61 protein-coding genes, 1 tRNA gene and 1 pseudogene (2 of these 63 running past the window's edge) are annotated in these 53808 nt (G+C 70.9%); 30 read left to right on the top strand and 33 right to left on the bottom strand.

Translation table 11 applies throughout. The features are described 5' to 3' along the window. Together ACH34R_RS04550 and ACH34R_RS04545 are read left to right on the top strand one after the other, a co-directional pair. A protein-coding gene (locus ACH34R_RS04550) for an NmrA family NAD(P)-binding protein (RefSeq protein WP_397560011.1) crosses the window boundary here: on the top strand, nt 1–307 show its 3' portion. The gene continues 515 nt to the left of window position 1, outside the view; 307 of the gene's 822 nt are visible here — the last part of the coding sequence; its start codon lies off the left edge, out of view; its stop codon occupies nt 305–307. A 70-nt stretch (nt 308–377) separates the two neighbouring features. Next, the gene (locus ACH34R_RS04545; RefSeq protein WP_397560010.1) at nt 378–1325 is read left to right on the top strand and encodes a hypothetical protein; all 948 of its coding nucleotides are present in this window, start codon (nt 378–380) and stop codon (nt 1323–1325) included. On the opposite strand, the gene ACH34R_RS04540 is transcribed toward ACH34R_RS04545, so the two are convergent. Then, nucleotides 1301–1600 (bottom strand): helix-turn-helix transcriptional regulator, encoded by a 300-nt coding sequence (locus ACH34R_RS04540; RefSeq protein WP_397560009.1) that lies wholly within the window; start codon nt 1598–1600, stop codon nt 1301–1303. The genes ACH34R_RS04545 and ACH34R_RS04540 overlap by 25 nt on opposite strands. Before the next feature lie 140 nt (nt 1601–1740). On the opposite strand from ACH34R_RS04540, the gene ACH34R_RS04535 reads away from it, so the two are divergent. Together ACH34R_RS04535 and ACH34R_RS04530 are read left to right on the top strand one after the other, a co-directional pair. Beyond that, nucleotides 1741–2793 carry a hypothetical protein gene (locus ACH34R_RS04535; RefSeq protein WP_397560008.1) on the top strand — a complete coding sequence of 351 codons (1053 nt, stop codon included), beginning with the start codon at nt 1741–1743 and terminating at the stop codon, nt 2791–2793. Further along, nucleotides 2790–3476 carry a hypothetical protein gene (locus tag ACH34R_RS04530; RefSeq protein WP_397560007.1) on the top strand — a complete coding sequence of 229 codons (687 nt, stop codon included), beginning with the start codon at nt 2790–2792 and terminating at the stop codon, nt 3474–3476. The genes ACH34R_RS04535 and ACH34R_RS04530 overlap by 4 nt, the downstream gene beginning before the upstream one ends. 33 nt (nt 3477–3509) lie before the next feature. Here ACH34R_RS04530 and ACH34R_RS04525 read toward each other — a convergent pair whose 3' ends face one another. From ACH34R_RS04525 to ACH34R_RS04500, 6 genes are all read right to left on the bottom strand, one after another. After that, a complete protein-coding gene (locus ACH34R_RS04525) occupies nt 3510–5117 on the bottom strand; it encodes a PQQ-binding-like beta-propeller repeat protein (RefSeq protein ID WP_397560006.1) in 1608 nt (535 codons plus the stop codon). Further along, nucleotides 5114–6727 carry a carboxylesterase/lipase family protein gene (locus ACH34R_RS04520; protein ID WP_397560005.1) on the bottom strand — a complete coding sequence of 538 codons (1614 nt, stop codon included), beginning with the start codon at nt 6725–6727 and terminating at the stop codon, nt 5114–5116. The genes ACH34R_RS04525 and ACH34R_RS04520 overlap by 4 nt, the downstream gene beginning before the upstream one ends. A 128-nt stretch (nt 6728–6855) precedes the next feature. Continuing rightward, complete coding sequence (locus tag ACH34R_RS04515) at nt 6856–7374, bottom strand: hypothetical protein (protein ID WP_146607754.1); 519 nt, start codon at nt 7372–7374, stop codon at nt 6856–6858. 63 nt (nt 7375–7437) lie between these two features. Continuing rightward, nucleotides 7438–8493: a hypothetical protein gene (locus tag ACH34R_RS04510; RefSeq protein WP_397560004.1), complete on the bottom strand. Its 1056-nt coding sequence runs from the start codon at nt 8491–8493 to the stop codon at nt 7438–7440. 31 nt (nt 8494–8524) lie between these two features. Beyond that, nucleotides 8525–8800 carry a hypothetical protein gene (locus ACH34R_RS04505; protein WP_397560003.1) on the bottom strand — a complete coding sequence of 92 codons (276 nt, stop codon included), beginning with the start codon at nt 8798–8800 and terminating at the stop codon, nt 8525–8527. Further along, complete coding sequence (locus ACH34R_RS04500; RefSeq protein WP_397560002.1) at nt 8733–12434, bottom strand: hypothetical protein; 3702 nt, start codon at nt 12432–12434, stop codon at nt 8733–8735. The genes ACH34R_RS04505 and ACH34R_RS04500 overlap by 68 nt, the downstream gene beginning before the upstream one ends. A 385-nt stretch (nt 12435–12819) precedes the next feature. On the opposite strand from ACH34R_RS04500, the gene ACH34R_RS04495 reads away from it, so the two are divergent. The 3 genes from ACH34R_RS04495 to ACH34R_RS04485 all read left to right on the top strand — a co-directional run bounded on the left by ACH34R_RS04495 (nt 12820) and on the right by ACH34R_RS04485 (nt 15018). Then, nucleotides 12820–13140 carry a PadR family transcriptional regulator gene (locus tag ACH34R_RS04495; RefSeq protein WP_397560001.1) on the top strand — a complete coding sequence of 107 codons (321 nt, stop codon included), beginning with the start codon at nt 12820–12822 and terminating at the stop codon, nt 13138–13140. Continuing rightward, nucleotides 13137–14024, top strand: coding sequence for a hypothetical protein (locus ACH34R_RS04490; RefSeq protein WP_397560000.1), 888 nt, complete (start codon nt 13137–13139; stop codon nt 14022–14024). The genes ACH34R_RS04495 and ACH34R_RS04490 overlap by 4 nt, the downstream gene beginning before the upstream one ends. A 565-nt stretch (nt 14025–14589) precedes the next feature. Then, the gene (locus ACH34R_RS04485) at nt 14590–15018 is read left to right on the top strand and encodes a hypothetical protein (RefSeq protein ID WP_397559999.1); all 429 of its coding nucleotides are present in this window, start codon (nt 14590–14592) and stop codon (nt 15016–15018) included. A 1093-nt stretch (nt 15019–16111) separates the two neighbouring features. On the opposite strand, the gene ACH34R_RS04480 is transcribed toward ACH34R_RS04485, so the two are convergent. Further along, entirely contained in the window at nt 16112–16489 is a 378-nt protein-coding gene (locus ACH34R_RS04480; protein ID WP_397559998.1) for a hypothetical protein, read from the bottom strand. A gap of 244 nt (nt 16490–16733) precedes the next feature. Here ACH34R_RS04480 and ACH34R_RS04475 point away from each other — a divergent pair, with 244 nt between their 5' ends. The 3 genes and pseudogenes from ACH34R_RS04475 to ACH34R_RS04465 all read left to right on the top strand — a co-directional run bounded on the left by ACH34R_RS04475 (nt 16734) and on the right by ACH34R_RS04465 (nt 18316). Continuing rightward, nucleotides 16734–17207 carry a hypothetical protein gene (locus ACH34R_RS04475; protein WP_397559997.1) on the top strand — a complete coding sequence of 158 codons (474 nt, stop codon included), beginning with the start codon at nt 16734–16736 and terminating at the stop codon, nt 17205–17207. A gap of 595 nt (nt 17208–17802) precedes the next feature. Then, nucleotides 17803–17907: pseudogene (locus tag ACH34R_RS04470) on the top strand (hypothetical protein); the annotation flags it as partial. Between the two features lie 202 nt (nt 17908–18109). Then, nucleotides 18110–18316, top strand: coding sequence for a hypothetical protein (locus tag ACH34R_RS04465; protein ID WP_397559996.1), 207 nt, complete (start codon nt 18110–18112; stop codon nt 18314–18316). A gap of 224 nt (nt 18317–18540) precedes the next feature. Here ACH34R_RS04465 and ACH34R_RS04460 read toward each other — a convergent pair. From ACH34R_RS04460 to cysS, 3 genes are all read right to left on the bottom strand, one after another. Continuing rightward, nucleotides 18541–18613, bottom strand: a tRNA-Thr gene (locus tag ACH34R_RS04460). Between the two features lie 49 nt (nt 18614–18662). After that, a complete protein-coding gene (gene rlmB / locus ACH34R_RS04455; protein ID WP_397559995.1) occupies nt 18663–19613 on the bottom strand; it encodes a 23S rRNA (guanosine(2251)-2'-O)-methyltransferase RlmB in 951 nt (316 codons plus the stop codon). Between the two features lie 20 nt (nt 19614–19633). Beyond that, nucleotides 19634–21031 (bottom strand): cysteine--tRNA ligase, encoded by a 1398-nt coding sequence (gene cysS, locus ACH34R_RS04450; RefSeq protein WP_397559994.1) that lies wholly within the window; start codon nt 21029–21031, stop codon nt 19634–19636. Between the two features lie 159 nt (nt 21032–21190). Here cysS and ACH34R_RS04445 point away from each other — a divergent pair, with 159 nt between their 5' ends. Continuing rightward, entirely contained in the window at nt 21191–22483 is a 1293-nt protein-coding gene (locus ACH34R_RS04445) for a DUF2637 domain-containing protein (RefSeq protein WP_397559993.1), read from the top strand. 163 nt (nt 22484–22646) lie between these two features. Here the strand turns inward: ACH34R_RS04445 and ACH34R_RS04440 are convergent, their stop codons facing one another. From ACH34R_RS04440 to ACH34R_RS04425, 4 genes are all read right to left on the bottom strand, one after another. Beyond that, nucleotides 22647–22913: a GlsB/YeaQ/YmgE family stress response membrane protein gene (locus ACH34R_RS04440; RefSeq protein ID WP_397559992.1), complete on the bottom strand. Its 267-nt coding sequence runs from the start codon at nt 22911–22913 to the stop codon at nt 22647–22649. A gap of 100 nt (nt 22914–23013) precedes the next feature. Beyond that, entirely contained in the window at nt 23014–23283 is a 270-nt protein-coding gene (locus ACH34R_RS04435; protein ID WP_397559991.1) for a GlsB/YeaQ/YmgE family stress response membrane protein, read from the bottom strand. Between the two features lie 291 nt (nt 23284–23574). Then, nucleotides 23575–24033 carry a 2-C-methyl-D-erythritol 2,4-cyclodiphosphate synthase gene (gene ispF, locus ACH34R_RS04430; RefSeq protein WP_397559990.1) on the bottom strand — a complete coding sequence of 153 codons (459 nt, stop codon included), beginning with the start codon at nt 24031–24033 and terminating at the stop codon, nt 23575–23577. 17 nt (nt 24034–24050) lie between these two features. Then, a complete protein-coding gene (locus ACH34R_RS04425; protein ID WP_111169336.1) occupies nt 24051–24533 on the bottom strand; it encodes a CarD family transcriptional regulator in 483 nt (160 codons plus the stop codon). A gap of 328 nt (nt 24534–24861) precedes the next feature. Here ACH34R_RS04425 and ACH34R_RS04420 point away from each other — a divergent pair, with 328 nt between their 5' ends. Next, entirely contained in the window at nt 24862–25521 is a 660-nt protein-coding gene (locus ACH34R_RS04420; protein WP_397559989.1) for a copper chaperone PCu(A)C, read from the top strand. 102 nt (nt 25522–25623) lie between these two features. Here the strand turns inward: ACH34R_RS04420 and ACH34R_RS04415 are convergent, their stop codons facing one another. Beyond that, nucleotides 25624–26313, bottom strand: coding sequence for a response regulator transcription factor (locus tag ACH34R_RS04415; RefSeq protein ID WP_111169334.1), 690 nt, complete (start codon nt 26311–26313; stop codon nt 25624–25626). After that, entirely contained in the window at nt 26310–27434 is a 1125-nt protein-coding gene (locus ACH34R_RS04410; protein WP_397560455.1) for a sensor histidine kinase, read from the bottom strand. The genes ACH34R_RS04415 and ACH34R_RS04410 overlap by 4 nt, the downstream gene beginning before the upstream one ends. A 247-nt stretch (nt 27435–27681) precedes the next feature. Here ACH34R_RS04410 and phoU point away from each other — a divergent pair, with 247 nt between their 5' ends. Further along, nucleotides 27682–28338: a phosphate signaling complex protein PhoU gene (phoU, locus tag ACH34R_RS04405; protein ID WP_397559988.1), complete on the top strand. Its 657-nt coding sequence runs from the start codon at nt 27682–27684 to the stop codon at nt 28336–28338. A gap of 23 nt (nt 28339–28361) precedes the next feature. On the opposite strand, the gene ACH34R_RS04400 is transcribed toward phoU, so the two are convergent. From ACH34R_RS04400 to mshA, 3 genes are read right to left on the bottom strand one after another with little or no spacing between them, the layout of a single operon-like run. Further along, complete coding sequence (locus tag ACH34R_RS04400) at nt 28362–29105, bottom strand: phosphoglyceromutase (RefSeq protein ID WP_397559987.1); 744 nt, start codon at nt 29103–29105, stop codon at nt 28362–28364. Between the two features lie 24 nt (nt 29106–29129). Beyond that, nucleotides 29130–29615, bottom strand: a complete 486-nt coding sequence (locus tag ACH34R_RS04395; protein ID WP_397559986.1) for a YbjN domain-containing protein — start codon at nt 29613–29615, stop codon at nt 29130–29132. An 18-nt stretch (nt 29616–29633) separates the two neighbouring features. Next, nucleotides 29634–30872, bottom strand: coding sequence for a D-inositol-3-phosphate glycosyltransferase (mshA, locus tag ACH34R_RS04390; RefSeq protein WP_397560454.1), 1239 nt, complete (start codon nt 30870–30872; stop codon nt 29634–29636). Between the two features lie 162 nt (nt 30873–31034). Here mshA and ACH34R_RS04385 point away from each other — a divergent pair, with 162 nt between their 5' ends. Further along, a complete protein-coding gene (locus tag ACH34R_RS04385) occupies nt 31035–31781 on the top strand; it encodes an SDR family NAD(P)-dependent oxidoreductase (RefSeq protein WP_397559985.1) in 747 nt (248 codons plus the stop codon). A 29-nt stretch (nt 31782–31810) separates the two neighbouring features. Next, a complete protein-coding gene (locus ACH34R_RS04380) occupies nt 31811–32647 on the top strand; it encodes a class I SAM-dependent methyltransferase (protein ID WP_397559984.1) in 837 nt (278 codons plus the stop codon). Here ACH34R_RS04380 and ACH34R_RS04375 read toward each other — a convergent pair. Beyond that, nucleotides 32644–33177 carry an O-acetyl-ADP-ribose deacetylase gene (locus ACH34R_RS04375; RefSeq protein ID WP_111169328.1) on the bottom strand — a complete coding sequence of 178 codons (534 nt, stop codon included), beginning with the start codon at nt 33175–33177 and terminating at the stop codon, nt 32644–32646. The two genes, ACH34R_RS04380 and ACH34R_RS04375, sit on opposite strands and share 4 nt — an antisense overlap. A 78-nt stretch (nt 33178–33255) precedes the next feature. Here ACH34R_RS04375 and ACH34R_RS04370 point away from each other — a divergent pair, with 78 nt between their 5' ends. From ACH34R_RS04370 to ACH34R_RS04355, 4 genes are all read left to right on the top strand, one after another. After that, complete coding sequence (locus ACH34R_RS04370) at nt 33256–33612, top strand: BlaI/MecI/CopY family transcriptional regulator (RefSeq protein WP_199537117.1); 357 nt, start codon at nt 33256–33258, stop codon at nt 33610–33612. Next, nucleotides 33609–34535 (top strand): M56 family metallopeptidase, encoded by a 927-nt coding sequence (locus tag ACH34R_RS04365; protein WP_397559983.1) that lies wholly within the window; start codon nt 33609–33611, stop codon nt 34533–34535. Before ACH34R_RS04370 ends, ACH34R_RS04365 begins: the two co-directional genes overlap by 4 nt. 70 nt (nt 34536–34605) lie before the next feature. Then, complete coding sequence (locus ACH34R_RS04360; protein WP_111169326.1) at nt 34606–35121, top strand: helix-turn-helix domain-containing protein; 516 nt, start codon at nt 34606–34608, stop codon at nt 35119–35121. 3 nt (nt 35122–35124) lie between these two features. Continuing rightward, nucleotides 35125–35556 carry a hypothetical protein gene (locus ACH34R_RS04355; protein ID WP_397559982.1) on the top strand — a complete coding sequence of 144 codons (432 nt, stop codon included), beginning with the start codon at nt 35125–35127 and terminating at the stop codon, nt 35554–35556. Nucleotides 35557–35633: 77 nt separating this feature from the next. Here the strand turns inward: ACH34R_RS04355 and ACH34R_RS04350 are convergent, their stop codons facing one another. Both ACH34R_RS04350 and ACH34R_RS04345 read right to left on the bottom strand, forming a co-directional pair. Continuing rightward, complete coding sequence (locus ACH34R_RS04350; RefSeq protein ID WP_397559981.1) at nt 35634–36116, bottom strand: hypothetical protein; 483 nt, start codon at nt 36114–36116, stop codon at nt 35634–35636. 93 nt (nt 36117–36209) lie between these two features. Then, complete coding sequence (locus tag ACH34R_RS04345) at nt 36210–36443, bottom strand: hypothetical protein (protein WP_397559980.1); 234 nt, start codon at nt 36441–36443, stop codon at nt 36210–36212. A 345-nt stretch (nt 36444–36788) separates the two neighbouring features. Here ACH34R_RS04345 and ACH34R_RS04340 point away from each other — a divergent pair, with 345 nt between their 5' ends. Beyond that, nucleotides 36789–37097: a DUF2516 family protein gene (locus tag ACH34R_RS04340; protein ID WP_233508534.1), complete on the top strand. Its 309-nt coding sequence runs from the start codon at nt 36789–36791 to the stop codon at nt 37095–37097. A gap of 45 nt (nt 37098–37142) precedes the next feature. Here ACH34R_RS04340 and ACH34R_RS04335 read toward each other — a convergent pair whose 3' ends face one another. Next, nucleotides 37143–37919, bottom strand: coding sequence for an SGNH/GDSL hydrolase family protein (locus ACH34R_RS04335; RefSeq protein ID WP_397559979.1), 777 nt, complete (start codon nt 37917–37919; stop codon nt 37143–37145). A gap of 145 nt (nt 37920–38064) precedes the next feature. Here ACH34R_RS04335 and ACH34R_RS04330 point away from each other — a divergent pair, with 145 nt between their 5' ends. After that, nucleotides 38065–38799, top strand: a complete 735-nt coding sequence (locus tag ACH34R_RS04330) for an alanyl-tRNA editing protein (RefSeq protein ID WP_397559978.1) — start codon at nt 38065–38067, stop codon at nt 38797–38799. Between the two features lie 24 nt (nt 38800–38823). Here the strand turns inward: ACH34R_RS04330 and ACH34R_RS04325 are convergent, their stop codons facing one another. Beyond that, complete coding sequence (locus ACH34R_RS04325) at nt 38824–39300, bottom strand: nucleoside deaminase (RefSeq protein ID WP_397559977.1); 477 nt, start codon at nt 39298–39300, stop codon at nt 38824–38826. A 253-nt stretch (nt 39301–39553) separates the two neighbouring features. On the opposite strand from ACH34R_RS04325, the gene ACH34R_RS04320 reads away from it, so the two are divergent. Further along, nucleotides 39554–41239, top strand: a complete 1686-nt coding sequence (locus tag ACH34R_RS04320) for a DUF2207 domain-containing protein (RefSeq protein ID WP_397559976.1) — start codon at nt 39554–39556, stop codon at nt 41237–41239. Nucleotides 41240–41251: 12 nt separating this feature from the next. On the opposite strand, the gene ACH34R_RS04315 is transcribed toward ACH34R_RS04320, so the two are convergent. After that, a complete protein-coding gene (locus ACH34R_RS04315) occupies nt 41252–42187 on the bottom strand; it encodes an asparaginase (RefSeq protein ID WP_397559975.1) in 936 nt (311 codons plus the stop codon). Nucleotides 42188–42255: 68 nt separating this feature from the next. Between ACH34R_RS04315 and dtd the strand changes: the two genes are divergently transcribed. Further along, a complete protein-coding gene (dtd, locus tag ACH34R_RS04310) occupies nt 42256–42681 on the top strand; it encodes a D-aminoacyl-tRNA deacylase (RefSeq protein ID WP_397559974.1) in 426 nt (141 codons plus the stop codon). A 25-nt stretch (nt 42682–42706) separates the two neighbouring features. On the opposite strand, the gene ACH34R_RS04305 is transcribed toward dtd, so the two are convergent. Continuing rightward, nucleotides 42707–43690, bottom strand: a complete 984-nt coding sequence (locus ACH34R_RS04305; protein ID WP_397559973.1) for a YgfZ/GcvT domain-containing protein — start codon at nt 43688–43690, stop codon at nt 42707–42709. Nucleotides 43691–43700: 10 nt separating this feature from the next. Continuing rightward, the gene (locus ACH34R_RS04300) at nt 43701–44114 is read right to left on the bottom strand and encodes a Fur family transcriptional regulator (RefSeq protein WP_111169468.1); all 414 of its coding nucleotides are present in this window, start codon (nt 44112–44114) and stop codon (nt 43701–43703) included. Between the two features lie 143 nt (nt 44115–44257). Here ACH34R_RS04300 and ACH34R_RS04295 point away from each other — a divergent pair, with 143 nt between their 5' ends. From ACH34R_RS04295 to ACH34R_RS04280, 4 genes are all read left to right on the top strand, one after another. Then, a complete protein-coding gene (locus ACH34R_RS04295; RefSeq protein ID WP_397559972.1) occupies nt 44258–45088 on the top strand; it encodes a phosphotransferase enzyme family protein in 831 nt (276 codons plus the stop codon). 136 nt (nt 45089–45224) lie between these two features. Then, nucleotides 45225–45587, top strand: coding sequence for a hypothetical protein (locus ACH34R_RS04290; RefSeq protein ID WP_397559971.1), 363 nt, complete (start codon nt 45225–45227; stop codon nt 45585–45587). 105 nt (nt 45588–45692) lie between these two features. After that, entirely contained in the window at nt 45693–46865 is a 1173-nt protein-coding gene (locus tag ACH34R_RS04285) for an ABC transporter substrate-binding protein (protein ID WP_397559970.1), read from the top strand. A gap of 256 nt (nt 46866–47121) precedes the next feature. Further along, nucleotides 47122–47367, top strand: coding sequence for a hypothetical protein (locus tag ACH34R_RS04280; RefSeq protein WP_397559969.1), 246 nt, complete (start codon nt 47122–47124; stop codon nt 47365–47367). 53 nt (nt 47368–47420) lie between these two features. On the opposite strand, the gene ACH34R_RS04275 is transcribed toward ACH34R_RS04280, so the two are convergent. Both ACH34R_RS04275 and ACH34R_RS04270 read right to left on the bottom strand, forming a co-directional pair. After that, nucleotides 47421–48167: a protein phosphatase 2C domain-containing protein gene (locus ACH34R_RS04275; RefSeq protein WP_397559968.1), complete on the bottom strand. Its 747-nt coding sequence runs from the start codon at nt 48165–48167 to the stop codon at nt 47421–47423. Nucleotides 48168–48171: 4 nt separating this feature from the next. Further along, nucleotides 48172–48756 (bottom strand): TetR/AcrR family transcriptional regulator C-terminal domain-containing protein, encoded by a 585-nt coding sequence (locus tag ACH34R_RS04270; RefSeq protein ID WP_397560453.1) that lies wholly within the window; start codon nt 48754–48756, stop codon nt 48172–48174. Nucleotides 48757–48930: 174 nt separating this feature from the next. Between ACH34R_RS04270 and ACH34R_RS04265 the strand changes: the two genes are divergently transcribed. After that, complete coding sequence (locus tag ACH34R_RS04265; RefSeq protein WP_397559967.1) at nt 48931–49692, top strand: class I SAM-dependent methyltransferase; 762 nt, start codon at nt 48931–48933, stop codon at nt 49690–49692. Nucleotides 49693–50101: 409 nt separating this feature from the next. Here the strand turns inward: ACH34R_RS04265 and ACH34R_RS04260 are convergent, their stop codons facing one another. Then, the gene (locus ACH34R_RS04260; protein WP_397559966.1) at nt 50102–50611 is read right to left on the bottom strand and encodes an FABP family protein; all 510 of its coding nucleotides are present in this window, start codon (nt 50609–50611) and stop codon (nt 50102–50104) included. A gap of 114 nt (nt 50612–50725) precedes the next feature. Here ACH34R_RS04260 and ACH34R_RS04255 point away from each other — a divergent pair, with 114 nt between their 5' ends. Both ACH34R_RS04255 and ACH34R_RS04250 read left to right on the top strand, forming a co-directional pair. Then, nucleotides 50726–51475 carry a GIDE domain-containing protein gene (locus tag ACH34R_RS04255; RefSeq protein ID WP_397559965.1) on the top strand — a complete coding sequence of 250 codons (750 nt, stop codon included), beginning with the start codon at nt 50726–50728 and terminating at the stop codon, nt 51473–51475. 10 nt (nt 51476–51485) lie between these two features. Further along, nucleotides 51486–51848, top strand: a complete 363-nt coding sequence (locus ACH34R_RS04250; RefSeq protein WP_397559964.1) for a DsrE family protein — start codon at nt 51486–51488, stop codon at nt 51846–51848. Nucleotides 51849–51863: 15 nt separating this feature from the next. Here ACH34R_RS04250 and ACH34R_RS04245 read toward each other — a convergent pair whose 3' ends face one another. Both ACH34R_RS04245 and ACH34R_RS04240 read right to left on the bottom strand, forming a co-directional pair. After that, nucleotides 51864–52598 carry a type 1 glutamine amidotransferase gene (locus tag ACH34R_RS04245; protein ID WP_397559963.1) on the bottom strand — a complete coding sequence of 245 codons (735 nt, stop codon included), beginning with the start codon at nt 52596–52598 and terminating at the stop codon, nt 51864–51866. Further along, nucleotides 52588–53808: the 3' portion of a MurT ligase domain-containing protein gene (locus ACH34R_RS04240; RefSeq protein ID WP_397559962.1), read on the bottom strand. It continues 9 nt past the right edge of the window; 1221 of the gene's 1230 nt are visible here — the last part of the coding sequence; its start codon lies off the right edge, out of view; its stop codon occupies nt 52588–52590. The genes ACH34R_RS04245 and ACH34R_RS04240 overlap by 11 nt, the downstream gene beginning before the upstream one ends.

The raw sequence follows: 53808 nt of genomic DNA, 5'->3' as shown, positions 1-53808 counted from the left end.
GGACGGTCACGCCGGGCAGGAGTACTGGCTGACCGGGCCCGAGGCGCTGACCATGCCGGAGCGGGTGCGGGTGCTCGGTGAGGTGCTGGGGCGGGAGATCCGGTTCGTCGAGCTGAGCCGGGACGAGATGATCGCGCGCTGGCGCGCGGAAGGCTACGGCGACGGCGACATCGAGTTCTTCCTGACCGTGCGCACCGACCCGCCGATCACGGGCGACCTGGTGCTGCCGACCGTGGAGAAGGTCACCGGCCGCCCGGCGCGGACGTTCGCCCAGTGGGTCCGCGAGCACGCCGCCGTGTTCAACTGAGCTGAATCACCCCGGCGAGCGGGCGCGATCACCGCGCCCGCGTCCGCCGTCGCGGTTTAGGATCAGCGCCGTGAAATCACATATTCGCCTTGGCGGGTTCGCCATTTTCCTGGCGCTGCTGAATGCCGGGCCGGTGTCGGCGGAAACCGGCGGCGTCGTGCATATCGAACTTCCCGCGACCGGGGTCACCCTGCACGAAAGGCCGGACGACCGGTTACGCGTGACGTCGTACGAGCTGTACCACGGCGTCTATCTACGCGGCAAAGGAAGCGACGTCTTCACCAAAAGGACCCAGTACTACGGCTTGACGGTCTCGCCGCGCGGTGACCGGATCGCCGGCTTGTCGGAGGAATACGCGGCCGACGGACGCGACGAGGTCGTCCTGCTGGACCGCGGCACCTGGGCGGAAAAGCGCGTCAAAACCGTACGTGGGCCATGGATCACGGATTGGCTGCGCTGGTCGCCGGACGGCCGTTACCTCGTCGGCACCGAGCGCAAGAAACTGACCGACACCAAGTGGGCGGTCAGCGGCTTTTCCATCGTGGACCCGAAGAAGCTCACCTACCGCCAGGCCAAGGTGACCGACCCCAACCCCGAGGCATATTTCGAATGGACTCCCGGCGCCCGCAGCGTCATCTCCTGGCAGGACGGTGAGATCAAGGAATACTGGTTGGACGGCCGGCTACGGCGGTCGCTCAAGGTGGGAAACACCCCCAACGGCGAATACGCCTTCTCCCCCTCGGGCCGCAGGCTGCTCACCTGGTGCCCCTACGAGGACGACCCCGAGGTGTGCGTGGTGCGCTGGCCAGAGGGGAAGATCACCAAAAAGGTGAACTTCCCGGCCGAGTCCCTGCTCGGCTGGTGGGACGAGCGGCACTTCATCGCGGTGGCCGGAAAAGGCCGCGATTTCCAGGTGGTGGTCGCCGGGCTGGACGGAAAACCGGTGCGGGTGCTCGCCGACCTCGACGAGAAAGCCTGGAAAATAGCCAGCGTCTATCTTCTGTACACCCGCGCCTGACGATTCACCGACGGCCACGAATGGTCGGCGAACAACCGCGCGACCAGTTCGCCGCGCCCCGACACCTCCGCCTTGCCGTACACGGCCTTGAGGTGGTCGCGCACGGTGTGCGGGGAGATGAGCAGGCGTCCGGCGATCTCGGCGACGGTCAGCCCGCGCACCGCGCACTGGGTGATCTCAAGCTCGCGCGGGGTCAGACCGTACGCCTCGGCGATCATGGCCGCGAGGTCGGACGCGGCGGCGGGCTCGATGACCAGGGCCACCGCCGACGCCATGCTCACCCTGGCCCGCGACGAAAGTAGCGGGGCGCCCGCTACTTTGCGCTGAGCGCCGGGCACCGGGCGGCGACCTCGGTCACGCCGGAGGCGACCCGTGGCCGATCCGCCGCCGCCCCGCCCGTCCCTAGCGTCGGGGCATGCGAACCGACACCCCGCCGCCTCCGCGAACGGCGACGCGGCTGCCACCCGTGCTGGGCCTGCTGCTGCTCGCCCCGGTGTGCGCGGAGTACCTGGCCGGATACGACGACTCCACGGGAAACGTCACCGAACTGCTCGGCGGGCTGGTCGTCTTCGTCCCCCTGTACGGCTGCGCCGCGCTCATCATCCGCGAGACCGCCCGCCGCGCCGGACGGGGCCGGCCGGCCATGCTGCTGCTCGCGACGGCGTTCGGCGTGCTCCAGCCCGGCATGATCGACCAGGCGATGTTCAACCCGTCCTACCGGGACATCGACTACCTCGGCCCGATGCTGGAGGCGACCTATGTTCCCGCGCTGGGCCTCGGCGGTTACCTGTCGCTCGGCTGGGTGGCCGGGCATGTGATCTTCAGCGTCTGCGCGCCGATCGCCATCGTGGAGACGTTCGTCCCGGACCGCAGGGCCACGCCCTGGCTCGGGCTGCCCGGACTGGCGGTGGCGGTGGTCGCGTTCGGGCTCGCCGCCGCGTTCGTGGTCAAGTGGCACCTGGACACCGAGGGCTTCGTGCCCACCGCCGCGCAGCTCACGGGGGCCGGCGCGGTGGTCGTGGCACTGATCGTCGCGGCGTTCGCCACGGGCCGGCGGCCCGCCCCGCCGATCGGCCGCCCGGCGCCCGGCCCGTGGGTCGTCGGCGTGGTCGCGTTCGTGCTGCTGCTCGTGCCGGATCTCTTCGCTCTGGTCGTCGAGTGGGCCGGGCTCGATCCGGCGATGGCCATCGACTGGCGGGGCTTCGCGGTGCTCGCGGGACGGCTCGCCGTACTGCTCGCGCTGCTGTGGACGTGGTCGCGGCGGACCGGGTGGGGGGCGCACCACCGGCTGGCCGTGGCCGGTGGTGCGCTGCTGAGCACGAGCGTGACGGCGTTCGTCACCGAACCCATCGGCGATGTGACGGCCGCCGCTAAGCTGGGGCACAACATGTTCTTCCTGATCGGTGTCGTGCTGCTCATCGCGTCGGCGGGAGTCCGTGCTTCGCGGGCCGGGCGGGTGACGGTGTGACAGCGACCGTTGTCACCCTGCCGCCGGCGGAACAGGCCCTGGTCTGGGCCGGGTTCCCGGTGCTCGGCGCGGGCCTGGGCTGGGGGATCAAGGCCATCGCCGGGTGGGCGATCACGCTGCCGTGGGTCCCGTTCGACAAGCCGCTGGAGTTCATCGCGTCGCTGCCCGAGCCGCACGTCACGATCGGGGCGCTGGCCGTCGGGGGCGTCGCGGGCCTGGTACTGGCCTTCCTGGCGATCGCGGACCACGTGGTGATCACCGTGGACGACGACCGGGCGAGCCTCGTGTACGGCGACTCCCGCCAGGAGGTACGCCGGGCCGACGTCGGCGCGGCGTACCTGGACGGCAAGGCCGTGGTCCTGCTCGGCCACGCCACCGAGGAGATCGCCAGGTCGCGCGGCTCGCTGCCGTCCGCCGCCCGCATCCGGGACGCCTTCGTACGCCACGGCTACCCCTGGCACGCCGACGGCGACCCGCACCGCGAGGAGTTCCGGCGCTGGGTGGAGGACCACCCGGAGCTGTCCCCCACCGCCAACGCCCTGCTGCGGGCCAGGGCCCGTGCGCTGGAAAAGGATCGCGGCGACGACGCCGCGGAGCTTCGCACGGAACTGGCCCGCCTCGGTGTCGTGGTCCGCGACCGCGACAAGCGCCAGCACTGGCGGCGCGTCCCCGGCGACGATTGATCCGCCGCCGGGGGTCTTTTGAACAAGCGAGGATCAGCGCAGGCCGAAGGCCATGAACACCGCGCCGTGCGGGCTCGGGTACGGGAAGAACCCGGCGCCCGACTGCGTGTAGACCATGCCGTGCGAGATCACCGGGCCGCCGGTGCCCGCGACCTGCCCGCCGCGGCCGGTGAGCCCGTTCACGCCCACGACGTCCTGGATGGTGTCGTAGGTCCACAGCACCTGGCCGGTCTCGGCGGAGTACGCGCGCACCTTGCCGTCGGTGCTGCCCACCCACACCACTCCGGGGGTGGTGGACACGGCGGTGGAATGACCGGGCCTGCACAACTGCGGGAACTGCGACGCGCCGCCGGTCGTGCAGCCGTCGGCCGGGTTCGGCGTCTCCCACAGCAGGTGCCCGGTGGCCGGGTCGAGCGCGAACAGCGTGCCCGGGGAGGCCATGTACGTCGCGACGTAGAGCCGCTTGCCGTCATAGCTGGAACCCCACTGGACGCCCGTCAGGCCGCCGCCGGGCTGCGGCTTGGACAGCGACCGCTGCCAGACGATCTCACCGGTGCGGGCGTCGAGCACGTGGTAGACGCCGTTCTTCTGGCCGATCCCGACCAGCGCCCGCTTGCCGGCCCGGAACAGGTTCGGCGCGGCCCCGAGGTCGAAGTCCAGCGCGGTGCCGTCGGGGAAGTTGGGGCAGTACTCGCGGTCCTGGGGGGTGGGCAACGAGCACTCGATCCGCCAAGTGTCCACGTCGGTCATCTTGCGGGTCCAGCGGGGGCGTCCGGTGTCGGCGTTGATGGCCAGCACGGAGTCGTAGTGTCCGGCGCTGCCGGTGTAGTTCTGGCCGGTGCCGACGTAGACCGTACGGGTGATCGGGTCCACCGCCGGGCTGCTCCAGACCCCGGCGCCGGAGGGCGCGTAGCGGGTCTTGCCGTTCGGCCAGGTGCCGTCCGCCACCGGCGGGGGCGTGGTGTAGAACCGCCACACCAGCTTGCCGGAGTCGATGTCCAGGCCGTTGAGGTGGCCGCGGAACTGGCAGCACTCGTGGTCCTTGCCCATGATGTTCTCGCCGCTCGACACGCCGACGAACACCCTGCGGCCCAGGACGACCGGCGAACTGGTCACCAGCGCGGCCAGCTTGTCGTCCAGCCGGCGGGCCCAGGCCAGCTTGCCGGTGCGCTGGTCCACGGCGTAGAAGTAGCCGCGGCTGTCACCGAACAGCACCTTGCCCCTGGCCACCGCGGGGCCGTCCTGGACCTGCGGTGGCCAGCCGCCCTGGCCGACCGTGGCGAGGTCGAACTCCCACTTGGCCGCGCCGGTCTCGGCGTCCTTGGCGTACATCTTGCCCTCGGGCGAGCCGAAGTAGACCGTGTCGCCGACGACGGCGGCCTGGCTGCGCGGGGCGCCCGCGGCCTTCGGGTAGGCGAAGGCCCACTTGAGTTCCAGGCCGGCGACGTTGCCGGCGGTGATCTCGCGTTCGGCGGCGTTGTGCCGCCAGCCCCACGGGTTCTGCTGCCACATCGACCAGTCCCCGTGGTGCGGCCGGTCACCCCCGCCCGGCGCGGGGGTCGCGGTCGCGGGGCTGGCGGTCACCGCCAAACAGAGCGCGGCCAGCGCCGCAGCCGCGCGAATGAGTCGTCTGCCGGTCATCGTCTCTCCTCGCTCACGTACGGTGTGTGCTCATCCCAGAAGTCGCAGTTGTGCTGCCTGGCGATCTCGCGGGTGGCGACGCTGTCACCCGCCGGGGCCAGGGACATGACCGCCGGGTCCTTGATCGTGTAGCGGGGCCAGTACGGCGTGCCGTCCACGGTCGGGTCGCCGGTCCGGGCGAACCCCGTCCACTGCGCGACCAACTGGACGCCGAACGCCTGCTGGTTGGCCCCCTCGTTGGTCACCGGCCCGTACAGGAACGGGGCCTCGCTGATGTGGAAGCTGCCGTTCGGCTTGGTCCGGTCCAGGAAGAACAGCGGCGGGGCGTCGGTGTTGTCCACCTGGAAGGCGAACACCGGGATCCGCCTGGCCAGCCGCTCGTCGTTGCGCAGCGCCGGGCAGACCGAGTTGCTGTCGGCCACGATCGTGCGGGAGGCGATGAACGGCGCGGGCTCGGGATAGCGCTTGAGCGGATAGCGGGCCAGCACCTCGGGGGCGAGCGGGCCGTACTGGTCGCGGACCAGCTTCTCGTACTGCTCCGGCGTGTTGGCGGGCGGGATCTGCACCTCGTCACGGCCGACGCCGTGCATCACTGTGACCTTGTTGACCCTGCCCTTGGCGAACGCCAGCCCCGGTGAACTGGTCAGGATGCGGCCGTCCACGATGGGCGCGATCGTGCCGCGGTCCGGAGCCATGCCGTCCGACGACTGGTCCAGCAGCGCCTTGACCGGCTTGCCACGCAGGCAGGCCGCCGCCTCGGCCGGGGTGGCCTGGGCACAGCCGAGCGCGGTGGCGAAACGGTCACCGGTCTGCTGCGCCTCGGTCTGCGTGGGCAGTTCGGCCTTGCAGTCCTGCGGCTGCCAGACGGTGTTCGCGCCGCGCAGCGAGTTGTACTCACCGGCCTGCACGATCCCCTTGGCGAACAGCCCGCGCGCGGTGGGCGAGGCGACGTGCGCGCACACGCTCGACCCGCCGGCGCTGGCGCCGAAGATCGTGACGTTGCCCGGGTCGCCGCCGAACGCCGCGATGTTGCGCTGCACCCAGCGCAGCGCCTCCTGCTGGTCGCTCAGGGCGTAGTTGCCGGAGTTCGCGCCGAATCCTCGATGGGAGAGGAATCCGAACACGCCGAGCCGGTAACCCACCCCGACATGGATCACCTGCCCGGCGCGCGCCAGGTGGTCGCCCGGGCCGGGCGCGCCGAACCGGAAGCCGCCGCCGTGGAACTCCACCATCACGGCAAGCGGCTTGCTGTGCGCGTCAGCGGGGGCGACGATGTTGAGCTTGAGGCAGTCCTCGTTCTCCGAGCCCGCCCCGAGCAGCGGGGCCTGCGGGCAGGGGCTGCCTCGCTCGGTGGCCTGCAGTTCCCCTGGCCAGGGGGCGTGCCGTCGGGCGGGCGTCCAGCGAAGGTCGCCCACCGGGGGCGCGGCGTAAGGGACGCCGAGCCAGGATCGGACCCCCTGCCCCGCCGTACCGCACAACGTGCCGGTGTCGGTGACGACGGTCGTACCGGGGGCGCAGACGGGCGCGGCCACAGGGGCCGCTTCTGACGGTGACACGATGCCGAGCAACGCGATCGCAACAAGCGCGCTCAGCCATCTCCTGGGCCTCATGATGCGCTTCTCTCAGCAGGTCGAAGATCTTACGCATCGTGTCAAGGCGAGTCAGCCGAAGCAATGGCGATGGCCATAACTCTGTTTCTTAACCCCGGCGTCACTCCGCGCGGTTTTCCGTTAGACCGCTAGAAACGGTGCGGGCAGGGGTGTCCCTGGAAAAGCAGGCAGTTGGTGTCGTCAAGCCCGTCGGGGTCGAGCCCGCGCTGAACCTCCCCGCAGTACGGGTGGATCACCAACTCCCTTTCCCGGCCGCGCCAGCGCAGCCACCACCCCTGAAAGGTGCCCATCGCCTCATAGATGAACGTGACGTGCGGGCCCGGGTGATCGGCCGACATCCCGCACTCGTAGGCATGCTCCCTGGGCAGCTCACCCGACTCCATCAGGCGCTGCCACTCGGCATCCGTGATCACCGTGAAGAACGAGCACTCATTGCCCTCCGTCGGCCGCTGCAACGCCCCATTGGACCGGGCGATCACATGCCACAACGCGATCCGCGCACTCTGCGTGGCCTCATCCAAAAGCGTCACGTCCCCGTCATCGACGGGCACCCGGCCGAGCTGGTCGGCCAGCAGTCTCATGTGCGTGGTGAAGCGATGACAGGCTCGAACCAGATCGGTCACCGGACTGGTGTGCGCGGGAGGCATGCCAGCACGGTACGCCGCACGCCGTACTTTCTGTGGGTAATCCCAGGAATACGCTGAGTATTTTTACCCATCGACCGACCGCCACCGGGTGCCTTCCCGCACCCTGTCGTAGATCGCGCGCAGCCAGGGCTCCCGAACCTGCGGCGACCGCGCCAGCCTGTGCACGAACAGATCCTGGTCCGGCTCGAACCGCACCCACGGCGGACGCGGCGGCGGCTCGTCCCGCAGGACACCGTCCGGCATCCTCCCCGACGCGGGAACCGGCGGCCACCCGTCCCCGAACGCAAGACCGGCCCACACCCCGCCCGCCAACGGCACCGCCGTCCCCAACCGAACCCTCCACGCCCGCCCGGTCTGCGGATGCCGTGGCACCAACACGATGTCCGCCCTGCTCTCCCCCACCCCCGGCCCCACCACCCCAAGCACCTTCGCCACCCCCTTCCGCGGAAGCAGGAAATCCAGCCAAGGCTGAAAGAACCGAGCCGCCGGCCCATCAGCGACCCGCACCGGCCCACCCCCCGACGCCACGACCACACGCGCCAACGCCACCCCGGCAGCCGCCTCCCAGATCGGATTCCACCTCCCTGCCAGATCCACCGCCGGTTCGCACGGCAGGTCCTCCCAGCCCGCGATCACCGGAGCGGACTCCTCCTGGACGACCCGCCGTACCGCGCCCGGCTCCAGCCACACCACCTGCCAGTACGAGCAGTCGTCCACCCGCGTCGCCACCGCCCGCCCACACCCGGCGCAGGCCAGGTTCACGCCCTCCCCGCCGTGGTGGCCGCAGCAGTACCCGACGCACCGCGCGAGGATCGGCGCGGTCCACCGCACATCTCCCGGCGCGACCGCCACCCGCCCCGCCGGGCCGTACGAAAGCGATATGACCGGCGCGTACACCCCACGAGCGGCGGCCTCCTCCGCCCCGACCTCATCCCACATCCGCCACGGCGGTCCTTGAGGCTCGGGGTCCACCGCGTACGTCCCCGGTTCCAGGAGCGCCGGCATCAGCACCCACTGGTAGAACTGATGCGCATGGTCGGGCAGGGCGACCCGCGACACCGGCGCGGTCAACTCCGCACCGCACCCCGCACACGCGAACACGACCATCCGCCCCGCCACCGGGCGATCATAAACCCCGCCGCCCCGAGCCTCACCGCTCGTAGATGACCTGGTCGCCACCGATCTGGACGACCTGCCCGTTCCCGAACACCACGGCGTCCATCCGGGCGCCGTTGGCCCGGTCGCCGGGCCGGCGGTCTCCGGCGGCACCGCCGCCCACCGCGACCGGGCGATCAACCGCGACCGGGCGATCACCAGAGCCCGGAACGCCGGGCCCGGCATGGGCGTCGCGAGCGTCGTCAGGGCCGGCGACCCGCCCGTACACCGCCACCCCGAGCCCGAGCATCGCGACGAACGACCCGAGCACGCTGGCCAGTTGATCCGCCTCCTTCAGTCCCACGCGGGCGAAGTACACGGCCAGCCCGATCATGGCCCCCACCGCGATGGCGGCCCCACCCCGGGCCAGCGTGCGTCTGCGCACGACGAACATCTGCGACCTCCGATAAGTCATCCAACGCGCTCTGTTCATGAGACCCCGCCGGTTCGGGGCAGACCCGCAGATAGGGCTGGTCCGGCAGATACCTGGCCCACTGAACAGGCGTGAGCGATCCGGCGGCGATCGCGCACACCTCGGGGAACGGGTCGGCGGGCAGCCGGACGTCGTGCAGCCGGACCGTCCCCTCCTCGTCACCGGCGGCCAGCGTGGCCCCGTCGGGAGTCCAGGCGACCGAGCGGACGATCCCGGCGTGCCCGGTCATGTCCGGACCGACCTGACGATGCGTGGCGACATCCCACAGCCGCACCGTCCCGTCCTCGCCACCACTCGCCAGCATGGCCCCGCCGGGATGCCAGACCACCGAACGGACGGCCCCGGTGTGCCCGGTCATGTCCGGACCGACCTGACGATGCGTGGCGACATCCCACACCCGGAGCGTGCCGTCCTCACTGCCGCTCGCCAGCATGGCCCCGTCAGGGCTGAACGCGACCGACCTGACGTCGCCCCGATGGCCGGTCAGCGGGACACCGCGCGGCCATCCGGTGGCCGCCCACCACAGCCGGATCGTCGCGTCGTCACCGCCGCCGGCCAGCAGCGCGCCGTCCGGGCTGTACGCCACGGCGTTGACGTCGTCGGTGTGGCCGTGCAGCAGGACACGCCGCGCCGAGGCCGGTCGCCACACACCGATGGCGCTCCCCTCGCCCGCGACGGCGACCGCGCCGCCGTCCGGACTGAACGCCAGGGCGCGGATCTGCCCCGCGTGCTCGGCGACGGTGACGCTCGGGCGCCGATCGGCGAGGTGCCACAGCCGTACCCGCCCGTCGTCGCCTCCGGAGGCCAGCGCGCCGCCGTCCGGACTGAAGGCCAGCGCAAGTGTGCGGCCGAGCCGCGCGGTCGGCGGCCCATCGAGGCGGCGGCGGGTGGCGAGCCGCCACAGCAGCGGTCTCCCGTCGTCTCCGGCGGCGGCGAGCACCGTCCCGCCGGGGTGGACGGCGACCGCTCTGACGTCGTCCGTGGCGCCCCGCAGTACGGCCTCGCGGGATCCGCCGATCTCCCACAGCCTGATCGTCCCGTCTTCGCTCGCGCTCGCCAGCGAGCGGCCGTCGGGGCTGAAGGCGACCGAGGTCAGGTCCTGGGTGTGACCTTCCAGTGTGACCCCGCGCCCGGTCTCGACATCCCACAGCCGGGCGGTGGTGTCACTGCCGGCGCTGGCCAGCGTGCGACCATCGGGGCTGAAGGCCAGCGATTGGACGTCTCCGGCATGGCCTTCCAGCGCGGCGCCGCGCCCGGTCGCCGCGTCCCGCAGGCGGATTTCCCCACCGTCTCCCGCGCGGGCCAGCGTGCTGTCGCCGGGCCTGAGCGCGAGCGCCTCGATCGACTCGTCGGTACCGCCGCCTTCGACCAGCACCTCGCCCGTACCGCTCGCGACGTCCCACCGCCGGACGGTGCCCGCCGCGTCCGCGCTCAGCAAACGTGCGCCGTTCGCGGAGAAGACAATGGAATTGATCTCAGTGGTGTGCCCGGCCAGCGCGTCCTCCCGCGAGGTCGTGATCCCCCGCAGCCGGATCACCCGGTCGTCCCCGGCGCTGGCCAGCATGCTGCCGTCCGGACTGAACGCGATGGTCTCCGCGTCCTGGGTGTGCCGGATCCACACGCCCAGCGGGCTGCGGGTGGTGACCCGCCACAGCCGGACCGTCCCGTCATCGCCCGCGCTGGCCAGCGCGCCGCCGTCCGGGCTGAACGCCACGGCGTTGACCATGCCGTCATGGCCCGTCATCGGGGCGCCCACCGGCCGTCGGTCGGACATCCGCCACAGCCGGACCGTGCCATCGCTTCCCCCGCCTGCTACCAAGGCGCCGTCCGGGCTGAACGCCACCGACGCCATGGCGCCCCCCTGGCCCGTCAGCACGTCCCGGGCTGACGACCAGGTGTGGAGCAGAACGTGGCGGGACTCGAGGCCCGGAGCGAGATGCCAGGCGGTCGCGGCCAGTCTCGCCGCGAGCCGCGGATCGACGTCGAGCAGGAGCTGGCTCTGCGCGGCCATCTGCCGCGACAGCGCCAGCGTCCGCTGACCGTTGGCGGTGGCCGCGTAGTGGGTGGCGACCACCGCGGCACCGCCGGTCAGAGCGACGAGGACCGCCAGAACGGTGACCACCGCGGTACGTCGCCGCGCGGCACGGCGTCGCAGCCGGACCGAAGCGGCCAGGAACGCCTGCGCGGTACGGCTGGCCTCGTCGGGCGCGGACCTCGCGGCCCAGGCGACGGCGGCCTCCAGGCGGCTGCCCCGATACAGTGCCGCGGGATCGCGCCGGTCGCGTTGCCACCCGGCCGCGGCCTCCTCCAGGTCCTGGTGGGTCAGCCGTCCGGCCCGGTCGTCATCCAGCCAGCGCCGCAGCCTGGGCCACTCACGGAGCAGCGCCTCGTGGCTGATCTCGACGATGTCGTGGTCGCGAGTGAGCATCCGGGCCTCGGTGAACGCGGTCACCACGACATCGACGGATTCGCCCGCCTGGGCCAGGTCGGCGGTCCGCACCCGCTGCCGAGTGTCGTGGGCGCCGTCACCGATCCTGACCAGCCGGAGGAACATCCACCGGGCGGCGCGTCGCCCGTCGTCGTCCAATTTCAGAAACGTCCCCTCCGCCGTGATGGCGACGGCGCCGCGGATCCCCCCGGTGTTCCGGTAACCCTGGACGGTCAGCGTCACGCCGTCGCCGCTCGACCAGGCGGCCCGCAGGGCATGCGCCAGCAGCGGAAGCCGTCCCGCCTCATACGCGCCTCCGGCGTCATGGTCACTGACGCCGAGATCGCTCAACAGGACCTCGACCAGCCCCGGCTCGACCTCCAGCCCGACATCCTGGGCGGGGCACAGGATCGCCTCGCGCACCTGCGCCGCCGACATCGCCCCGACCAGCAACGGATCGTCCCGCAACGCCGCGCGCAGCCGATCCACCGCCAGGCAGTCGGCGAAGAAGTCGGCCCGCAGCGCCACCACCACGAGCCCCACATGGTCCGTGGCCAGTTGGGAGAGCGCCGCGACGAACGCCGCCCGCCTCGACACGGCGCCACAGAGACTGAAAAGCTCCTCGAACTGATCGACAACCACCACGACCCGGTCAGGCGGCGATTCCCCATTCCCGCCGCCCTGTTCGGCCAACGCGCGAGCGAGCATCAGGGCACACGCACCAGGGTCGACCGACAACGCGGCGGCGACCGCCTCCGCATCCTCCCCGGTGAGCGAGCAGATCCCCCCGGCCAGCGCGGCCAGCGGATCAGCGGTCGGTGTCAGCACCATCACCGGCCAGCGCGCGGACCCCGGCAACGCCCCGGCACCCAGCCGAGGCAGCAGCCCGGCCCGCAGCAGGGACGACTTCCCTGCCCCCGAGGGCGCCACGACCATCTGGATCCCCCCGCTCACGATCCGCCGATCCAGCCGCCCCACCAGCTCAGCGACCAGGGCATCCCTGCCGAAGAACCACCGCGCCTCCGCCGCGTCGAACGCGGCCATCCCCGGATAGGGACACAAGCCACCCCCCACCCGAACCTGCGTACGCGGCCCCGGCCCCCGCCCGATGATGATCGTCTGGTTCCCGCGCACCTGAGTGAGCCGGCCGCTCCCAAAGACCACCCCGCGCTGCACCACCCCTCCCAGCGCCCGCGACCGCCCATCCAGCCAGGCGCGTAACATGGTAAACACGAAGCGTGATTATGCCAGGGAGCCACCCATCAGGCGTCCCCAAACCGAGACAGGGACAGCGGCCCAAGGCCCGCTCCAGGCCGACCTCACCACGGTCACGAAGCCGGATCGTAGCTCCGCCGTAAATGGACAGGCAGGTCACCAGCCGGCTTTCCAGGCAATGACAATAGTTCGACAGGCGATATATTCTGCTCGTATGAGCAAACTGTCCGAGGCGACCTACTTCATCCTCGTCGCTCTGCTACGGGAGCCGCTGCACGGCTACGGGATCATCAAGTCGGTGCGCACGCTGTCCTCCGGGGACGTGAACCTCGCGGTGGGCACCCTCTACAGCGCCCTCGACCGCCTGGCGGAGACCGGATGGGTGGCAGTGGAGCGCGAAGAGATCGTCAACGGCCGCGCGCGACGCTACTACCGCATCACCGACGACGGCGTGACCGCAGTCCACACCGAGGCCGCCCGCCTGCGGCGCGCAGCCGCGCTCGTCACCAGGCAGATGGCGGTGAGCGGCGCATGACAAGCGCACTGGAACAGCGCTACCGCCGGCTGTTACGCGCCTATCCCAAGGTCTATCGCGAGCAACACGGCGACGAACTGATCGGCACCCTGCTGGACGTGGCCGGCCCGGACCGGCACCGACCGACGCTACGCGAAGCCGCCTCCCTCCTCACCGGCGGCCTCACCGCCCGCGCCGCCAGCCGGCCGACGGGAGCACCTTGGTGGGCGGACGGGATACACCTGGGCATTCTCGCCGTAGCCGCCGCCACCGTCGCGATGAACGTCCACATCGTGCCGTACCCGATCCACGCCGTATGGACGTCCCTGATGCTCCTGCTCCTGGTCGCGATCACCCTGGGCTGGACACGCGCGGCCCTACCCCTCGCCCTGGTCGTCACCTTCCAGGTCAGCAGGCCCCTGATCTACGAGATAGCAGACATCCCCATCCCCTACTACGGACCCGGCCTCGGCGACATCTCGGCACTCATGCCTTACTGGCTGATCGTGGCGGGCCTGGCCATACTCGCCTTCCGATCCACACCCTCTCCCTCGAAAGCCCGAATATCGCGGTGGGTGCAGACGATGCCCGCCCGATCATGGCTATGGCTCCTTTTCCCCTTGCAGTACTGGGTCCTGCAGTCCACGGAGTTCGGCATGCCGACGCGGTCAGCGCTGGAAATCCTGGCGTTGCTCGTCGTCCTTTTCGCCACCATCGCGGCCCGAGACGCACGCTGGGCCCTCGCCGCCACCATCTACCTCTTCCCCGGCCTGGTCTATATCGCCGAGAACGCAACCAACCTGGGGGCTCGCGGTATGGCCTATTGGGGCGTGCTGACCACCCTCCTCACAGCCGCACTGGCCGCGGCCTACCGCACCCGCAAGCGAAACCCATCTCCAACGTAATCGCCCGCCGACCTCCATCAACGCCACTTCAGCCGGCTTGGAGCCGACCGGCACAGGCGTTTCCCACAGCCGCCCCCACGCTACACATGGCACGGACCAGCGGGGTCGCGAGAAAGAGCTGTTCGGGAACGGCCACGGCGAAGCAGCAACGGTGGCACGGATACGTCAGGGGCGAGGACGGTGCTGTCACCTCAGCCATTGCCCCCGGCGCCGCGGCCCGGTGTGGATCGCCCCTGGCCGGGGTGGACTACCTTCAGGCGGAGGATGAGCAGACGGTTCCTGCGGAGGGAATGACGATCAGTGTGCACCCGCCAGGGCATGGTGATCGCATATCCGGCCCGGCTCCGGAGACCAATCTCAATCACATCATCTAACTATTGAGGAGGGAATAGTCCCTCGCGTGAGCCCGACCAGTGCCCCGTCGGTACATGACCGTACTCCTGGGCCCTCCACCGAGCCCCCCTTGATCACTGAGGCCCCGACCTCAGACGAACCAACGCATCTTTGAGTTCACCCTCCGCCCAGGAAGGCTTCCGCACCCTGAGGCAGATCTACAATGACTCTCATGGACGCCAATAGCCTATTGAACCTTACTATCAGCACGAGCGCAGTCGGGATCTCCCTCGTCACCGCCGTCTTCATGTACCGGCAAACGCGTGAAATGACAAGGCAGCGAAGGATAAGCAATACGATCGGAGGCGCCACCGCACTCGATAGCATCTTACGCCGACTGGGGGACTTCGAGATGACCTTCTTCAATCACCCTCACCTGCGCGCCTACTTCTACGCAGGTCGCCCTCTCCCTCGACGCCGCGCAGCCAAAGAACAGGTCCGCACATTGGCCAGCATATTATGCGACATCCTCTGCAGTGGTATTCACGTATACTCAACGGTCGATTCCGCCAACTCGCTCAATGAGTGGAAGGCATTCTGTACCTACATTCTAAAGAATAGCCCCGCCGTTCAAGAATGCATTCAAAGTCATCCAGATTAGTGGACACCACTTACACTGTTGGCGCGCACCCAGCGAGGGGCGTCCCATTACCCACCGAATTCCGTAGAGATCACAAAGCACCTCACCCGCCAACGTTGACCCACTGCTCCATCAGAAGAATCAAGCAAAGTTGATCATTCAGATGACCTGCCTGCGATCTCGAAGCCGACCATAATCTGTCTGCAGTGGATGCGATCAAGAACTCGAAATGGTCGTGGAACGCCGCGACGACTATGTGACGGCACCCCGCGGCCCACGCCCACCGCTGCCATGCGCAGGGCTGCCCCATCTGAAGCCCCTCGCGGAAGGACTGCGCGCGACTCGACCGGTTCGCACACGCCGGAGCGACCGTATTGGCGTGATCGATCACACGCTTGGACGCCTGACCGGACTTGATGCAGCCGGACAAACCGAGTTGGGCTGGAGCACAATCCGCAATTCCGCGGACCTGGAAGACGTGAGGCTCACGACCTCCGGCACACCTGTGTGAGGCTCCGGCTCATCCTCGGTGTGCCGCCTCACAACGTCCAGGCGATCGTGGGCCCCGGACATCGAGGTCACCATGGCGATCTACGCTCGGGGTCGCCGAGCAGACCTGCCACAGCCATACCAGTCGAGAAGAAGATGATCTCCCAAAACCTCCCACAACGGGAAGAGACCCCATCCAGGTGATCATGGATAGGGTCCCTCACCCGGGAGCCGACAAGAGGAATCGAGCCCCTGACCTGCTGTTACAAATCGGCCGAAGATCGTCTCTAGGGGGTCTCCTGGCCTCCCAGCGGCCGAGCTCGGAGTCTGACCTCCTTGAACAGCTTCTCCCAGTGTCTTCCGCTGTCTCCGGCCGCTGTCAGCATCCCCGTCAGCACGATCGGGAGCCGGCGGCACATCTCCTCGCTCGGCCGCGAATCAGCCACCATTCTCACAAGAGCCATCGTGCCATCCAGCGGCAAGCCGACCCGGCGCGCACGGACTCAGAGCCCTCCCAGGACTCTGAGGTGCGAGCACCGGAAGCGGCGCGGCAATTTCCTGAGTCGACCAGGATGCCCTGACGTGTTTCGTGAGGGTGGTATCTCGTGGTTCGCGCCATGGGCCGTTACGGCCACCTTGTGATGATTCGGTCGGTGCCGCCAGGGATGGCGCTGGGCGCGGTGGGCGGGCCATCGGCGACGCGCCCATGGTAGGTCCAGTCGACGGCGCCGAGCGCGCCGGGCATGCAGACCTCCCAGATCGGGATGCCGAGTTGGTAGCCCCGGCGCACGCTGCCCTGCGGCCTTTGGGTGCCGTCGGTGTCGGTACAGGTGGCGTTCTGGTTTGCCGGGTTCGCGGGGGGTGTTCCGGGGGTCAGGATGTGGAAGAGCTCGGTGAGGCTCGGCGGAGGATCGGCGTGGGCGGGGGTGGCGGTCAGCATGGCCATGGACAGGCCGGTGGCCAGTGCGGCCGTGACGGCCAAGGGGGCGGTGAGGAGTTTCATGGGGGTCCCTTCTTGCCGGGCGCCCGGGGGTTCCGGGGCGTAGGTCGTTTCGAGTCCTTTCCCACCTCCGAGGTCACATGCGTGTCATTACGGTTACCGTAAGTCACATTAGTAGCCCGTAACGGACAGTGGATAACCGACTGCACTGAGTGAGTATTGGGGTGTCGGCAGGACCAGCCCGCCCACAAGCGGCTCAACCCCAACAGATCAGGCCATGCCGACCGACCAGAAGGAGAGATCCGGCATGTCAACCGACCCGACCCTCAGCCCCCAGGCGATCATCTCCATCACCGCCCGCATCCACACCGCCGGTAACGACCCCGACGACGGCACTCTGGGCAACGTCGACAACGAGAACGGCGTGGTGCTGCTGGGCGTCGCCGGCCGCGAGTTCGTGCTCAACCGCGCCGACATCACCGACTTCCAGCAGCACACCTCCCACGACTACATCCTCGGCGAGGGCGGCAACGTCAAGCGCCCCAAGTGGAACGACCCCAGAAACCCCCGGCTCACCCTCGGCGACCTGCACCGCCACCAGCCCTACCTGCGGTTCGTCCCACCCCCTGACGTCCTCGACGACGACTGGCACGTCGAACGCGCCGACGTCACCGTGAACGGCGCCGACGGCGGCACGGTCAGCTATGTGGCCCTGGCCGGCGAGCCGACGATCTGGCTCGGCTACGAGTCCGGGCTCACCCTCTACCTCGACCGCACCTAGACGCAGAAGGGGACGTCCCGGTGTGCCACGGCGCGCCGGGACGTCGGCGGTCCGATCGGCTTTGGCTCTAATTGATCTCCTGGCTGTACCACGGCATCCAGCGGTATCCGCGCGGTGCCGCGCGTGATGCACGGCCGGATCAACGGGTGTGCCATCGTGGAATCAAGCGAACACGATCCGTAGCCACCCCGGGCCGAGGACGCGGACGGCCTGGGAGCGCCGCTTGCCGCGGTCTCGGGCGCGCCGGTAGCGGCCGGCGGCCCAGGGATCGTCGTGGCGGCTGTTGCCGGCGAAGGTGTGCAGTGCCGGACGGCCCGGTCGGCGACGTGCCGGAGTCCGGCCGCCTGGACCTTGCCACCGGCCCGAGTGACCGTGGCCATGCCGACCTCGGCGGTGAGCTGCGACCTCGCCGATTATCTGAGCGAGGTCGACGATGCCGCCCCGGGGGGCAGCGCCCGGAACAGTTCGGCGTACGGGTGGTCGTGCAGGACCTGGCCGACCTGGGTGCCGACCAGCATGGCGACACGCCGTTCTCCACCGGTACACCACGCGCGCAAGGCCTACCGCGCTTCCCGGTGCCGACCGCGCCGACACCTGCCACCTCATCCGTGCCGGCCTCATCGGCGGCAAGGCCGTCCCTGAAACGGTCACCACCCACCCAACGCTGTTCGTCACCCTGACCGCACGAACGGCGACCTGACCGAACAAGCCGTCACCGGCTACGTGGCCAAGTACGCCACCAAGCCCGCCGAATGCATCGGCACACTCGACCGCCGCATCAAACTTCTGAAAGGCCTGGCGCCCTGGCCATTCGGCCCCATGCGCGCCACCTCATCGACGAATGCCTCCGCCTGGGACCCCTCGACGACCTGGCCGACCCGCGCCTGTCCTACCAGGCCCACATGCTCCTCTTCCGCGACCCCCTCAGCGAGATACGAGCAGCGCGCGAACTCTTCGTTCACACAGAAGAGGTCACCCTGCCGCTCTTCGACCACGACACCGTTCTCCTGATCGCCGAATGGCACTACGCCGGACGCGGCTACAACCCTGGAGCCGCCCTCGTCGCTGTCTCACTCACCCAGTCGCCTGCGCACAGGAATGGGCTTTGATCCGCCTCCTCCTGCGCGTCTCTGAGGCAGCGGAAGCACTCGCCATCTCACGGGCCAAGCTCTACCGCCTGATGATCGTTCTCGCCGTATCCCCGTGTCCGCGCGCACCGCCACCGGGATCACCGCCAATGCGGTCGAGGACTCGGCCACAGAGTGCCGCCCCTGTTAACGAACCCGTTAGCAAGAGGCCCCCCGTGATGATCACGAGGGGCCTCTGAGCTGCGAGCCGACGAGGGGAATCGAACCCCTGACCTGCTGTTTACAAGACAGCCGCTCTGCCGATTGAGCTACGTCGGCAACGATCACCCAGTCTAGTCGCGATGAACGCTGAGCGTAACCACATAATTCACGAGCGGCGGCGGGAGACCTCGTACAGGGCGATGCCGGTGGCGACGCCCGCGTTGAGGGATTCGGCGGCGGCGCGCATGGGGATGCGGGCCACGGTGTCGCAGGTTTCGCGGACCAGGCGGGACAGGCCCTTGCCCTCGGAGCCGATGACGAGGACCAGCGGCTCGGTGACGAGGTCGGCGTCGGCGAGGTCGGTGCGGGCGTCGCCGTCGAGGCCGATGACGAACAGGCCCGCCTCGCGGTAGGCGCGCAGGGCGGCGGTGAGGTTGGCGGCGCGGGCGACCGGCAGGGTGGCCAGGGTGCCGGCCGAGGTCTTCCAGGCGCCCGCGGTGACTCCGGCCGAGCGGCGGGAGGGGACGAGCAGGCCGTGGGCGCCGAAGGCGGTGGCGGAGCGGGCGATGGCGCCGAGGTTGCGCGGGTCGGTGACGCCGTCGAGGGCGACGATCAGCGGCACCTCCGCGGCGTCCTGGGCCGCGGCCACGAGGTCGTCGGGGTGGGCGTAGTCGTACGCCGGGATCTGCAGGCCGAGACCCTGGTGGACGGCACCCTCGGTGAGCCGGTCGAGCTTGTCGCGGGAGACCTCCAGGAGCGCGATGCCCCGGTCGCTGGCCAGCTTGATGGCCTCGCGGATGCGGTCGTCGTTGTCGACCCGCTGGGCGACGTAGAGCGTGGACGCGGGTACGCCCGCGCGCAGCGCCTCGACCACCGGGTTGCGCCCGCCCATGACCTCGGGCGCGTCGTCGCGCTTGGGCCGTCGCGCCCGCGCCGGGGCCTCGGTGCCGCCCGGTTGCTCGGCCCGCTCGCCGCGGTCGCCTCCGGCGGGCTTCTGCCGGTCCTTGAACCAATGCCGCATCTGGGCGGGCGGGGTCGCCCCCCGCCCCTTGAGGCCGCTACGGCGCTGCCCACCGGTGCCCCGCGTGGGACCCTTCCTCTTTCCGCCACCAGCCATGCGCACAGCCTAGCGGGGGTTCAGCGGGCGATTTCCCACCGAGGACCGGCGGGGGTGTCCTCCACGATGATGCCGGCGCCGGCGAGCCGGTCGCGGATGCCGTCGGCCGCCGCGTAATCCTTGCGGGCGCGGGCGGCCTCGCGCTGCTCAAGGGCGACGGCGACCAGGTCATCGATGGTCTGCCGCAGCCCGGAGGCGTCGCCCGAGGAGCGCCACTGCTCCGAACGCGGGTCGAGGCCGAGGACGTCGAGCATGTTCTGGGTCTCGGCGAGCAGCCTGGCGACCTGCTCCTTGTTGCCCTGGGCCAGCGCGACGTTGCCCTCGCGGACCACCTCGTGGATGATCGCCAGCGCCTGCGGGACCCCCAGGTCGTCGTCGAGCGCCGCGGCGAACTCGACCGGCAGCGGGGCGTCGGCGTCGACGTCGTGGATCACCTCGGCGGCGCGGGTGACGAACCCCTCGATCCGCCGGTAGGCGGAGGCGGCCTCCTGCAGGGCCTCATCGGAGTAGTCGATCACGCTGCGGTAGTGCGGCGCGACCAGGTAGTAGCGCAGCTCGACCGGGCGGACCTTCTGCAGCATCGCCGGGATCAGCAGGGAGTTGCCCTGCGACTTGGCCATCTTCTCGCCGCCCACGGTGAGCAGCGAGTTGTGCATCCAGTAGCGGGCGAAGCCGTCGCCGGCCGCCTGGGACTGGGTCAGCTCGTTCTCGTGGTGCGGGAAGATCAGGTCGACGCCGCCGCCGTGGATGTCGAAGGTGGGCCCGAGGTACTTCGTGGCCATCGCCGAGCACTCAAGGTGCCAGCCGGGCCGGCCCGGGCCCCACGGCGTCGGCCAGGTCGGCTCGCCGGGCTTGGCGCCCTTCCACAGCGCGAAGTCGCGCGAGTCGCGCTTGCAGCCCTCGTTGTCGGTGTCGGCGGCGGGGCGCATGTTGTCGAGCCGCTGGTTGGACAGCGAGCCGTACCGGTCGGCGTAGGACATCACGTCGAAGTAGACGTCACCGTCGGCGGCGTAGGCGTGGCCACGGTCGATCAGCCGCTGCATCAGCTCGATCATCTCGGGCACGTGCCCGGTGGCGCGCGGCTCGACGGTCGGCGGCAGGCAGCCGAGGACCTGGTAGGCCCAGGTGAAGGCGCGCTGGTTGCGCTCGGCGACCACGAACCACGGCACGCCCTCCTGGCCCGCCACCCGGATGATCTTGTCATCGATGTCGGTGACGTTGCGGCAGAGCGTCACGTCGTACTCGCACCGCGTCAGCCAGCGCCGCAGCACGTCGAAGTTGACCCCCGAGCGGATGTGGCCGATGTGCGGCGGAGCCTGCACGGTGGCCCCACAGAGATAGATCGAGACCCGGCCGGGCTCGATCGGGACGAATTCGCGAACCGTTCGCGTGCTGGTGTCGTAGAGGTGCAGGCTCACCTAGCCAGGCTAACGCCTTCGCCCCACCTCACATGCCTGATTACACGACGTTGAGGCACCGGTCTGCGGCACAGAATCCGGCATGCGTGTCATTTACCCCATACGCCCCGCCGCGTAACCACCGTCCGCGCGAACCGCCTTCTGTAGGCTCGAAGGGTCATGGACGTTACTCCCCCTGTGGCGGGCTCGCCCGCCGCCCATCCGCATGCGTTCACCGAGCAGTCGCCGCCGGACACGGCGGCCCGGCCCGCCGGGCGCGCGGGCCGGGCGAGACTGACGTTGCGTCACGTCGCGATCGCCCTCGCGGGAGTCGGAGTGGTCGCGCTGGGCGCGGCCGCCTGCGTGCTCTCCTTCGACGAGCTGCGCGCGCTGGCCGTCGCCGGCCGGGCCCGCCCCGACCTCGCCTACCTCTACCCCGCGGGGTTCGACGCGCTGCTGGCCGTGGCGCTGATCAGCGTCCTGCTGCTGCGCACCGGCCGGGCCGTGGTGCGGGTCCAGGCGGGCGCGGTGCTGGCCCTGCTCCTGGTCGCGGCGGGCGCGGCCGAGGTGGCCACGGCGGTGGGCGCGATAGACGTACGGCAGGCCGTACCCGCGCCGACCGGCGCACTGACACCCGACGCCCCTATCGGCATGGTCATCGGCGTGGCGGTCGCCCCGTGGGTGATGCTCACGGTCGCCCTCTGGCTCTGGCTACTGATGATCAAGCACGCCGGGGCCCGCCGGGACGCCGTCGCGCACCTCACCGGCGCCGGGGACGACATCGTGCCCTTCCGCGCGCCGTACCGCGCCGAGCCGGCGTACGAGGGCGCCGCCCCACCGCCGCCCCCACCCCCGGCGGAAGCCGAGCCCGAGCCCGAGCGCCCGCCGGAGCCCACGCCCGAACCCGCGCCCGAGCCGGTCCGCGCCTCCGAAACCCCCGAAGCCTCGGAAACCCCCGAAGCCTCCGAGCCCTCCGCAGTCCCCCAACTGCCCAAGCGGCTCCCCGGCGCCTCCCCGATGCCCAAGCCGCGGATCGGCCTCGACGACCGGCACGAGGAAGTGGAAGAGGCCGACGAGGCCGAGGCCGCGCGGGAACCGGACCGCCCCGCCGCACCGGAGCGCGCCCCCGACATGCCGCTGCGCTGGGGCGACCTGGCCAAGACCCTTCCGCGCAAGCGTCCGGGTGACGTGCTGGTCCATCCGCGTCCGAGCCCGGAGCAGGACGATCCGGCGGCGGACGATTCCGACGAGGGCCCCGACACCCAGCCGCTCCGCGTCTTCTCCGACGAGCGCCTGAAGGCGCGGGAGCAGGCCGACAGTCCCGGCGAATGGGAAGCACACGTGGCCGACGCGGTCGCCAACCTGGCCGACCGCCCGCACCAGGGAGAGTCCGGCGACGGGCCGGCGGAGGCGGGCGATTCCGGACCGCCCTTGAGCCGGGTGCGCAGCACCCCGACGCCACCGGAGGAGTGAACATGCGATCAGCCGGGCCGAAGGGCCCGGCTGATCGCGTTTCACGCCTGCGGCGGCCCCGCTCCCGCCGATCCTCACCCACCCTCGCCCGGCCCTGGCGGCGTCGGCGCCTTGGGCGCGTCCACTCGACTCCGCGGGGATGGGAGCCGCCAGGGCCGTCAGGTCATCGGGCGCCTCGTCGTAGCCCCGCGACCAGGCCGACGCCCACGACCGCGAGGACGACCTGCATCAGCAACTCGATCCAGTCGATCCCTGGTGTCGTCTCCACGCCGACCGCCTGGGCGATCGCCGTACCTATGAGCGCGGCGACGATCCCGACGCCGATGGTGAGGATCCACCCGATCGCCTGCTTGCCAGGAAGCAGCAGCCGGCCGATCGCTCCGATGACGGCACCGATGACGATCGCGCCGATAATGGACTCGATGGTCATTTCAACCTCCCGTGAGGGCGAGACCTTCACTCTCACGGAGAGGTCGCTACCCGAAATCGCCACGCTAATCGGGCATTCGGCGAAGTCCCAGGTCAGCAGGCTAGGCCCGGCCGCGCCCCGCTGACATCCGGGACACGATCAACACTCCGATGACCGCCAGGATGATCTGGAAGAGGAGTTCGATCCAGTCGATGCCGGGCGTCGTCGCGACGCCGAACAACTGCGCGACCAGTGTGCCGAGCAGTGCCGCCACGATCCCCACGATGAGCGTGAGACCCCAGCTCATGTTCTGTTTGCCCGGCACGATGAGCCGGGCCAGCGCGCCGATGATGGCGCCGATCACGATGGCCGAGATGATGGTTCCAAGCATGTCGCTCCCCCGTATGCCGATGACATGCTCCCGCTTACAGGGGGCCTACCCAGCCTGACCAGGCTGAAAGCTGAAAACAGATGAGGGCGGCGGTCCGCACCGCGCCAGTAAACGGACCGCCGCCGTGAACCCGGGCGAACATCCACGCCGCCCGCTGGGTTAACCGAATCGGTTTCCCGGTAATGAGACGCGTGGATTCGCCCATTGGTTGGCGGCTACTTTACCGAAATTTGCGGATAGACCGCGCCCCTCGTCAAGCCCGGCGGTCAATGGCCCCTATGAGCGCACCCGTCACACCGCGACCACGAGGGCGGTCGCCACGGCCGCCACGCCCTCGCCACGGCCGGTGAGGCCCAGGCCGTCGGTCGTGGTGGCCGTGAGGCCCACCGGGGCCGCCACGGCCGCGCTGAGGGCCTTCTCGGCCTCGGTACGGCGGGCGGCCAGCCGGGGGCGGTTGCCGATCACCTGGATCGCCACGTTGCCGATCTCGAAGCCCGCCTGGCGTACCAGCCGGGCCGTCTCGGTGAGCAGCGCGACGCCCGAGGCCCCCGCCCAGCGCGGGTCGGCCGTGCCGAAGAGCGCGCCGAGGTCACCGAGGCCGGACGCGGACAGCAGTGCGTCGCACGCCGCATGGGCGGCGGCGTCGCCGTCGGAATGGCCGGCGAGGCCGGTCTCGCCCGGCCAGTACAGGCCGGCGAGATGCAGCTCACGCCCGGATGCGAACGGGTGGACATCGACCCCGACGCCCACCCGTGGAAATATCGTGTTCAGGAGTTGAGGACCTCGTCCAGCAGGGCCTCTGCCTTGTCTTCGTTGGTCTTCTCGGCCAGAGCGAGCTCGCTCACCAGGATCTGCCGCGCCTTGGCGAGCATGCGCTTCTCGCCGGCGGACAGGCCGCGCTCCTTGTCGCGCCGCCAGAGATCCCGCACCACTTCGGCAACCTTGTTGACGTCGCCGGACGCCAGCTTCTCCAGGTTTGCCTTGTAGCGGCGAGACCAGTTGGTGGGCTCTTCCGTGTGCGGCATGCGCAGCACGTCGAAGACGCGCTCCAGACCCTCCTGGCCGACAACGTCGCGCACGCCGACGAGTTCGGCGTTCTCAGCCGGAACCTGGACGGTAAGATCGCCCTTGTCGACCTTCAGCACCAGATAGGTCTTTTCCGCACCCTGGATGGTCCGGGTCGTGATGGCTTCGATGCGAGCAGCCCCATGATGGGGGTAGACGACAGTGTCGCCGACCTGGAAAGTCATGTGACAGATACCCCTTCCGCTGTACTCCAGAGTACCACGCATCCACAGCCTCCCGGAACAGTGAAATCACCATAACTGCAGGTCAAAGGCTCATTTTAGGGCTTGACAAACCATCGACTATGTGAATCACAAACCCTGACATAGGTGGTGACCTGCGTGGGCGCGGTTCTTACAGCGCCCTTCGGAAGGTCGTCGATCGCCCATCAAATGCCCGTTTCGTCCCCTTGCCGCCCTGTCCGGCACAAGGGGTGGAGCAAGTACCGCCTGGCGTGACGGATAGGGTTACCCTGCTCACCACCCTCCACGCGCGAGAAGGGGAAATTCGACCGTGACCCGCACCAGCCGTCGCTGGGCGATCGCCGCCGCCGCGTTCCTCGCAGCCCCGGTACTGGCCGGCTGCGCCGCAGGATTCGACGCCACGACCGTCAAGCACTACTCGCCCACCGAGGCACGGGCCACCACCGTGCGAGGCATCCAGATCTCACAGGGCTTCGTGCTCGGTCCGGAACCGGGCGGCAAGCTCCCCAAGGGCGGGTCCGCGCCGATCTACCTGTCCCTGACCAACATCGAGCAGCAGGACGACCAGCTCGTGGGGGTAGTGGTCAACAACACCGGCACGGTGAAGCTGGCCGCGCCGATCGTCCTGCCCCGCGACAAGCGGGTGAGCACCTCGGGGGCCGCCGCTCCCGGCGCCACGCCCACCGCGGGTACGGCGGGCCCGCCCCTGGTCATCGAGGGACTGACGAAGGACCTGGCCGGCGGCGAGTACATCGCGATGAGCCTGCAGTTCGCCAACGCGGGCGCGGTGGACCTGACCCTGCCGGTGGTCGCGCGCAGCCGGGAGTTCGCCACCTGGGCGCCCGCTCCCGCGCCCACCACGCAGCAGACGCCGACCACCGGGCCCACTCCGGCCGCGACGGCGACGCCCGTCCCCACGGCCGCAGCGACGCTCACGGCCACCGAGGACGCCTCGACCGGCGGTCACTGACCGAGTACGACGAAGGCCCGGCCTGCCACGCCCCCCGAAGGCGCGACAGACCGGGCCTGTTCGCATCCCGGCACCCGCACGGTCGTGCGGGTGCCGGGAAGGTCACTCGTCGACGGGGTCGAACTTGTAGCCGAGTCCCCGGACGGTGAGGATGCACCGCGGGTTGGACGGATCGGACTCGACCTTCGCCCGCAGCCGCTTGACGTGCACGTCGAGCGTCTTGGTGTCGCCGACGTAGTCGGCCCCCCAGACGCGGTCGATGAGCTGCCCCCGGGTGAGGACCCGCCCCGCGTTGCGCAGCAGTACTTCGAGCAGCTCGAACTCCTTGAGCGGAAGCTGCACCTGCCGCCCGCGCACGGCCACGATGTGCCGGTCGACGTCCATCCGCACCGGCCCGGCGGTCAGCACGGCGGATTCCAGCTCCTCGACGTCGCCCTGCCTGCGCAGCACCGCGCGGATGCGGGCCACCAGCTCACGCGAGGAGAACGGCTTGGTGACGTAGTCGTCGGCGCCGAGCTCCAGCCCGACCACCTTGTCGATCTCGCTGTCCTTGGCGGTCAACATGATCACCGGCACCTTGGACCGCTGCCGCAGCGAGCGGCAGACCTCCGTGCCCGGCAGGCCGGGCAGCATCAGGTCGAGCAGCACCAGGTCTGCGCCGTTGCGGTCGAAGGTGTCGAGCGCCTCGGGGCCGGTGGCCGCGACCGCGACCTCGAACCCCTCCTTGCGCAGCATGTACGACAGCGCGTCGGAGAACGACTCCTCGTCCTCTACGACGAGTACGCGGGTCACTTCGCGGCCTCCAGGGGAGTTGTGGTTGTGCTGTGCGGTTCGGTGACAGCCGTACCGCCGAACGCGGGCAGACGCAGCGTGAAGGTGGACCCTGAGCCCTCCTTGCTCCACACCGCCACCTCACCGCCGTGTGCGACCGACACGTGCTTGACGATGGCGAGGCCGAGGCCGGTGCCTCCGGTGGCCCTCGACCGCGCCGCGTCCACCCGGAAGAACCGCTCGAAGATGCGCTCCTGGGCGCTCTCCGGGATGCCGATGCCCTGGTCGCTCACGCTTATCTCGACGGACTCCCCGGCGGGACGGGCGCTGACCACCACGCGGGTGTGCTCGGGGCTGTAGGCCACCGCGTTGTCGATCAGGTTGCGCAGCGCGGTGACCAGTAGTTCGTCGTCGCCCCAGACCCGAAGGCCCTCTGTGCCGCCGGCGACGAGGGTGATGTCCTTCGCCGCGGCCTTGGTGTTGCACCGATCGACCGCCTCGTGCATCACCTCGTCCACCGGCACGGGGCCGGGAGTCGGGATGGGCTCGCCGCCCTGGATCCTGGACAGCGTGATGAGGTCTTGCACCAGGTAGTTGAGCCTGGCGGCCTCGTGCTGCATGCGTCCGGCGAAGCGGGTGACGGCCTCGGGGTCGTCGGCCGCGTCCTGGATGGTCTCGGCGAGCAGGCTCAGCGCCCCCACGGGGGTCTTCAGCTCGTGGCTGACGTTGGCCACGAAGTCGCGGCGCACGGCCTCGACCCTGCGCCGCTCGGTCTGGTCTTCGGCGAGCACCAGGACCTGGCCGTGCGAACCCAGCGGGGCCACCCGGACCGCGAACAGGGTGGCCTCCTGGCCGAACTTGTGCCCGGCCACCTCGATCTCGCTCTCCCTGATCTCGCCGTCCCTGCGCACCTGCCTGGCCAGCGCCAGCAGCTCGGCGGCCATCATCCGGTCGCCCTTGACGAGCCCGAAGGCGCGGGCGGCGGAGCTGGCGCGCAGCACGCGGTCCTCGCGGTCGAGCACCACGGCCGACGACGGTAGTACGGCCAGCACCGACGCGACGCCGTTGGGCAGGGCCGTGGCCTCGGATTCGCTGGTGGCGTCGGGCACGCGCCGATGGTCGAAGTGGTTGCGTACGGCCATCACGGCCAACGCGCCCACCACGAACCCCGCCAGTGCCGCCAGACTCGCGAGCAACTCGCTCACGGGACCTCCCGTGTCGCCCCGCGTCGCCGCCGGGGCGCAGCACCGCTGTGTCCACTCACGTCTTCGATGGTAGGCGGACCAGCGCGTTCTCTCGACGAGGAAATGCCCCTTGACCACGGCGTTTCCCGTAAAGTTCATTTTCTGGTCGAAGTTCGTTCATCGCCCCGCGCGTACGGTTGGTGCCATGCGAGACGCGTACCACGAAGAGCTTGACGCTCTCACCGACAGGCTCGTCGAAATGACCCGCCTTGTCCGTTCCGGGATCTCCCGGGCCACGACCGCGTTGCTGGACTCCGACCTCCACCTCGCGGAGAGCGTGATCTCGCAGGACGATGAGGTGAACCGCCTCTTCGCCGAGATCGAGGCGTCGATCTTCGACCTGATGGCCCGCCAGCAGCCGGTCGCGGTGGACCTGCGGATGGTGATCACCGCCCTGCGGATGGGCTCCGACCTGGAGCGGATGGGCGACCTGGCGGAGCACGTGGCCAAGATCACCCGGTTGCGGCACCCGGACTCGGCGATCCCTGCGGAGTTGCGTTCGACCATCCTGGAGATGGGGCAGATCGCCGAGCGCCTGGTGACCAAGGCGGGCAGTTGCATCGCCTCCCACGACGTGGAGTCGGCGATGGAGCTGGAGGCCGACGACGACGCCATGGACCAGTTGCACCGGCGGCTGTTCCGGGTGCTGCTGGCCAAGGACTCCAAGTGGGCCGTGGAGCAGGCCATCGACGTCACCCTGATCGGCCGCTACTACGAGCGGTACGCGGACCACGCCGTGCGCGTGGCCCGCGATGTCGTCTACCTGGTGACCGGTTCCCGGCCCGACATGTCGGCCCTGTGACCGGTTCCGGGAGCTAGCCGGGGTCAGCGGCCCTGGTTGGCGACGGCCTCGATGGCGGCCTTGGCCGCCTCGGGGTCGAGGTAGAGCCCGCCCCTGGTGACCGGCCGGAACTCCGCGTCGAGGTCGTAGCGCAGCGGGATGCCGGTGGGGATGTTCAGCCCGGCGATCGTGTCGTCGCCGATGCCGTCGAGGTGCTTGACCAGCGCGCGCAGCGAGTTGCCGTGCGCGACCACGAGCACCGTACGGCCGGCCGCGAGGTCGGGCACGATCTCGTCGTACCAGTAGGGCAGCATCCGCACCACGACGTCCTTCAGGCACTCGGTGCGCGGCATCAGTTCCGGCGGCAGCAACGCGTACCGGGGGTCGCCCACCTGGCTGTACTCGTCATCGTCGGCGATCGGCGGCGGCGGGGTGTCATAGGACCTGCGCCACAGCATGAACTGCTCGTCGCCGAACTCCTCGCGCGTCTGCGCCTTGTTCTTGCCCTGCAGCGCCCCGTAGTGCCGCTCGTTGAGCCGCCACGAGCGGCGCACCGGCAGCCAGCGCAGATCGGCCGCCCCGAGCGCCAGTTCGGCGGTCTGGATGGCCCGGGTCAGCAGGCTCGTGTGCACCACGTCGGGGCGCAGCCCGGCGTCGAGGAGGAGCTGCCCGCCCCGCCGCGCCTCGGCCTCGCCCGCGGGCGAGAGGCTGACGTCCACCCACCCGGTGAACAGGCCCTTCGCGTTCCAGTCGCTTTCACCATGCCGCAACAGCACCAATGTCGCCATGCCGACAACCTTACCGACGGCCCATCAGCGCGCGGGATCGGCGAAGCGGGCGAACGCCTGTAGGTTGGCCAGCGACTCGCCGCGCTTGGCCCGCCACTCCCACTCGCGCCGGATGGAGGAGGCGAAGCCGAGTTCCAGGGCGCGGTCGAAGGACTCGTCGGAGTAGCTGAGGACGCAGCCGAGCAGCCGGTCCACCTCCTGCTCGGTCACGGCGGGAAGGGGCGTCCTGCCGACGAGGTGAACGTCGCCGACCTCGTCGAGCGCGAAGCGCACGCCGTACATGGAGCCGTTCTTGGTGAGCAGCCACCGGTAGAACTCGGCGTGGTTCTCGTCGGGCTTGCGGCAGAAGAACGCCTCCACGTGCAGCATCCGCTCGCCGACGATCAGCCAGGTCATGGTGGCCAGCTTGTGCTTGCCCGGCAGCCTGACCAGGAACGCCCCAGGCTTCGGGCGTTCGTACGACGCCTCGGCGGCCTTCAGCGCCGACTCCACGACCCCGGCAACGTCCATGCGCACCACCATACGGGCTCAGGAAGTGAGGGCCACGGGCGATCGGTGCAGGTTCGCCATCGCCCCCGCGTAGACGTCGGCCAGCCGCGCGGCGGTACCGGACCACCCGAAGGCGCCCGCATGCTCCACCGCGCCCTTGGACAGGTGGTCGCGCCAGGCGGGCCGGCGTACCAGGCCGTCGAGGACGCGCGCCCAGTCCTGCGGGTCGTGGCCCTCGACGAGCAGCCCGGACACGCCGTCGCGTACGGCGGTGCGCAGCCCGCCCACCGAGGCGGCGACCACGGGCGTGCCGCACGCCTGGGACTCCAGCGCGACCAGGCCGAAGGACTCGTTGTGGGAGGGCACGACCGTCACGTCCGCGGCGCGGTACCAGTCGGCCAGCTCGTGCTGAGGGGCCGGTGGCACCAGGCGCACGACGTCGGTCAGGCCCAGCGACTCGGTCAGGTCGGAGAGCAGCGCCGGGCGGCACAGACCGCTGCCGCTGGGTCCGCCGACGCAGGCCACGATCAGGCGGGAGCGCAGCCCCGGGTCCTCGATCAGCATCCTGGCGGCGGCGCGCAGCAGCACGTCGGGGGCCTTGAGCGGCTGGATGCGGCCGACGAACAGCAGTACGTGCGCGTCGTCGGGAAGGCCCAGGCGGTGCCGCGCGGCGCCCTTGGAGGCGGGCTGGAAGACCGAGAGGTTGACGCCGGGGTTGACGACGGCCACGCGGTCGGGCGGCGCGCCGTACAGGTCGATCAGCTCGCGCGCCTCGGCGTCGGTGTTGGCGACCAGGCGGTCGGCGACGTCCACGACCTGCTCCTCGCCCAGCACCCGGGCGGTGGGCTCGGGCTTGTCGCCGTCGGCGAGCAGCAGGTTCTTGACCTTGGCCATGGTATGCATGGTGTGCACCAGCGGCACTCCCCAGCGCTCCTTGGCCAGCCACCCGACCTGTCCGGACAGCCAGTAGTGGGAGTGGATGACGTCGTAGCGGCCCGGGTCGTAGGACGCCTCGGTACGCAGGACTCCCGACAGGAACGCGCAGAGCTGGCCGGGCAGGTCGCCCTTGTCCAGCTCCTCGTACGGCCCCGCCGTGACGTGCCGCACGGTCACCCCGGGCGCGAGCTCGGCCGTGGGCGGCAGGTCGCGCGCCGTCTGCCGGGTGAAGATCTCCACCTCGACGTCGAGCTGCGCCAGCCGTTTGGCCGTTTCGACGATGTAGACGTTCATGCCGCCCGCGTCACCCGTGCCCGGCTGATCCAGAGGGGACGTGTGCATGCTGACCGTCGCGACCCGGTGGACCCGCCGTCGCCTCACGTTGACACCACCTCCGAAGGGCTTACAACCACTCGATTTCACCGACGATTCCCGCATTTGTCCCGCCATGCGATCACAAGCCCCGGACCGCACCTTCGGCGGGGTCCTGGAATGATGCGAAGCATGACGAAGACGGCTGTGGTGACCGGCGCGAGCAGCGGCATCGGATGGGCGACTGCGCGGCGTCTGGCGACGGAGGGGTACGACGTCGTGGCGGCGGCCCGGCGGGTGGACCGGCTGGAGAAGCTGGCCGCCGAGGTGGCGGGCGTACGCCCGATGGCGCTGGACGTCACCTCCCAGGAGTCCGTGGACGCGCTGGCCGGGGCGCTCGACCGGTGCGACGTGCTGGTCAACAACGCCGGCGGGGCGTTCGGGCTGGAGCCGGTGATCGAGGCCGACCCCGCCGACTGGCAGCGGATGTACGACGTGAACGTGCTGGGCACGCTGCGGATGACCAAGGCGCTCGCCCCGAAACTGGTGGAGTCCGGTGACGGGGTGCTGGTGCTGCTCACCTCCACGGCCGGGCTGGTCGCCTACGAGGGCGGCGGCGGCTACGTGGCGGCCAAGCACGCCCAGAAGTCGATGGCCGAGACCTTGCGGCTGGAGTTGTACGACCGGCCGGTGCGGGTCGTGGAGATCGCGCCCGGGATGGTGCGCACCGAGGAGTTCGCGCTCACCCGGTTCCGCGGCGACCAGGAGGCCGCCGACCGGGTCTACCAGGGCGTCGCGCATCCCCTGACCGCCGACGACGTGGCCGACGCGATCGCGTGGTCGGTGACCAGGCCGGCGCACTTCAACGTGGACCGCATGGTCATTCGCCCGCGGGCGCAGGCCGCCCAGCACAGGGTGCATCGCACCCCCGCCCCCTAGCCCGCCGCCTTCCCCCTCTGGAGTCCCCCTTGCGCGGTCGCACGCGGCGGCCGGTCGGCTCGATCACCCGCGGAACCACCGGCCACAACCGGCTCAGGCGAGCCGACCGGTGGATCGCCGCCGCGTACGGCGGGCTGCTGCGGTCCGCCTCCCGCCCGCTGGTCGTGGATCTCGGTTTCGGGGCCTCGCACGTCACCACCACGGAGCTGTACCTGCGGCTGCGGGCGATCCGCCCGGACGTGGAGGTCCTCGGGATCGAGATCGATCCCGAGCGGGTCGCCGCCGCCGCGCCGCATGCCCGGCCGGGCCTGTCGTTCGCGGTCGGCGGCTTCGAGCTGCTGCCGGCCGCCCGCCCGCCGCTGGTCGTGCGCGCGTTCAACGTGCTGCGTCAGTACGGCGAGGCGGAGTCGGCGGCGGCGTGGGGGCTGCTGCGCTCCCGGATCGCCGCGGACGGCGTGATCGTGGAAGGGACGTGCTCGGAGGTCGGCCACCGGGCGGCCTGGGTGGGGCTGGACGCCTCGGGGCCGCGCACGCTCACGCTCTCCACCCGGTTCACCGGGTTCGACCGGCCCTCGGACCTGGCCGAGCGGCTGCCGAAGGCGCTCATTCACCGCAACGTGCCCGGCGAGCCGGTGCACGACCTGTTCCAGGATCTCGATCGGGCATGGGCGGTGTGCTCGCCGTACGCGGCGTACGGGGTGCGCCAGCGCTGGGCCGCGACGGTGGAGACGCTGGCCCGCACCTGGCCGGTGCTCACCCGGCCCCCGCTGGGCGGGCGCGCCCGCTGGCGGCTCGGCGAGCTGACACTGCCGTGGGCGGCCGTGGCCCCGGGTTTTCCACAGGCGGGCGCCGGGCGAGCGGGCTAGTTTTCCACAGCCTGGCCGGGGCCGCGCAGCGCTCGATCGAACTCGGCGTAGGCTGTGGCATCGAACAGCACGAAGCTGACCTCCTCGATACCGGGGGCGGGGGTCTCGCGCACGGTCTTGAGCGCGATCCTGGCCCCGTCATCGAGCGGCCAGCCATAGATACCCGTGGAAATCGCCGGGAAGGCGACGGTGTGCGCGCCGAGTTCCGCGGCGACGCCGAGCGAGGCCCGATAGCAGGAGGCGAGCAGATGCGAACGGTCCTCCGACCTGGAGTAGACCGGGCCGACCGTGTGGATCACCCAGCGGGCCGGGAGCCGGCCCGCCGTGGTGGCCACGGCCTGTCCGGTCGGCAGCCCCTTGTCATATGCCGAGGCGCGCAGCGCGCGGCACTCGGCGAGGATCTCCGGTCCGCCGCGGCGGTGGATCGCGCCGTCCACGCCCCCGCCGCCGAGCAGCGAGGAGTTGGCCGCGTTGACGATCGCGTCCGCGCGCTGCTCGGTGATGTCCCCCTGCACCAGGGTGATCCGCATGCCGGCCCGTCCCCTTCCCAGGCTCGCTCGACGACCCGTAGTACTACGGCTCGTCGCTCGCAGGTTACCCTGGATGGCGTGAAGGGTCTCGGCGAGCTCGAACGCAGCATCATGGACATCCTGTGGGCGCAGCAGGCGCCCGCCACCGCCCGCGAGGTCGGCAAGCACATCGCCGACCGCGACCTGGCCCCCACGACGGTCATGACGGTCCTCGACCGCCTCACCCGCAAGGGCTTCCTGCACCGCACCCGCGACGGCCGGGCCTGGCGCTACCAGCCCGCCGCCAGCCGCGACGCCTACATCGCGGAGCTCATGCTGGAGGCCCTCGACCTGACCGGCGACCGGTCGGCGGCGCTGACGCGCTTCGCCAAGGCCGTCTCCGGCGACGAGGCCGACATCCTGCGCAAGGCCCTCACGGAGCTGGAGGAGGAATGACCGCGGCGGCCCTAGGGGCGCTCGCCCTGGTCTGCGCGGTCGGAGCCTGGCGCTTCACCACCGCGCGGTGGACCTACCGCGCCCCACGCACCGCGATCCTGCTGTGGCAGGCCGTCGGCATCACGTGGGGCCTGGCCACCACGGGCGCGCTGCTCGCCTACGCGTTGCAGCCCTACGAGCGGGGCGTGCTCGGCGGCCTCGGCGCGTTCGCCGCGTCGGCGGCCACCGGCGGCTACGGCCCGCGCGACGCCTACGACCTGCCGCACGTCCTGGCCTTCATCGCGGGCGTGAGCCTGCTCGTGGTGCTGATCACGGTGACCGCCGCAGCCGCCGTGCAGACCATCCGGGCCAGGCGCCGGCACCGGGCGCTGCTCGCGCTCATCTCGCGCGATGACCCCGAGGTGCCCGGCGTGCGGGTGGTCGACCACCCCGGCGCCGCCGCCTACTGCCTGCCCGGGCTGCGCTCCCAGGTGGTGATCAGCGCGGGCGCGCTGCGCCTGCTCTCCCCCGACGAGCTGGCCGCCGTGCTCGCGCACGAGTCGGCCCATGTGCGGGAGCGGCACGACCTGGTGCTGCTGCCGTTCTCGGCGCTGCGCCGGGTGCTGCCGTGGTCGGCGGTGGTGCGCGACACCCAGGCCATGGTCGAGCTGCTCATCGAGATGGCCGCCGACGACCGGGCCAGGCGGTTCTGCTCGCCGCGCCGGCTGGCCACCGCGCTGCTCCGGTTCGGTACGGCCGAGCCGGTGCCGACGCCGCACGGCGCGCTCGGGGCCATCGGCGGCAGCCACACCGGCGTGATGCTCAGGGTGGAGCGCCTGGTCACCCCCGGTCCTGCCCTCCCCCGCCGGATTCGCGCCCTCGCCCTGACCCTCGCCGTCTCGCTGGCCGTGTCCGCCCCGCTGCTCTGGCTGCTGCCGCACTGACGCCCGCCCGCCGCTAGCTACAGCTAGCCCCCTGATTGCAATTGCAAGCAGCGTGGGGCAGACTGGTGGTATGGCACTACCGAAGGTCGGCTCGATCGGGGAGTACATCCGCGAGCAGCGCAAGCAGGCGAAGATCTCGCTTCGTCAGCTCTCCGCCGCGGCCGGTGTCTCCAACCCGTATCTGAGCCAGATCGAGCGCGGGCTGCGCAAGCCCAGCGCGGAGATCCTCAACCAGATCGCCAAGGGCCTGCACATCTCCGCACAGGCGCTTTATGTGCAGGCCGGCCTGATCGAGCACCGTGAGGCCGACAGTGACGTGGTCGCCGCGATCCGCGCCGACACGTTCCTGTCCGGACGGCAGCGCCAGGTTCTCATCGACATCTACGAGTCGTTTCGCAAGGAGAATCGCACCGGCACTCCGGCCGAGGACACGCAGACCTCCCAGAACGCGCAACCCCGGCCGGAGCCCGCCGAGAGCGACGACGACCCGCTGCCCGAGTCCTTCGCCGCCACGCTTGAGCCCTTCGTGGCGGAGGACCACTACACCGGCAACGGCAACGCCACTCCGCGAACCAAGGAAGGTTAACCCATGACACTCGCCACCGAGGTCAAGAAGCTCACCGAATCCAAGCCCTTCTACGCGGTCGCCGGGGCCGGCGACTTCGCGATCCAGAAGCTGCGCGAGATCCCCGGCCGCCTGGAGAAGCTCCAGTCCCGCCGCGGCGATCTCGGCCAGACTGCGAAGGACCTGCCGACCAAGGCCCGCGAGTACGCCGCCAAGGCCGAGGGCTACGCCAAGGACCTGCCGGTCAAGGCCAAGGGCTACGCCGACACCGTGACCGTCCGGGCCACCGAGCTGTACGACGAGTTCGCCGACCGGGGCCGCAAGGTCGTCGGCCGCGTCAGCGGCGAGGCCGCCCTGGAACTCGAAGACGTCTCCGATGCCGCCAAGCCGCCCATCGCCAAGCCGGCCCCGCGCAAGACCACACCGCGCAAGCCCGCCGGCACCAAGAGGCCCTGACCCGCCCCACCGACGGTCCCGGGGCGCTAGGCCCACACCGGCCGCCCTGGGACCGTCGGCCCGCTCCCTCAGCCGGGCTATTGATCGGCCTCGCCGAGCGGGGCCGGAGTGCAGTCATGCAGCTCGCCGTAGCGCTTCTGGGCGATCCGCATCAGGTCGGTCAGGTCTTTGACGGGATCACGACCAGGGGCGACGCGGGGCAGCGACATGTGAATCCACGGCCGGACGTCCCCGCATCGGAAGATCGCGATCACGTCATTCGGATCGATCGTCGACGGCGGCCGAGGATGGATCAGGACCGAGCCGGTGCCCATTTCGGCGGGTAACGGTGTCGGGTTGTACTGAGCGAACACCCCACCATGTAACCGCTCAAGAACCTTCTCGCCATCCTTCCGTCCCCACCCAAGTGACAGCGGACTCGGCGTGACATCCTGCATCAAACAGTTCCCGGACATCGCCCACTGGCCGCTGGTGTAGTCCTTCAACGGGCCGGTGAAGCCGGTGACCTGCCGCAGGGCCTTTTCCGGAACGACCTCGCACAAATATGGGGCCGAATCCACGATACGTTCCGCCCTCGGACTCGGTGCGGGCCTTCCCTGCCCGGCCGAGCATCCGGAAGAGGCCAAGGCCGCCGCTGAAGCCGGGCTCGGAGCTCATGTCGTGGTCGCCAGTTTGGCCCTGGCGTCGGCCACCGCGCGGGTGAGCATGGCACGAACGTCTTTCTGCATGCCGTGTACGTCGGTCCCGAAACCCGCACCCGTGGACCCCACCCACGCCTCGTTCTCCATGAGCCGGCAGGATTCATTGAGCACCCACCAGTTGTCGTCGGACAACCGCTGGATCCGTGCCAACGCGGCCTCCATTGCCTGCCTGCTGGGCTCACCCACGCTGCTCTCCTCATTCGGCATGCGGCAAAGGTCAAGGCGGCGAGAAGTTTGGAGTGATTTAGCATAGTTCAGTAGGCTGTCAAATGACCAGAGCGATGTAACTCCCAATTAAGGCTTGACAAATAGGAATTATGACCCTCAATCCATCGAGCCCCCGCAGGGCAGGTGCCGCCTGTCCCCGCATGCAGCAGGGAGGTCGGAGCGGGAAACTTTGGGCGGGGGCGGAGCGTTAGGAGGTAACGGAAGAGGTTCGGAGCGCGGGGATCGATCGGTTGGCCGTTAGTGTGGGATCCGTAGGCTGGCCGGGGTATGACGGGAGCGGCGACCATGGGTGCAGTGCACGGAATGTTGAGTCTGATCTACTGGGTGCTCGGCGTCGCCGCGTTCGCGATGTCGGCCTTCGCGCTGATTCACGCGATCCGCACGCCGGCCAGGGCGTTCGCCATCGCCGGGAAGCAGACCAAGCAGCTCTGGCTGATCATTCTGGCCTTCGCGACGCTCTTCTCGTTCTCCGCCGCCGTGCAGTTCATCCTGTCCATCGGGCTGCTGTCGATCCTGTCGGTGATCGCGGCCGGGGTCTACCTGGCCGACGTCCGCCCCGCCGTCAAGGGGATCGGCAAGGGCGGCAGCTCCGGCCCTTACGGCCCCTGGTAAGCCAAGAGCCCTGGTAGAGCGAGAGCCCCGGTGAGCCGAGGGCTCTCACCCGGACAGCGGCATCGAGCGCAGCGAGTCCACCAGCCATTTACCCAGCCGCCGGTGTCCGAGCAGCGTCGGATGTACTCCGTCGGGCAGTACCAGCTCCGAGCCGCCGGACCGCGCGTCCGGCTGCCTCGCCACCTCGTCCACCGCGCCCGCTCCCTCCGGCTGGTCGATCATGGTCGCCAGCTCGGGCAGCGGGTCCAGGAAGGGCACCTTCGCCCGGCGGGCGGCCGAGGACACCGCGCCCTTGACGCCCTCCGCCCACGACGGCGGGGCGGTCATCCAGATCGGGCCGATGACGATGACGCGCGTGCGCGGCCACTGCTTCTTCACGGTGGTCAGCAGCCGGTGGCACGCGGCCGATACCCGCGCCGGCGACCACCTGCGGTCGTTGTGCCCGCCCGAGACGATCAGCAGGTCCGGGGCGGGCCGCCAGGCCAGTTCCTCGGTGAAGGAGGCCAGGAAGTTGCGTCCGGCCTTGCCGCGATTGAGGTAGCCGGTACCGGCCGCGCCCGCGATGACCGGCTGCCAGCCGAGCTGCCGCGCCGCGGCGGCGAGGTAGGTGTTCCAGCTCCGCACCGGCCCGGACCCGACGGTGAAACTGTCGCCGACGGCCATCACGACAGGCGCCCGGTGCGTCACCGACGGCGGGGACACCCGTGTGGTGCGGTTCGTCTCCGGCGCCGCCCCGCCGCACCCGGCCACGAGCAGTACGGCGGCGCCGGCCACCGCGGCCAGCCCCCGCCGTAAGACCCGGCCCCGCGCCGCGGGCGCCACACCCTTGCCTCGCGATAAGCGCCGCCGCACGCCCGGGGCCTCGCCGAGGGGGTGGGGCGGGGAGGGGATGGTGCGGTACGTCAACGAGCGATGCGCTCGGGCTGGACCGCGCATAACCGCCTCTCGGGACCCCTAAGCTGCCGATATGAGCAGCGACCTGCACGGAAGAACTCTCCGCCTCGAACTCGCCGACCAGAATCTACGCGACTGGGAAGCGGTGGTGCTCGAAGCGTCGCCAGAAGGGATCGTGCTCAGCAAGTCGGCATTCTATCCGGGTGGAGGCGGCCAGCCCGCCGATCACGGAGTGCTGATATGGCAAGGCGTGGAGACCAGGATCGCCGGCGTGCGCAAGGGCGATGACCTCTATCTGATTCCCGCCGAGGGCGACCCGCTGCCGCCGCCCGGCACCACGGTTTCGGCCGCTGTGGCGGACGACCGGCGGTCCGCCCTGATGCGTACCCATTCGGCGCTGCACGTCCTTTGCGGTGTGGTCTTCCGCGATTATGGCGCTCTGGTCACCGGCGGCAACATGGAGCCGCTGAGCGCGCGAATGGACTTCAACCTGCCCGAGGTGCCGCAGGGGTTCAAGGAGGCGGTGGAGGCGGCCTGCAACTCCGAGGTGGTCGCCGACCGGCGGATCGACGTCCGGGTGCTGCCGCGCGCGGAGGCGTTCGAGATCCCCGACATCATCCGTACCGCGACCAACCTCGTCCCTGAGTCGGTGCAGGATGTCCGGATCGTCGACATCGTCGGCCTGGACACCCAGGCGGACGGCGGTACGCACGTCGCCTCCACCAAGCAGATCGGCCGCATCAAGGTCGCCAAGATCGAGAACAAGGGCAAGGGCTTCCGCCGCCTGCGCATCGCCGTCTCCGACTGAGGCCGTGTGCCCCATGGGCCAGGGTCACCTGCGGTGGAAGCGGCGGTGGAGTTCGCGTACCTCGTCCACCAGCTCGGGCACGGGCCCTTCGACGATCACGCCGGGGGCGACCTCCCGCACCGGCAGCGGCCGTACCGGACCGGCCGGCACACCCCATTCGGCCAGCCACCCGATGAGCTGGGCCGACGAGCACACGTACACGATCCGGCCGAGGCCCGCCCAGGCGTGCGCGGCCGAGCACATCGGGCAGTGCTCGCCCGAGGTGTAGACGGTCGCGGCGGCGCGCTCGCGCGGGGTCATGTTCGCGCCCGCCCAGCGGGCCAGCTCGAACTCCGGATGCCGGGTACGGTCGCCGGACGCCACATGGTTGTGGTCTTCGGCCAGCGCCGTGCCGTCCGCCCCGGCCAGCACCGACCCGAACGGCTCGTCACCGACGTCCAGCGCCTGCTTCGCCAGCTCGACACACCGCCGCAGATGCCGCAACTCCGCCTGCCCGATCATGATGACCCCATCCCCCGATCCCCAACCCCCGGACCCCTCGCACCCGAATCCGAATACCAGATGTGCGACTTCCCGGTAATGCTAGAGGTTCGCGACCCACCCGCCGGTGAACGGCGTCGGGGAATGGTCGATCACAAAGCCCCTCCCCCCCTTAAATCCCCGCTTCACACGAAAAGTTCTAATTTTCATGAAATATCGCAATCAATACCGTGTGTCCGTTGCCACCTTCGGATTCTCGGTAGGCTGACCTGCCATGGCGGGATCTCTTATGCGCCGGGCGGCCGTCCGTACGACCTCCGGTCTGGCGGTCATGATCGCTTTCGGCACGGCGCTCTCCACGGCTTTTCTCCTTGCGCTGCCCACCTCCACGGCCGCCGCGCACAGCGCGGCCGGGGTGATCAAAACGGACGCCGTCGAGCTGACCCTCCGCCCCGGCGGGGTGGTCCACGTCAAGGAGACCGTGACCTACGAGGGCGGCGCGCCAGCCAGGACGTTCGTCACGCGGACCAGGTACGACGACGCGAACGACCGCCTCTACACGATCTCCGGCCTCAAGGGCGACGGCAGGCTGGCCGGCGACACCATCACCGTCACCGGCGGCCCCAGCGGCACCGCCACGCTGGAGTACGACGTCAAGGGCGTGATCACCCCCATCGGCGGCGGCGAGGAGCTGCGCTGGCACGCGGCGGGCGGCTGGTCGGCGCGGGTCGAGCAGGCCACCGTCAAGGTCGCCGGCAGCGCGCAGATCCAGAACCTCTCCTGCGTGGCCGGCCCGCTCGCCTCCGCCCTGCCCTGCACGGCGGCCTCGATGGACCACACCGGCGCGACCGGCGACTTCGAGCAGCAGGGCCTGGGCAGCGGCGAGACGCTCACCGTGATCATGGGCTACCTGAAGGGCACCAGCGGCGGCACGCCGATCCTTGAGCGCAGGTTCGAGCTGTCCAACGCGTTCACGGTGAACGCGGTGACCGGCGGCGCGCTGGCCGGGCTGCTGGTGGTACTGCTCGGCGGCGTCGGCCTGCTGTACTGGACCAGGGGCCGCGACGCCCGCGTGGTCGGGCACGAGTCCGGCGCACTGGACCCGCTGCGCGACGGCCACTTCACCCCGCCGGACGGCGTGCGCCCCGGCCAGGTCGGCACCCTGCTCGACGAGCAGGCCGACGTGATCGACGTGACCGCCTCCATCGTGGATCTCGCCGTACGCGGCTACCTGCGGATCGACGAGCAGCCGCGGCAGACCTACGACGCGCCGGACTGGATGCTGGTCAAGCTCCCGGACGCCCCGGTCTCGTCGCTGCTGCCCTACGAGCGGGCGCTGTACGACGCGATCTTCGACGGTCGCGACGCCGTACGGCTGTCCGACCTGCACGGTTCGTTCGCCGCCGGGCTCGCGGGGGTGCGCGACGCGCTCTATTCCGACGTCGTCACGCAGGGCTGGTTCGCCCGCCGCCCGGACGGCGTACGGACCCGCTGGACGATCGCCGGGGCCGCGCTCACGGTGGCGGGGGTGCTCGCGACCGTGGCGCTGGCCTGGTTCACCACGTACGGCCTGCTCGGGCTGGCCGTCATCATCGCGGGCGCGGCGCTGGCCATGGGCGGGCAGTACATGCCGGCCAAGACCGCCAAGGGCGCGGCGGCCCTCGCCCACACCCTCGGCTTCCGTGAATATCTGGCCGCGGGCGACCTCGACCGGGTGCCACCCGACAAACGGGTCGAAGTGTTCTCCCGCTACCTGCCCTACGCGGTCGTCTTCGACAATGTGGACCGCTGGGCCCGGGTGGTGGCCTCGGTCAACGGCAACGGCCACCCGGCGGACAACCTGTACTGGTACCACGGGCCGGCCGAGTGGGACCTGTCGAAGTTCGCCGGGTCGATGCGGACCTTCACCACCACCACCTCGGGCGCGATCTCGGCCGCCCGGCAGTTCAGAAGCCTCTAACACCACAAACCGCTAACGGACCCGGATCTCACCGACCGGGCCACCGCCGCCGAGCACCGCCGGCGCGGCGAGTTCGTCGAGCGCAGGGGCGGTCACGCCGAGGGCCCGCAGCGCGGCGACGGTGGCGGGCACCCTGGCCCGCGCCCCGCCGTCCTCGATCTTGACGGCCGCGGCCCTGCCGTCGTCCAGGGCGAAGGCGTCGAAGCCCTCCGCGCCCGCCTTCAGCAGCAGCCCCGGTACGGCCCGCATCAGCGCCGCCTCCGGCCGTTCGGTGCCCGAGGTCCAGTGCGGATGGGCGCGCATCGCGTCGGCGATCCGGCGCTCGGGCGTGCCCTCCGCCGCCGTGCCGAACGCCCGGAACGCCCGGACCACACCGACCATCGACACGAAGAACAGCGGCGCGCCGCAGCCGTCCACTCCGGAGGCGGCGATCCGCTCGCCGGTGAGTTCGGTGACGGTCGCCCGGATCTCGCGTTGCAGCGGGTGGGCCGGGTCGAGGTAGCCGGCCGTCGGCCAGCCGTGCAGCACGCAGGTGGCCAGCATGGCGGCGTGCTTGCCGGAGCAGTTCATGGTGATCCGGGCGGCCTCGCCGCCCGACCGCAGCACCTGCCGCCGCGACTCGGCGTGCTCGGGCAGGTCGGCCGGGCAGCCCAGGGCGTCTTCGCCGAGGCCCGCGCCGGCCAGGATCTTGCGTACGCCGTCGGTGTGGAACGTCTCCCCCGAGTGGCTGGCACAGGCCAGCGCGAGGAGTTCGCCGTCGAGGTCGAGCCCCGCGCGCAGCATGCCGAGGGCCTGGAGCGGCTTCATCGACGATCGGGGGGACACCAGCGCGTCCACCGGCCCGTACGCCGCGACGACCGACCCGTCCGCCCCCGCCGCGAACACCCGCGCCCGGTGCACGGACTCCACGAAGCCGGAACGTACCACCTCGATGACCAATGTCTCCATATCGCCCCTCTATCGCCCGTCTCCCCGGATGAGTGTAAGCAGCGGCCCGGCTGGCAGAATTCGCAGGCATGCGAGCAGTGGTGCAGCGGGCGAGTTCCGCGTCGGTGTCGGTGGACGGTTCGGTCGTGGGCGCGATCGACGAGCCAGGGCTGCTGGTGCTCGTGGGCGTGACGCATGGCGACACACCCGCCGAGGCGGGGCGGCTGGCCGCCAAGCTGTGGGGGCTGCGCATCCTGCACGGCGAGAAGTCGTGCTCGGACGTCGCGGCCCCGCTGCTGGTGATCAGTCAGTTCACGCTGTACGGCGACGCCCGCAAGGGCCGCCGCCCGACCTGGCAGGCGGCGGCCCCGGGGCCCGTCGCCGAGCCCCTGGTGGACGCCGTGGTCGCCGAGCTGCGCGCGCTCGGCGCCCACGTCGAGACCGGCGTCTTCGGCGCGGACATGCGGGTCGCGCTGGTGAACGACGGGCCGATCACCCTGATCGTGGACGTGTGAGCCTCAGCACAACCGGCGGCGAGCCTCAGCGCAACCGGCGGCGCAGCGCCGGGTCGACCGCCACGTTGCGGCCCGCGTCGGGCGGCACGACGACCTCCTGGGTGGCGGCCACACCGTCGGCGAGCAGCGTCGCCTCCACCGGGACCGTGCGCTTGACCACGGCCAGCGCCACCGGCCCCAGCTCGTGGTGGCGCGCGGCGGTGCCGACGAAGCCGACCGTCTCGCCGTCATCGGCGCTGACGGGCGCGCCGTGCGCGGGCAGCTTGTCCACACTACCGTCGAGGTGCAGGAACACCAGGCGGCGCGGCGGATGCCCGATGTTGTGGACCCGGGCCACGGTCTCCTGGCCCCGGTAGCACCCCTTGGACAGGTGGACGGCCGGCCCGATCCAGCCCACCTCGTGCGGGATGGTCTTGTGGTCGGTCTCGAAACCGAGGCGCGGCCGGTGGCCGGCCACCCGCAGCGCCTCGTAGGCCCACAGCCCGGCCAGGCGCAGGCCGAGGTGCTTTTCCAGCTCGGCGCGCGGCAGCAGCACGTCGTGGCCGATCGCGATGGCGCCCTCGGGCAGCGGCAGGTCATCGGCCATGTGCGAGACCACGGCATAGCGGGCGGTCTCGTCGGCCACCTCGACGCGCAGCATGAACCGCATCCGCTCCAGCCAGTCGACCAGCGCGGCGCCCGCCCCGGGATCGACATGGCCCCACACGGTCTTTCCGTCGTCCACGAGCGTCAGGTGATGCTCCACCCGGCCCTGCCCGTCGAGGAACAGCGTCTGCGCGGGCTCGCCGGGCTGGAGGATGTCGAGTTTCTGCGAGGTGAGGTCGTTGAGCCAGCGCAGCCGGTCGGGGCCGGTGATCGAGACGACCTCGCGGTTGCTCCGGTCGACCACCGCCTCCCCGGCCGCCAGCGCACGCTGCTCGGCGTACGGCTCGCCGTAGTGGGCGGCCACTCCCGCGTCGGGGCCTTCGGCGGCCACCGCGCCTGGCGTCTTGAGCAAAGGGCTGGACATGGCACTCAGATTACTTGCACGCCCGGCAGCGGCCGAAGACGGTCAGGTGGTGGACGTCGGTGTCGAAGCCCAGCTCGGTGTCGAGCGTGGTGACCAGGCTCTGCACCAACTCGGGACGGATCTCGGTCACCTCGCCGCAGCCCCGGCACACCAGGTGGACGTGGTCGGCCTCGGCCGCCAGGTGGTAGGTCGGAGCGCCGTGCCCGAGGTGGGTGTGGGTGACCATGCCCAGCTCTTCGAGCAGCTCCAGGGTGCGGTAGACGGTCGAGATGTTGACCCCGCGGGCGGTCTCGCGGACCCGGACGCAGATGTCTTCGGGGGTGGCGTGCTCCAGCTCCTTGACCGCCTCCAGGACGAGCTGACGCTGCGGCGTCACCCGATAGCCGCGGGAGCGAAGCTCCTCATGCCACGACGTCTCGGTCATGACTGAAGTCTAGGTCTTTCCCGGGGCGATGGGGCCAGAGCCGCAGCGCTTCCGAACGCGCGTCCGCATAGCCTAATGGGGTGATCTATACCGAAACACCAGTTACCGATGCCATACGGCAGGCCCTTGTCACCACCTGGGGAGTGGACGGGCAAGAGGAGCGGCTGTTCGGCGGGGAGGAGTCCGCGGCCTACCGGATCGGCGACCACGTCGTCCGGATCGGCCCCACCTGGCGGGGCTCGGCCGAGATCGAGTGGTGTCACGCCGTCGCCCGGCACGCCGCCGCCACGCTCCCCGAGGCGGTGACCCCGGTTCCCACCCCGGACGGGGCGACCGTGATCCGGGTGGAGGGCCGTCCGGTGTCGTTGTGGCCGTACATCGAGGGGGCCTGGCCCGACGCGGAGGTGCCCGCCCAGCGCGAGCAGGCCGCGCGGCTGCTGGCCCGGCTGCACCGGGCGCTCGCCGACGCCCGCCCCGGCCCGCGTCCCGTCCCCTCCTTCGCCGAGCACGGCCTGTACGGCCCGTCCGACGTGCCCGGCCCCGCCGACGGCCTGCCCGATCCGGCGCTGGACCGGTGGCTGGCCGAGTTCCACCGCACGCACACCCGGCGCCACCCGCTGCACGGCGACTACTACGCCGGCAACACCCTCATCCACGACGGCGTCATCACCGCCGTACTGGACTGGGACGAGACGTTCGTCGGCGCGCCGGAGCTGGAACTGGCCTCCGCCGCGCTCGAATGGGGCGAAGACGACTTTCCGGCGGGCGGCAAGGAGTTCATCTCCTGCTATCTGGAGGCCGGGGGCACCGCGGAGGAACTGGACGAGGAGAGCTTCGCGCAGCTTCTGCGGCACCGGCTGCGCCGGGAGTACGCCTACTTCACCAAGGTGGCCGCCGAAGGCGTCGTCCACGACGAGGAAGACCTCGAATACCACCGCGCCCGCGTGGAGCTGTTCCACCGGCTGCGGCCCTGATCCACCCCGGGGCCCCGCGCCGGAGCTTGGTGATCATTGTGACAATTCGTGGTCATCCTGTTACTCTCTGCCATCTGCCCTTCGTGCGACGAACGGCGAAGGGGATCACCTCCCACACCAGAACAGGGACGGACCGATGCAGAGATTCCAGAAGTTCGCGGCGGTCGCCGCGGCCGTGGCCGCGATCGTGACCGCCTCGGCGGGCGCGGCCCTCGCCGGCACCGGCGACCACGACGGCGGCCCGGGCGGCCTGCTGTCCAACGTCTCCGGCCGTAACTCCTCCGGCCACGCCAACCTGTGCGGCACGGGCAAGATCGCCCTGGTCAAGGACCGCACCTGCGTGACCAAGGACCAGCACCACCACGGGGGCGACGTGACCGGCCCGAGCGGCGGCACGCTGTCCAACCTGCTGTTCGCCCGCAACGCCTCCGGACACAGCAACAACTGCGGCAACGAGACCATCGCCGTGGTCAGCCGGACGACCTGCATCACCAAGTAGGGCCCACGGCACACCCCACAGGGGGCACGCGATCGGGGCCGCACCGCCGGCGGCCCGCGATCCGGCCCCCGGTCCGCCCGCCCCCGGCAGTTCAGCGAGGTGTTGATGGAAACGACGGCGTCGTTGTGCATCGGCGCGGTGGTCCCGCGGACCGGGCGGCTGGCCCGGCTCGGCGATCCGCTGGCGTTCGTCCTCGGGCGGCTGGCGCCCCGGCTGCCCGCGGTGGGCGGCCGGCCGGTGCGGGTCGCGGTGCGCGACAGCCGGTCCGACCCGGTCCGGGCCCGGCGGGCGGTGCGCGAGCTGGCCGCCGACGAGGGCGCGCACATCGTGCTCACCATGGCGGGCACCCAGGTGCTGCCCGCGGTGGCCGACACCTGCGAATCCCTCCGGGTGCCGTGCGTGTCCACCACGTTCCCCTGGCAGGCGTACGTCCACCGGCGCGACATCGACCGCCAGGACCGCTTCCGGTGGACCTACCACTTCGCCTGGGGACTGGACGACATCGCCGCCGTGTTCGCCGAGATGTGGGACCTGCTGGCCCCCGGAGGGCCGGTCGGCTGCCTGTGGAACGACGGCCTGCACGGCCGGCTGATGCGGCACACCCGCCACGGGTTCACCGCCACGGCGGGGGCGCGCGGCCACACCCTGGTCGACCTCGGCGGCTATTCCGAGCCCGCGGCGCGGTTCGACCCGCAGGTCGAGCGCCTGCGCCGGTACGACGCCGACATCGTCACCAGCGCCGCGACCGGCGCCGACCTCGCGACCTTCCACCGCCAGGCACTCCAGGCGGGGCTGCGCCCCCGGCTGATCACCAGCTCGCGCTGGCTCGCCTACCCGCACCGTCGGCAGGCGGGTGAGGAACTGGCCAGAGCCCGCGTGGGCACCCTGGTCTACTGGACGCCCGCCCACCCCTACCGATCCTCGCTGGACGGCACGACCGCCGCCGACCTGGCCTGGGCCTACCAGCACGGCACCGGCCACCCCTGGCTCCAGCCGCTCGGCCTCGCCCACGCCCTCGTCGAGGTCGCCTGGCACGCCCTGGCGGGCGCCGCCGACCCCGCCGACCGGGCGGCCATCGCCCAGGCGCTCGCCCGCACCCGCCTGACGACCATCGCGGGCCCGCTCGACTGGACCGGCGGCCCCACGCCCAACATCGCGCTGGTGCCGCTGATCGGCGGTCAGTGGCGGCCGACCCGCGACGGCCACGAGCTGGCCGTGGTCACCAACACCGCCGTGCCCGAGGTGCCGATCAGCGCCGATCTGGTCCCCGCCTGGTGACCTTTACCGTACGGCGGCGCGCCCCGAACACCGCCGCCGTACGGCTTGCCCCGCTCACCCACCGCTAACGGGTCGAACGGGGAGTAATCACACCTTTGCCGTCACTGGGTGTATCCACCTGTGACCCGCCGTTAGCGTTGAAGTCGTAGATCACGCGCCGTTCCGGCGCTTTCGGTTCCGTAGGCCCGTTTCGGCGCTCGTCCGGCCCAGGTTCGACCGACCAGGGCCCTTTCCGCAGAAACACGGGGTGATCCCCATGCTCAGGAACACTCTCGCCACACTGGCCCTCACCGCCGCGACGCTCGTCGCGCCGGCGGCGGCGACGGCGACGGCGACGGCACAGACCACCGCGGCGCCCGCGCAGTCCGCCATGGTCTCGACGACCATGAGCTGCGCCACGGAAACCCAGCAGTGCCGGTGGCGCTGGTGGAAGAAGCGGTGGTGCAAGTTCTGTAAGCGGCACGGCAAGTGGGTGCGGGTCGAGTGCAGGAGGCACCGCTAGGACACGGCCAGGACACGGCCTGGGCCGGGCGGCGCACCGCCCGGCCGTCCCGTTCACCAGGTGACCCAGGCGGCCGTCGCGTCGTCGTGCGCCTTGCCGTACTGGGGACCGTGCTCGCGCTCGGCGGCCCTGACCTGCGCGATCAGCTCCTGCGGCCCCTCCGTCCCGGCGGTCGCGACCAGGTGCCGCCACGGCCTGCCGTACCAGTCCACCAGCCGGGATATCCCGTCGCTGACCAGCAGGGCGGCGGTCACCGACGCCCGGTCCACCGTGCCGGTGACCGCCTCGTGGGCCGCTTCGGGCGCGGTCGAGGCCACCCAGAACCCGCCGGGCCGGTTGCGGTGCGCCCGCACCAGCGCGTCGCCGTACGGCCGGCCGCCGGGCAGCCGTTCGACCCGATCGTCGTGGACCACGGTCGGCTCGCCGCCGGTCCGGCACAGCACGAGCGGCGAGTCGCACAGCACCAGGTAGTCCAGCGCGTCGCCGCGCTCGCGCAGCACCGTCACCGTGGACGACGGCGAGTCGGGATCGCCGAGGTCGCAGGTGCCGGCGTGCGCGGCCATGGTCTCCTCGATCGCCCGGGCCACCAGGCCGGGCAGCGGCTCGTCGGGGCGGGCGCAGAGCCCGCCGGCCAGGGCCGCGCCGAGCCGGGCGACCAGCCAGCGCACGTCGTGGACGCAGCCGGTGCGAACGCCCGGCAGGACGGTGGCCCCGTCGAGTACGAACGCCCAGGTGGGCGCGGCGACCACGAGGTCTTCGTTGCGGTCGGCGCCCGGCGCGGTCGCGAAGGTGACCCGCATCGCGCTACGCCCCGCCCGGCCGGCGTGCCGTCTCGAACCCGGACAGCATGGCGTCGAGCGCGAACCCGAACCGCGCCGCCGGCTCACGCCCGGCCGCGACGGCCGCGCTGAGCAGCGGGAACTCCCCCGGTGTCAGCCCCGCCGAGAGCAGCGCCGGGTCGGGTTCCTCACCCCGGCCCGAGGCCACCTGGGCCGCCACATGGCCGACGACGAACCCGATCACCGAGTAGAGGATGTCCAGTGCGGTGCCGGGCGGGAAGCCCGCCCGGCCGAGCGAGGTGAGCGCGTCCTCCATGGCACGCAGGTTACCGGGGGTGATCGCGGGGCGGGTCACCACCAGCGGGAACAGGTTGGGGTGCGCGAGCAGCGCGGCGGTGAGCGCGCCCGCGTATCCGCGCAGGTCGTCCCGCCATGAGGGGCCGCCGAACTCGGCGGGAGCGGCCCGGGTCAGCAACCGCTCGACCAGCCCGTCGAGCAGGGCGTCCTTGCCGGGCAGGTGATGGTAGAGGGTCATCGCCTCCACGCCCAGTTCCGCGCCGAGCCGGCGCATGGACAGCGCCTTCAGGCCCTCGCGGTCGGCCAGTGCCAGGGCGGCGTCGAGTACGGCCTGGCGGGTGAGCCCCGCGCAGCGTGCCCGCCGCGTCGGCCGCGGTCGCCGGAGCCGTCGCGGTCGTCCAGGTGTGGCGGCGGCGGCCGTGACCGTCCCCGGCCATGGGCGGAAAACGGGTTTTCCGGCCCGGTCCTCACCTGAGACGATTAAAGGATGGGACGCGGCTTTGAAGAATTGCTGGCCGAGGCCGAGGCGGCCCCCGTCGCGGGGTGGGACTTCTCCTGGCTGGACGGCCGGGCCACCGAGGAGCGCCCCTCCTGGGGCTACCAGCGCCAGATGAGCCGGCGGCTCGCCCGGGCCACCGCCGCGCTCGACATCCAGACCGGCGGCGGCGAGGTGCTGGCCGGGGCCGAAATACTGCCGCCGACCATGGCCGCCACCGAGTCATGGCCGCCCAACATAGCCAAGGCCACCGAGCTGCTCCATCCCCGCGGCGTGGTGCTCGTCGCGACTCCCGACGAGCCGCCGCTGCCGTTCGGCGACGCCGCGTTCGACCTGGTGACCAGCCGCCATCCGGCCACCGTGTGGTGGACGGAGATCGCCCGGGTGCTCCGCCCCGGCGGCACCTACTTCGCCCAGCACGTCGGCCCGGCCAGCGTGTTCGAGCTGACGGAGTTCTTCCTCGGGCCGCAGCCGGAGGAGATCAGGCGCAGCCGCCACCCCGACCTCGAGTCCGCCGACGCCCGCGCGGCCGGCCTGGAGGTCGTCGAAACGCGCCCGGAGCGGCTGCGGATGGAGTTCACCGACATCGGCACGGTCGTCTACTTCCTGCGCAAGGTGATCTGGATCGTCCCCGGCTTCACCGTCGAGCGCCACCGCGCCCGGCTGCGCGACCTGCACGACCGGATCGAGCGGGAGGGCCCGTTCGTCGCCCACTCCGCCAGGGTCCTGTTCGAGGCCGTAAAGCCGGCCTGAAGGGCCGTGAGACGGGTGTCCGGCCTCCAGGCGATCCGATGATCGTTGGTTTCCGTGCCGGCACGTCCAGGGCGGTGTCGTTCGGGGCGGTGTCGTTCGGGGCGGATGGGTGCCCGGTCAAAAAAGGTTTGCCGTGGTTTGCGGCCGGGACATATCGTGCAAGCACGCGGAAAGGAGGTGGTCCAGACAATGGTTGATCATTATTGGGCTAGCGAGGTGGGAGTCCGTTAGGACTCGCTGACTCCGGACCTAGGTCCGGGCGTCTGGCGACGTCCGGCGAGTACAAGGCAACCACCGGAACCCCGGGCAGCCGGAAGGCGCATCGCGCCTGTTGGTCCATCCGGCCCATCCGCATCAAGCGGGTGGAGCGCGCCCGGGGTTCTTCATGCCCGCGCACCGGGCGCTCTGCTCAGGACTCCTCGCCGGTGAACTCCGCCACCTTCTTCAACTCGGCCGACATGTGCGGCTGGATCCCGTGCCCCATCGCCGCCATCTCATAGGCCCACATCAGGTTGCCGTTCACCAGCCCGTACAGCCGGCGGCCCGCCGCGTACTCCTTGGCGGTGCCGGTACGCGCCACCACGTCCGTGGCCAGCTCGACCTTGTTGAACACCACCTCGCCGAGGTAGATCTCCACGATCCCGGTCGGGTGCGCGAGCATCACCTCGACCTGGCGCTCCGGCTGCGCCCGCCAGTAGCCGGTCTCGGTGGCCAGCGGGCGCACTCGCCCGCCGTCCTCGTCCAGCAGCCAGGTGCGGCTCACATAGCTCAGGAACGGCTTGCCGTTGTGCCCGAAGACGATCTCCTGGCCGAACCGGATGCTCTCCATCGTCGGGTATCCGCCGACCCCCGCGCCCTCCCACCGGCCGAGCAGGAAGGCGAGCGGTTCGAGGTCGGCATGCATGTCAGGTAGGCCCATAGGACAGGAGCCTAGAGCCACGCGGGAGCGGGGGTGTGCCATCACGACCGGGCCGAAGCCTCTAAATTGGTCAGCCATGTCACCACATCGCGCCAATCTCCCCGGAAACCCCTGATGCTGATCTACCGCATCGCGTTCATCGTCGCCGGGCTCGCCCTGATCGGCTGGGCCCTGTACGAGCGGTACCGGCAGCAGGTGATGGCCAAGACCCCGACCATCGGGGCCGGAGACGTCGGCTCGGTGATCGATCCGGGCCGCGAGGTCGTCGTCGAGGTGCACGGCACGGCGGCGCCCGGCCCGGCGGGGCCGCTGCGCTCGCCGTTCACCGACACCCCGTGCGTGTGGCACCGGATCAGGGTCACCCGCCGGTACACCGAGTGGCAGCGGCAGAAGGACGGCGGCAGGAAACGGGTCACCAAGGAAGAGGAGATCTTCGACACCCAGTCGGGCACGCCCTTCGCGGTCAGCGACGTGAGCGGCCGAGTGCCGCTGCATCCGGGCGACAAGCGCCCCGACGGCGCGGCCAGAACGATCAACGTCTACGAGGGCGCGCACGGGCCGGTCGGGGATCGGGCGAGCGCGCTGGGCGTACGACTGGGCCGTGGCGAGGGCTCGACCCAGGGCAACCGCTTCCAGGAGTGGGTGCTGCGCGAGGGCGACCCGGTCTACGCCCTGGGCGCGGCCAGGCAGGTGGACGGCGTGCCGTCGATCTGCGCGCCTGCGACCCCGCCGTTCATCATCTCCACCAGCAGCGAGGCCGAGTTGCGCACCCGCTCCAGGCTGACCGCGGCGTTGACCTCGGTGGGCGGGGCGCTGTTGCTGATCGGGACGGCCGTCTGGTGGATCATGGCGCCGTCGGAATAGGCTTTCCGGCATGGCACGTTCACTGGTGATCAAGGTGACCGCGGGAGCCGACGCCCCCGAGCGATGCAACCAGGCGTTCACGGTGGCGGCGTCGGCGTTGGCGAGCGGGGTCTCGGTCTCGCTGTGGCTGACCGGCGAGGCGTCGTGGTTCGCGCTGCCCGGCCGGGCCGCGGAGTTCAGTCTGGCCCACGCCGCCCCCTTGCAAGACCTCCTGGACGCCGTCCTCGCGGCCGGGCAGGTGACCCTCTGCACGCAGTGCGCGGCCCGCCGCGACATCACGGTGGACGACCTGATCAAGGGCGTCCGCATCGCGGGGGCCCCGGCGTTCGTCGAGGAGGTCGTCACCGAGGGCGCGCAGGCCCTCGTCTACTGACGGGCTACTGACGGGCTACTGAGCAGGCAGCACGGCCGCCAGGCGCTCCTGGCGGAGCCGGTCGTACCAGGTGTCGTCGAGCGGGGCCAGCGGCCCGGTGGCCCAGCTCAGCAGCAGGTCGGCCAGGGCCGGGTTGCGGGCCAGCGCCGGGCCGTGCAGGTAGGTGCCGACGACCCGGCCGGAGTAGCAGCCCTCGGTGCCGTCGCCGTTGCCGGTGCCGACGATCGTGCGCGACAGGGGCCGCACCGCCGACCCGAGCCAGGTCACTCCCATGTGGTTTTCAAAACCGGTCAGCATCGGCAGGCCGCCCAGCTCCGGCGCGACCTCGGCGGCCAGCTCGCCGACCGCACGGGCCTTACCGCGCCCGCTGGCGATGTCCAGCAGCTCGATGCCGGGCACCGGCTGCCCCTCCTCGCCGCCGAACGTGGTGCCGAGGATCTGGTAGCCCGCGCACACGGCCAGCACCGTCGCGCCCCTGGCCACCGCCCGGTGCAGGCCGCCGTCGCGGCGCAGCCGCTCGGCCCCGAGGATCTGCGGGCGGTCCTCGCCGCCGCCGATCAGGTAGATGTCACCGGTCTCCGGGACGGGATCGGCCGAACGCACGTGGACGGTCTCCACGGGGATGCCGCGGCGCAGCGCGCGCTGTTCGAGCACCAGCACGTTGCCCTGGTCGCCGTAGGTGCTCAGCAGGTCCGGGTAGATCCAGACGATGCGAAGGGCGCTCTCGGTGCGCCTGGGGTCATTCTGCACGGCCGAACTCCGTCCGGATGTGTTGGAACGCGGTGTAGTTGGCGATCACATCGACCCGGCCGGGCGGCTGCGCGGCCAGTGCCTCGGTGAAGTCACCGGCGAGCTGGAACGGCACGCCGGCCGTGTCCAGCCGCAGGGCGAGGTCGAGCTTCCGTTCGCCGGTCACGAACACCGGACGGCCGCGCAGAATGCGGTAGTCGACGTCCCACAGCCAGGAGGTGTCGCGCCCGTCGGGGCCCTGCGCGTTGACCGCCAGGATGATCGGCAGCGCGGGGTCGGTGACGTCGAACGCCTCCAGCCAGCCCGCCGGGTTCTTGGCCAGCAGCAGCCGGGCGTGCCTGCCGTCGCGTTCCACGGTGGTGTAGCGGCCGGCCACCGAGCGGACCTCGGCCAGCTTGGGCAGCGCCCGCTGCACCGGTACGCCGAAGATCTCCACCACCGCCAGCGCCATCACCGCGTTGGCGCGGTTGGCCTGGCCGGGGAGCTGGATGTCGAGCGGCCAGCGCTGCCCGCGCGGGTCGATCGCCACGTCGTGGTCGAGCACCCAGTGCGGCTGCGGACGCCTGAAGGTGCACTCCCGGCAGGCCCAGTCGGAGTCCTTGCGGTCGAGCGGGCCGCCGCACTCGGGGCAGCACCAGGAGTCCTCCTTCCAGCGCTGCCCGGCGGCCACCCAGATGACCTGGCCCGCGGTGGACGCGGCCCAGGTGACCAGCGGGTCGTCGCAGTTGGCCACGACGTGGACGGGCTTGCCCGCGACCGCCCGCCGCCACTTCTGGGCCAGCAGCCAGATCTCGGCCGCGCGGTCCATCTGGTCGCGGCTGAGGTTCATCAGGCACAGCACGCTCGCGCCCGTCGTGTCGAGCACGTCCGGGAGGTACTTCTCGTCGACCTCCAGCACGCCGTACGGCGCGCGCTTGGCCTGCGACAGCGCCGACACGTGCCCGGCCGGCATGTTGGCGCCGAAGGCGTTGGTGGCGACCTCGCCGAGCTCCAGCAGCGCCGAGGTGATCAGCCGGGTCGTGGTGGTCTTGCCGTTGGTGGCGCTGACCAGCACCAGCTTGCGGTCCTGCGCGAGTTTGCGCAGGAGGTCGGGCTCCAGCACCAGGCCGACCCGGCCGCCGATCACCGAACCGTCGCCACGCCCGGTCATGCGGGACAGCGTGGCGGCCGTCCGGCCGAGCGCGCTGGCGACCTGCGCCCTGAACGGAAG

It is taken from the genome of Spongiactinospora sp. 9N601, from assembly GCF_044326295.1.
In the GTDB taxonomy this organism is placed as follows: Bacteria; Actinomycetota; Actinomycetes; order Streptosporangiales; family Streptosporangiaceae; genus Spongiactinospora; species Spongiactinospora gelatinilytica.
Note: the sequence above shows the minus strand (reverse complement) of the source record. Positions and strands in the feature narration are given on the sequence as shown.

Excerpts from the sequence above, each read along its gene's own strand:
- ACH34R_RS04330 (WP_397559978.1), top strand. The coding sequence starts at position 38,065 with ATGAGCAGCGACCTGCACGGAAGAACTCTCCGCCTCGAACTCGCCGAC.
- ACH34R_RS04445 (WP_397559993.1), top strand. The coding sequence starts at position 21,191 with ATGGACGTTACTCCCCCTGTGGCGGGCTCGCCCGCCGCCCATCCGCAT.
- ACH34R_RS04355 (WP_397559982.1), top strand. The coding sequence starts at position 35,125 with ATGACACTCGCCACCGAGGTCAAGAAGCTCACCGAATCCAAGCCCTTC.
- ACH34R_RS04365 (WP_397559983.1), top strand. The coding sequence starts at position 33,609 with ATGACCGCGGCGGCCCTAGGGGCGCTCGCCCTGGTCTGCGCGGTCGGA.
- ACH34R_RS04535 (WP_397560008.1), top strand. The coding sequence starts at position 1,741 with ATGCGAACCGACACCCCGCCGCCTCCGCGAACGGCGACGCGGCTGCCA.
- ACH34R_RS04360 (WP_111169326.1), top strand. The coding sequence starts at position 34,606 with ATGGCACTACCGAAGGTCGGCTCGATCGGGGAGTACATCCGCGAGCAG.
- ACH34R_RS04475 (WP_397559997.1), top strand. The coding sequence starts at position 16,734 with ATGTCAACCGACCCGACCCTCAGCCCCCAGGCGATCATCTCCATCACC.
- ACH34R_RS04305 (WP_397559973.1), bottom strand. The coding sequence starts at position 43,690 with ATGTCCAGCCCTTTGCTCAAGACGCCAGGCGCGGTGGCCGCCGAAGGC.
- mshA (WP_397560454.1), bottom strand. The coding sequence starts at position 30,872 with ATGCACACGTCCCCTCTGGATCAGCCGGGCACGGGTGACGCGGGCGGC.
- ACH34R_RS04275 (WP_397559968.1), bottom strand. The coding sequence starts at position 48,167 with ATGCGGGTCACCTTCGCGACCGCGCCGGGCGCCGACCGCAACGAAGAC.
- ACH34R_RS04540 (WP_397560009.1), bottom strand. The coding sequence starts at position 1,600 with ATGGCGTCGGCGGTGGCCCTGGTCATCGAGCCCGCCGCCGCGTCCGAC.
- ACH34R_RS04495 (WP_397560001.1), top strand. The coding sequence starts at position 12,820 with ATGAGCAAACTGTCCGAGGCGACCTACTTCATCCTCGTCGCTCTGCTA.
- ACH34R_RS04250 (WP_397559964.1), top strand. The coding sequence starts at position 51,486 with ATGGCACGTTCACTGGTGATCAAGGTGACCGCGGGAGCCGACGCCCCC.
- ACH34R_RS04485 (WP_397559999.1), top strand. The coding sequence starts at position 14,590 with ATGGACGCCAATAGCCTATTGAACCTTACTATCAGCACGAGCGCAGTC.
- ACH34R_RS04465 (WP_397559996.1), top strand. The coding sequence starts at position 18,110 with ATGCTCCTCTTCCGCGACCCCCTCAGCGAGATACGAGCAGCGCGCGAA.
- ACH34R_RS04490 (WP_397560000.1), top strand. The coding sequence starts at position 13,137 with ATGACAAGCGCACTGGAACAGCGCTACCGCCGGCTGTTACGCGCCTAT.
- ACH34R_RS04480 (WP_397559998.1), bottom strand. The coding sequence starts at position 16,489 with ATGAAACTCCTCACCGCCCCCTTGGCCGTCACGGCCGCACTGGCCACC.
- ACH34R_RS04290 (WP_397559971.1), top strand. The coding sequence starts at position 45,225 with ATGCAGAGATTCCAGAAGTTCGCGGCGGTCGCCGCGGCCGTGGCCGCG.
- ACH34R_RS04515 (WP_146607754.1), bottom strand. The coding sequence starts at position 7,374 with ATGCCTCCCGCGCACACCAGTCCGGTGACCGATCTGGTTCGAGCCTGT.
- ACH34R_RS04315 (WP_397559975.1), bottom strand. The coding sequence starts at position 42,187 with ATGGAGACATTGGTCATCGAGGTGGTACGTTCCGGCTTCGTGGAGTCC.
- ACH34R_RS04525 (WP_397560006.1), bottom strand. The coding sequence starts at position 5,117 with ATGACCGGCAGACGACTCATTCGCGCGGCTGCGGCGCTGGCCGCGCTC.
- ACH34R_RS04520 (WP_397560005.1), bottom strand. The coding sequence starts at position 6,727 with ATGAGGCCCAGGAGATGGCTGAGCGCGCTTGTTGCGATCGCGTTGCTC.
- ACH34R_RS04425 (WP_111169336.1), bottom strand. The coding sequence starts at position 24,533 with ATGACTTTCCAGGTCGGCGACACTGTCGTCTACCCCCATCATGGGGCT.
- ACH34R_RS04395 (WP_397559986.1), bottom strand. The coding sequence starts at position 29,615 with ATGGACGTTGCCGGGGTCGTGGAGTCGGCGCTGAAGGCCGCCGAGGCG.
- ACH34R_RS04400 (WP_397559987.1), bottom strand. The coding sequence starts at position 29,105 with ATGGCGACATTGGTGCTGTTGCGGCATGGTGAAAGCGACTGGAACGCG.
- ACH34R_RS04320 (WP_397559976.1), top strand. The coding sequence starts at position 39,554 with ATGGCGGGATCTCTTATGCGCCGGGCGGCCGTCCGTACGACCTCCGGT.
- ACH34R_RS04325 (WP_397559977.1), bottom strand. The coding sequence starts at position 39,300 with ATGATCGGGCAGGCGGAGTTGCGGCATCTGCGGCGGTGTGTCGAGCTG.
- ACH34R_RS04285 (WP_397559970.1), top strand. The coding sequence starts at position 45,693 with ATGGAAACGACGGCGTCGTTGTGCATCGGCGCGGTGGTCCCGCGGACC.
- ACH34R_RS04500 (WP_397560002.1), bottom strand. The coding sequence starts at position 12,434 with ATGGCCGCGTTCGACGCGGCGGAGGCGCGGTGGTTCTTCGGCAGGGAT.
- dtd (WP_397559974.1), top strand. The coding sequence starts at position 42,256 with ATGCGAGCAGTGGTGCAGCGGGCGAGTTCCGCGTCGGTGTCGGTGGAC.
- ACH34R_RS04265 (WP_397559967.1), top strand. The coding sequence starts at position 48,931 with ATGGGACGCGGCTTTGAAGAATTGCTGGCCGAGGCCGAGGCGGCCCCC.
- ACH34R_RS04260 (WP_397559966.1), bottom strand. The coding sequence starts at position 50,611 with ATGGGCCTACCTGACATGCATGCCGACCTCGAACCGCTCGCCTTCCTG.
- ACH34R_RS04435 (WP_397559991.1), bottom strand. The coding sequence starts at position 23,283 with ATGCTTGGAACCATCATCTCGGCCATCGTGATCGGCGCCATCATCGGC.
- phoU (WP_397559988.1), top strand. The coding sequence starts at position 27,682 with ATGCGAGACGCGTACCACGAAGAGCTTGACGCTCTCACCGACAGGCTC.
- ACH34R_RS04340 (WP_233508534.1), top strand. The coding sequence starts at position 36,789 with ATGTTGAGTCTGATCTACTGGGTGCTCGGCGTCGCCGCGTTCGCGATG.
- ACH34R_RS04385 (WP_397559985.1), top strand. The coding sequence starts at position 31,035 with ATGACGAAGACGGCTGTGGTGACCGGCGCGAGCAGCGGCATCGGATGG.
- ACH34R_RS04300 (WP_111169468.1), bottom strand. The coding sequence starts at position 44,114 with ATGACCGAGACGTCGTGGCATGAGGAGCTTCGCTCCCGCGGCTATCGG.
- rlmB (WP_397559995.1), bottom strand. The coding sequence starts at position 19,613 with ATGGCTGGTGGCGGAAAGAGGAAGGGTCCCACGCGGGGCACCGGTGGG.
- ACH34R_RS04375 (WP_111169328.1), bottom strand. The coding sequence starts at position 33,177 with ATGCGGATCACCCTGGTGCAGGGGGACATCACCGAGCAGCGCGCGGAC.
- ACH34R_RS04280 (WP_397559969.1), top strand. The coding sequence starts at position 47,122 with ATGCTCAGGAACACTCTCGCCACACTGGCCCTCACCGCCGCGACGCTC.
- ACH34R_RS04440 (WP_397559992.1), bottom strand. The coding sequence starts at position 22,913 with ATGACCATCGAGTCCATTATCGGCGCGATCGTCATCGGTGCCGTCATC.
- ACH34R_RS04410 (WP_397560455.1), bottom strand. The coding sequence starts at position 27,434 with ATGGCCGTACGCAACCACTTCGACCATCGGCGCGTGCCCGACGCCACC.
- ACH34R_RS04255 (WP_397559965.1), top strand. The coding sequence starts at position 50,726 with ATGCTGATCTACCGCATCGCGTTCATCGTCGCCGGGCTCGCCCTGATC.